The following is a 57671-nucleotide window of genomic DNA, read 5'->3' on the forward strand; positions in this document are numbered from 1 at the left end:
TGCAGGCCCTGAAGGACTTTGCCGCCGGGGATCTGCGGATCGGGGCCAGCGGCCCGATGTTCAAGCATCTGCTGCTGCCCGCTCTGGATTCCTTCCGGATCGGACACCCCGCTGTACGCATCCATCTGTTCCAGGGAAAATCTTCGGAAATCGCCAAGCGCCTGAAGGATGGCCTGCTTGACCTGGGTCTGGTTCATCAACCCATGGACAACGATCCCGAGCTCGACATTACCACACTCGCAGCCATACAGGATTGCCTCGTCGGCGGTCCGGCTTACCGCGGATTGGCCGCGCACCCCTTGTCAGCGCCGGAAATCGCAAAAATCCCGCTGCTGCTTCTGTCTCCAGATAGCAGCACCGGGCAGTTTATCGGCCAATGGCTGGGCGCTCAAGGCGTCCGTGTGGAGGCCGCCATGGAGCTGAGCAGCCTCGAAATGCAGGTGGAATGCTGCGAACGCGGGTATGGCGCCGCATTTGTGACACGCCGCTTTGTGGAGCAGCAGCTTGCAGCCGGCAGTTTATTGGAACTTCCCACCTGCACTCCCATCCCGCCGCGAAGTGTCGGCATTGCCGCGCGGAAAGGGCTGTCCCTGTCGCTGATTGCCGGGCAGTTTATGAAGGAGCTGTCCCGGCACAGCGGATAATTCCGCCGATTTGACCCGGCCCGATCCGGCCCGATCCTCGCGCTGAACTGGCACACAACAGAACAGATCAGGCTTGAGGCGCAGCAAGCAGCTCCTCGCTCACTTCCTTATGTTTCTTGCGCAGCAGGAAGGTGAACGGAATTGCAAGCACGACCAGTGCGGTGCCGATGATGAATACCTCCTGAACCGACTTGGACAATGCCAGACTCTGGGCATCCGGTGCTCCGGGCTTCATGTCTTTCAGATGGGCAATCGTCCGGGCGGACAGGATACTGCTGAAAATACTGACGGACAGCGCAGCGGTTCCCTGGCGGATCCAGTTCGTGACGGCTGAGGCATGCCCGCTGAACGTGCCGGGCACCGCCGTCATGCCGGCATTGGTAACCGGCATATTGCTCAGCGAGATGCCCACGTACCGGATAGCCAGCCACGAGGCGATAAAGAAGGTACCGCTTGCCAGATCCAGCCGGCTGAGCTCCCAGGTCGCAAGCGCCATAATGATGACCCCCGCCAGGATCAGGCGGAACGGCCCGACCTTATCATAGATTTTGCCGACCATGAAGGAGAAGAACGCCATGGCAATCGTCCCTGGAAGCATAATAAGCCCGGTATCCAGCGAAGAAACATGCTGGATATTCTGCATGTAGATCGGCACCAGAAAGGTGCCCGCGTAAAGCGAAATCGTAATGATGCAGTTGATGATCAGGCTGTACGTGAACCGGGGGATTTTGAATACCCGCAAATTCAGCAAAGGAGCGCTGCTGTGCAGCGTCCGGATAATAAAATACGTCACAATTGCCACACCGGCGATAAATAACGCGATCGTCTTCCATGAGGTCCACCCCCAGTTGTGGCCCTCGCTGAAGGTAAGCAGCAGAGAGCTTGTGCCTGCAATAACGGCAATGAAGCCGATGACATCCAGCTTAATCCCGCGGCTCAAACGGTAATACGGAATAAACCGCTGGGCGAAAATCACCGCCAGTATACCAATTGGCAAATTCATCAGAAAAAGCGATTTCCAGCCGAAGTATTCAGTCAGCCATCCCCCAAGGGTGGGACCGAAAGCAGGCGCCAGCATGGCCGATACGCTCCACATGCCAATGGCCAGCGCCTGCTTTTCTTTACGGATCACCTGATAAATAATCGTCATCGTCGTCGGCATAATAATACCGCTGAACAAACCCTGCAGTACCCGGAACACAATCAGCGACTGCATACTCCAGGCAAGCGCACAGAGCCCCGAAGTAATTGTAAAACCAAGCATCGCATACACATATAACCGTTTGTAGCTGATCTTGTCGCCCATAAACCCGATAATCGGCGCAATCACGCCAGTCGCCAGCATAAATCCGGACATCATCCACTGCACAGTATTCAGCTCGGCATGAAAATCCGTCATAAAGACGGGCAGCGCCACATTAATGGTCGTTGTGCTCAGCACAGCCATGAAATTACCGAAAAAAACTGCAATAATAATATTCCAAAATGAAGATTGTTCTTCTGCATGAGTCATAAATTCAATTCCCTCCAGCTTTGGCCTTGCCCTGATTCCGGTTCCTTACGGTTCCTTACGGTTCCTTACGGTTCCTTATGATCCCTCCGCTTCGTACCTGCCGATTGCTTCCCTGACACGCCGGTTCAAGACGTGTAACTCCTCTTTAAACGTGTCCATCCGTTTCATCTTTAATTCAATCATATCCATTTCCCGTTCCAGCACTTCCGAGATTTCCAGGAGGCTGCGCCGGCGCTCAGCGCGGTCTTCCAGTGATTGGACAGCATGACGGTAATGGTCGATCCTTTCATTCATCTTGACGAACTGCTGCAGCTCCTGCAGCGAGAAGCCCAGTACTTCCTTGGCCAGCACGATCTTGTTCAGCCGGTCGATATCCGCTTCCGAATACAGGCGCATCCCGCCTTCTGTCCGGTCCAGCGTTTCAATCAGTCCCAGCTCTTCATAATAGCGGATCGTCCGCTTCGTCAGGCCGGTCTTGGCCGCTGCATCCTCGATCTTGTAGGTTTTCATAAGGCTTTCGTCCTCTTTGCGTCCAGATTAATGGATGATTTGAATAGCATATCGCAATCAAACGTTAACGTCAACGTAAACTATGAGTGATCATAACAAAAAGCAGGAATCCCATTTCATAGGTTCCTGCTTTTTTTCACAGCTATTCATTGCCGTTGTTAGCCTTCCATCATAGCCAAGAAGCCATGCATGTAAAGCTCATGTCCATAATCATTCGGATGATTGATGTTGTTCAGCAGCAGACTCTCCGGTGTCTTGCCGGCAGCGAGCTCCTGCACCCATACGGCATAAGCATCCGCCACCGGAATGCCGCACTCGCGCCCCAGTTCGTGGAGCACCGCTACGTATTCACCCATTCTGCCGCTGGTATGCTGCCAATACGGATTGGGCGTGCATGACGCAACCAGAACGATATCGCAATCGCATTGGCTGCGCAGCGTTTCGATGATGGTACGGATATTCTTCTTGTATTCCTGGGGCGGAACTCCGGGACCATGGTCATACAGGTTCTGATCGTTCATTCCATATCCGATGGTGACCAGATCCGGCCGGCAGGGCACAATATCCTGCTCTACCCGCCCGGCGCCGCCCGTGCTGTCTTCCCCCCCGATTGCTTTGTTCACAATCTCGATACGGCTTCTGCCATCGCCGAATTTCTCCGTCAGATAGCGGGCGAAACGGCCGAAGAACGCCAGCTCATCTGTGCTGGCTTCGCCACCTGTGCTGATGCTGTCGCCTAGCACGGCAAAAGTCACCGGCTCTCCATTCTTTAGCTTGGAAATGACGCGGGGAAGCAGCTTCGCCGCATCCCGCTGCCCGCCAATGCTCTCATCTTCCGCTTCATAATCATATTCGGCATAGAAGGTATAAGCCTTGTTGCTGTAATCGGGGAACAGATTATGATCGAAATTGCGGATGCCGCAGAGCGGGTGGCGGGACCAGTCAGGTATCCGGCTGTCCGCAGTCCTGCGCAGCAGCCCTTCTTCAACATCAACTGTGTAGTCCGTTCCTTCGGCATAAGACATATTGTCTTCATGGGATGGGTCGGCTTGGCTGCGTACCGCAAACAATCCCCCGGAAACCGGCTTATAACGCAGCACAAGTGGCTCTTCCCCTTGCAAAACAAACGATTCCGCCTGCTGTCTTCTGACTGTACTGCCCACTTATTCCCTCTCCTCGTTCGCATCCAGACCCTATGTCAGGATGGTTGATCTGGTCACCCGGCCGCCCCTCCAGGGGCAGCAATTATAACCTTCTTCCTTAGCTTATCTCCAATCGAGCACAACGCCAAGGAAAAACTCCTGCTTAGCCTGGATCATATCCCAGGCTTTCGCCGCCTCATGGGCCGGCAGCGTATGCGTAATAAGCGGAATCGTCTGGATCCTCCCGTCGGCAATAGCCGCCAAGGTCGCGTCCATCCGTTCCGGCTGCCAGCCCGAAGGGCTGTGCAAGGTGATCTCCAGAGGCCGCAGCTCCTGAATATCCACCATGCCTTCATTTCCGAGAAACCCTGCCGACACCAGGTGGCTGTTCACTTTCATCTTCGGCAGAATGGCGCGGAATACAGACATCGCGCCGACCGTATCCACCACAGCCTGGATATCCGAAAAACCTTCCACTGCTTCCTCCATGCTCACCTTGCGCAAATTCACACGGCCCACAGCGGCGGGCAGCAGCCCGAGCCGTCCGTCATTCCGCCCCAACACGGTCACATCCGCTCCTCTTGAGAGCAGCGTCTGCGCAGCCCACTGGCCCACAAGACCGTCACCGATTACAACCGCCCGGTCACCTGGCGTTATGCCCGGCCGGATGCCGCAATTGTATCCGACCTGCGCCAGCACCAGCGGCGCATAGGCGAGCGCCTCCGGCCCGCCAGGCGTATCCGGCAGCTTCCATATCTGGCTGACATGCGTGACTGCCGGATTGACATGGCCCCCGGTGGAGAAAGCCATGCCTTCCACACCGCTGACGGAAGCAAATACACGGTCGCCCGGTTTGACGGATGTGACGCGGCTGCCTACCTCGCGTACAATACCGACCTTCTGGTAGCCGGCCACCTGCGGGAACGGCAGAATATCCCCTTCGCGGGTCACCTGCTCTCCGGTGATCCGCTCGCCCCGCAGGAATGACTGCTCCGTTCCGATACTGATCCAGGAATGCTCCACATCCACAACGACATCATCGGGTCCCGGATCCGGCGCTTCCACCTCCAGATAAGCGACCTTATTCACATCTGTAAATACTACTGCATTCGCTTTCATAATGGCCTCCGCTTCTATTTATGAATTCTTACAAGTCCTCGCCGGGATACGAAAACACCTTAATCGCCTGCTGCGAGGTGAGCAGATCGACGGTCTCATTATAACGGCTCAACGGCATATGATGGGTTTGCAGGCATTCCGTATTCAGCCCTTTATTCGCCACCAGATCAATCATCAGCGCCTGATCCTCCGCACCGAAGCTGCGGTATTTGTATGACTCCAGCTTGAAGCCCTTGAACCACAGCTCCCCCGGATAACGGACCTCGCCTTTGAGCACCCCAAAAATAACCAGATGGCTGTCGGTATGCTCCAGCACGTTCTGCACCGATGGAGCTGCGCCGACACAATCGTAGCCCAGATCGAAGCGCTCGCCGCCCAGTTCATCGGAATGCTTGGCTTCGCCGATTCCGAGCGAGTTCACGTAATTGATCCGGTCTCTGTTGATATCGATCGCCACAACCCGCTCAGCTCCCATAAGCCGTGCAGCCTGGAGAGCCAGAATGCCCGCAGGACCCAGTCCGGATACCAGCATGGACTTCCCCTTCAGGCTCCCGAATTGGTGCAGCCCGATCAGGACGCATTTAAACAGCTCAAAGGAAACCGCCTGCTTCCAGGACACTTCGTCCGGCAGCTTGATCAACTCATGCACGCGGTAATTCAGATATTGCGAATAAGCGCCGTTTCCGCTCAAATGCTCCAGTGCCGCGACCCGGTCGCCAACCTTCAGGGCTGTTACCCCGCTGCCTACAGCTGTAATCGTTCCCGCCATTTCATGTCCGGGGGCACCGGGCATCAGCGGATATTCCGGCTCCTTGGAGGCATCGAACATATCCTTGCCTCCCATCATGCTCATATCCCAGCGCGGACAGGTGGAGACGATATGGATTTGTACGGTAACCTGATCCTCTTGCAGCTCGGCCAATTCATGCTCGACAACCGTATAAGCACCTTTTCCAGTGATTTGCAAACTCTTCACAAGCTCACATTCCTTCCCATATTTTAATTGATTCCGACTCTACCGCAAGTGTACAATAACGCTGTCCGATCGTCTTTACACAGAATGCTGCACTTTATCAGACTTACACAGCCGGTTATCCGCCTTTTTGAAAGACATCCGGAATGCGGTTTGCACAAAATCAGAATGGGCCCGGAAAGCTGCGGAGCTGCGATTTGTTATTCGGTCAAGTAGAGACCGCTGAAGGGGATGACTGTAATGTCCATTTATGCCAGGCTGAAGCTGAAAACGATCATAAACGCCGCAGACTCCTATACCATCATCGGAGGCTCCCTGATGCCCCCGGAGGTCGTGCAGGCGATGTCGGAGGCAAGCCGTCATTTTGTGCGGATCGAGGAATTGCATAATGAAATCGGAGCGCGCATCGCACAGTTCACCCGGAATGAAGCAGCCATGATTACGAGCGGGGCAGCCGCCGGATTAGCCATTGCAACTGCCGCCTGCCTTACCGGCATGGACGCGGATATCGCGAAGCGGCTGCCCCTGCCCGGTCATGACCGCACAGAGGTTATCATCCACCGCTGCCAACGCAGCGGCTTTGACACTGCTGTGCGCCAGGCGGGAGCGGTTCTGGTGGAAATCGGTAATGACGATGCCACAAGCGACCAGGAACTGGAGCAAGCTATCAACGCGAGAACGGCAGCCATCATCTATTTGGCCGGAACCCGCTATGAACGGGGCGCCCTCCCCCTGGATAAAATGATCGCGGCAGCCGGCCGGCACGGCATTCCCGTTATTGTGGACGCCGCCGCGCAGCTCCCGCCGGTAGACAATCTGTGGGCGTTCACGCAGGCCGGCGCCGCGATGGTCATTTTCTCCGGCGGCAAGACGCTGCGGGGCCCGCAGAGCAGCGGGCTGATCGTGGGCCGGAAGGAATGGATTGCCGCCTGCCGGCTTAATGGCAGCCCAAATACCGCCATCGGGCGGCCCATGAAGACAGGCAAGGAAGAGATGGCCGGCCTGCTGGCAGCGGTCGAGCGGTATGTCGGCCTTGACCATGCCGCCGAGCGGGCACGGCACGAACGATTCACAGAGCGGATTTGCCAGCATCTGAATGCGCTTGGCTTTGAAGCCGCGCGCGAGTATCCCGGCCCGACAGGCCAAGACTATGCGCAGGCCAAGGTGGGAATGGGCACGACGGGTCTGCTTGCAGGGGAAGCAAAGAAGGGACTGGAAGCAGCGGACCCTGTCATCATGACCGGCATCACCGGAGATGGCCAGGCGCTGCTCATTAACCCGCTCCATCTGACAGAGGATGAGCTGGAGGTCGTTTTGACGGAGATAGAGCGCCTGTTGTAAAATGCGCTGCTTCTAGATAAGAGTGACAACAGGGGTTGGCCGATCTCCCCCTACTTGATCCCGGATATGGAGTAGTTATCGATGATATGCCGTTGGAAGAACGCGAAGATGGCGATGATCGGTACGACCATAACGGCAGCGCCCGCCATCTGCAGCGCGAAATCGCCGCCATACTGCCCTTTCAGCAGGGCCAACCCGACCGAGAGCGTGTACAGGCTCTCATCATTGGCGATGATAAGCGGCCACAGAAAGCTGTTCCAGCCCGCAATGAAGGTCAGAATGGCCTGCACGGCAAGTATGGAGCCCGACATCGGCAGCACAACGCGAAGGAACAGCTTGAATTCGCCTGCCCCGTCAATGCGCGTCGCCTCCAGCAGCTCATCGGGAATGGCTGTCATGAACTGCCGGAAGAGGAAAATCCCAAACGCTCCCACCAGACCGGGAAGCACGACGCCTGGCATCGTGTTGGTCAGTCTCATCTGATTCAGAATCAGGTAGATGGGGATCATTGTGACCTGACCGGGAATCATCATCGTGGCCAGGACGATATAGAACAGCTTGTCCTTTGCTTTGAACTTATATTTGGCGAACCCGAAACCCGCCATCGCATTCAGAAACAAGCCCACAAAAGAAAAGAATACGATAATCAGTGTATTGCGCAGATAAAAGCCGAAACTCATATTTTGAAACAGGTTCTGAAAATTCTCCAGCGTAAACTGATGCGGCAGCAGCGTCGGCGGAATTTGCGTTACCTCGCTCTCGGGCTTGAAGGCGGACAGGATCATCCAGACAAGCGGAACGAGCATGGCAATTCCCAATATCCCGAGAATGATGCCGGCTATCCATTGCGCAGCGGCGCCGCTTCCTTTGCCATGCGCGGGAGATGCTGTTGCAGCGGCTGTTTTCATGGCTTCCACCTCACCTTTATCTGAAAGTTAGAGCCGATGCGCAATTGACGCATCAGGCTCCCGCTTCGTCATTCTTGTTCTGCAGCCGGAATTGAATCAGTGTAATGGCGATAATCGCAAAGAACAGGATGAACGATCCTGCAGCCGCATAACCGAAATGGCTGAGCTGAAACCCATTGCGGTAAATAAACAACGCCACCGAGGTGGTGCCGTCCAGCGGGCCGCCCTTGGTCATAATGAACGGCTCTTCGAAGAACTGCAGCCAGCCGATCATGGTCGTAACGGAAACGAAGAAAATCGCGTAGCTGAGCAGGGGAATCGTAATGGAGAACATCTGTCTCCACGCTCCCGCGCCGTCCAGCTGGGCAGCTTCGTAATAGGTTTTGGGAATGCCTTTAATGGCGGCGATGAAGATGATCATATTCAGTCCGATGGCACGCCAGAGCGCGAGCAGAATCAGCGACAGCTTGGCCGTCACCGGCTCCGTCAGCCAAGGGACGGAGGATAAGCCCAGCTTGTTCAGCATGTAATTGAACAGGCCCAGGTCCGGATTGTACAAATACGTCCACACCACCGCTATGGCTACCACATTGGTCACCGAAGGCATATAGAAGATGGCGCGAAAGGCTTTGAATATGCGCGCGCGGCCATAATTGATCAGCAGTGCAATCGCCAGTGAGCAAGCGATAACCAGCGGAACGCCGATTACGACGTAGAACAGCGTGTTGCCGATAGCTTGCAGAAAGATAGGATCCACAACCACATCGACATAGTTTTTGAAGCCCACGAACTGCACATTGGAGAAATCCGCCAGTCCCGCCAGATTCATATCGGTAAAGCTGATGATCAGGGCCACCAGAATAGGCAGCAGCGAGAATACGGTCAACAGAATCAGCGTAGGGCCAATGAATAGATATGGCGCCTTCCGGGTGCCTTTCATACATGCACACTCCCTTTCTGTAAGAGCCCTCTTGTCCGGCGGATATGGCTTTCGCCTCTCGCTTAGCGGTTCAGGATACGTGTCGCGTTGGCATTATAATCATCCATGACCTGCTGGACGTTGTCCCCGCGGCGGTATATTTTCTCGAAGGCCTTCTTGTAGCCTTGCGATATTTCCTCCCAGGATACAATCCGCGGCATCGGAGAGGCGTTCTCCGCCTGCTTGCCGATGACCTGGAAGTTGGGGTCGCTCTTCAGTTTCTCATCCTCCCACGCTTTCTTGACCGAAGGAAAGGACTGGGTCATTTCCATCCATTTCAGCTGCGTCTGCGGGCGGCTCATGAAAGCCAGGAACTTCAGAGCTTCTTCCTTATGCTTGGAATATTGAAAGATCGACAGGTCAGCGCCGCCAAGCAGCGATTCATTGGTGACCTTCTTGGGCAGCACGGCCGTCGCCCATTTGCCTTTCAGATCCGGAGCCTGATCATTGATCAGCTTGATCATCCAGGGACCGCTGATGAACATTGGAATGGTCCCTTCGCCGGCAAAAGCCTGTATCGCATCGAGTCCTAAATCCTTGGGCGCCAGGCCTTCCCGGAAGAAGCTTTCGAGGTACTCGATAGCCTCGACATAAGGCTTCTCATTGAACAGTGTCTTATCCCCTTCAATCAGCTTGGAGCCATTCTGACGGGCGAACATGAAGCCCAGCGTCTGCTCGGCGGTGTCCAGACTGATTCCGTACTTGTCATTTCCCCTCTTAGCCAGTTTACTGGCCGCATCCTTCAGCTCGTCCCAGGTTCCCGGAGGTGTCTCATAACCCGCTTCCTTAAGCAGATCCGTCCGGTAATACAGCACCCGGGTGTCGATGTACCATGGAACGCCGACGAAGGTGTCCTCATACTTGGTCGTCTGCACGGCTCCTTCATAGAAATTATCCGGATTCAGCTCCGGATATTTATCGACGTAAGGCGTCAGATCAAGCAGCGCCTTGGCCGAAGCGATTTCCGGTACCCACGTCGTCCCCATCTGGATAATATCAGGTCCGCCGCGGGATGCGACGGCCGTCAGCAGCTTGTCATGGGCGTTATCCCAAGGCAGCGCCTGGACTTTTACCCGGATGCCCGGGTTCTCCTCTTCGAAAATCTTGGCAAGCTCCGGGAGCGATTTTGCTTCCTCGCCCATTCCCCAAATTTTCAAGGTGACCGTACCGCCCTCCTCTCCATTCCCGGAAGAACAGCCTCCCAGAAGGGAGCCGATCAGAATAAGAAAAAACGTCATATGGAGTCCCTTTTTAAACGTCATGCTTGTCCCCCCTATTTATGCCATAACGGAAAATTTCGATGGATCAGGCAGCATCCGCGCCGCTTAGCTAAAGCGAAATACAATTAACTCTCTACCTGTTAATAAAACGAGATGACGTCTTGTGAAACGTTTACAACGCAATTACCTATGCGATAGCGTTCACATTACGGCTTGTTTTCGGGTACGTCCACGAAAAAAAAGACGGCGAATGAGATTCGCCGTCTACTCCTGTTCCTTATGTACTGCTTCGATGAAACTTCAATCTGCCCCAAGCTTTAGCGCAAGGCAGGCAGCCTCAAACTGCCGGAGGAGCTTCTGCTTGACGGGTTCTTCAATGAAAGCCGCATGCAAGCCGTTGCGGACGAATCCGGCAATGGCCTCAACGCTTACGCCGCAATGCTCGATCAGCTTGCGGTATTCCAAAGCAAGCGTTGTTCCGGACACGGTCCTATTATCCGTGTTCACCGTCACAAGTAGCCCTTCTTCCGCATACTGGCGCAGGGGATAGGACGCCCAATCCGCCACCGCTCTGGTCTGGAGATTGCTGATGGGGCACATCTCAAGCGGAATCCGCGCAGCTCTCACAAGTTCCAGCACTTCACGCTCTTCGCGTATCCTTACCCCATGACCGATCCGGCGTGCGCCGAGGTTGACAATCGCTTCGCGGATATTGTCCGGCCCGGCAGCTTCTCCCGCATGGATCGTAACCGGCAGCCCCAGCTTCCCGGCCTGCCGGAACAACGGGGCAAACAGTCCCGCCGGATAACAGGCCTCATCCCCTGCAAGGTCAACCGCCACCACGCCCCGACCCTGCCAGTGGGCTGCGGCTTCCAGAACGGCAAGGTTGTCTTCCGCGCCATGATTCCTCATGCAGATGACAATCGCCCGCGCTGTTATGCCGAAATCCGATTCCCCGCGTTTCAATCCGCGGATCACATGCCCAATAACCGCCTCCAGGGACAGCCCTTGACCAGTATGCAGCTGAGGAGCGAAACGGACCTCCATATACAGGCAGTTCTCCCCCGCGGCTTGACCGGCAAGCTCGTAAGCCACCCGCTCAAGCGCCTCTCCATCCTGCAGAAAGGCAAGAACAAAGGCGAATGTACCGAGATACGTCTGCAAGCTGCGGCAATCCTCCGGCGCCCGCATATAAGGGAGCAGTCCCTCCGCATTACCGGCAGGCAGCGTCAAGCCTCTTTCTGCAGCCAGCTCCACAATCGTTTCCGGCCGGACGCTGCCATCCAGATGCACGTGCAAATCCACCTTCGGCATTGCCGCGATCAGCTTCTCCTGCCGGGCAGTCCATGGCTTGTCGTCAGGCATTCCTCTGTTCCCCTTCCTCACCCTGGAGCATTGATCCCTACCTTCAGAAGTTACAGCAAAGCCTCTATATCCGGTATCATATCCATCGGCTCCACGGTGGATTCAAACCGTTTGATCACGCGGCCTTCGCGGTCCACCAGGAATTTCGTGAAATTCCATTTAATCGAATCGTCCAGCATCCAATGCGGCATTTTTTCGCTCAGAAACGTATTCAGCATTTTACCGCTCGGCTGCGTCGTGTCGAAGCCCTCGAAGGGCGCAGCTCCCGTTAAATAACGAAATACCGGGTTCGCTGTTTCGTCCCGGACATCGGATTTTGCGAACAGCGGAAAATTTACGCCGTAATTGATTTCACAAAATTCCTGCACATCGGAGTTCGCGCCCGGCTCCTGCTCCCCGAATTGGTTGGAGGGAAATGCGAGAATTTCAAGGCCCTGCCCCTTGTATTGCTCATACAGCTTCTGAAGGTCGCTATACTGGGGTGTAAACCCGCATTTGCTCGCGGTATTTACGATAAGCAGCACCTTTCCTTTGTAATCCGATAAAGGCTGGTTTTTCCCTGTAATGGTCTCTGCCTGAAAATCATAAATTGCTGTCATAGCTGAATCCTCCTCGTCTCCCAAGAAAATAATTTTGCAAAATTAAATTGCGTACAATATAGATTACAGTTTAGCAATCGCCGCTCCTGTTTGTCAAATGATTCTGCAGAAGGGAATGCGGCCTTTATGCTGAATTTGTTACAATACAAGATAATACTTGTACATAACGTCCAGAGGCCTGGAGGATTGCCTATGCAGCTTCACCAGCTATTTATTCCCCGTCAAGCAAATGGAAGAGTTGCTGCCCACCGGTATATGGAGTTTCCTCCTTCCCCCTTGCTTCGTCCCTATATCGCCTGTTATTGGGCTTCAGAACCCCGCAGGGCCCATGCGCCGCTGCCGGAGACAGACGGGGTAGACCGGGTGCTGCCCGATGGATGCTCGGATATTTTATTTGAGCATGACCTGACGGACAACCGTTTTCATATCCGTTACAGCGGCTTGTTTGACCATGCTTTCGCCATCTGCTACGACGAGCGGCGTCCAACGCGCAAGTTCGGCGTGCGCTTCTTCCCGGGCGGCGCTTATTCTTTCCTGCGCACGCCGCTTTCCCCTTTTATCAACCAACTGCTCCCTCTTGATGATCTGTGGCCAGGGCTTGCAGGGGATATTGGAGAACAGCTCGCTGAAGCTCCGACGTTCCAGGCCAAAATTCAGGTCATGGAGCGCTATCTGATCTCTCTTTTGCAAAAAAATAATGCCGTGGACGACTTTCGAATGGCGAATCTGCTGCTGCGGATTTTTGTGGCAAAAGGGAAGACCGGTATCAGGGAATTAGCCGAATCGGAGACCATCAGCGTGAGGCAGATGCATCGCATGTTTCAAAACACAATCGGGATCAGCCCCAAACGGTTCTCGGAAATCATCCGGTTCCAGGCCGTCGTTAGCCAACTGGAGAAGCGCCGAAGCGGCGTGAATGGGTCGATGCTCGCTTTAGAACACGGATTCTTCGATCATGCGCATATGATTCGCGATTTCAGGCGGTTTTATGGCGATTCTCCAATTATTGCTGTGAGGGAATATGGGAGGATGTCCGAATTTTACAATACAATCCCACGCTGAAAAGCTATACTTCTCTATATACAAGCAGAAAGGAATGATTATTGATGAGTGGTGTCATGACATTTCGCGATCAACTGTTGGAGGAACTGGAGCTTGCTGTCCGAACCAGCGCAGCCCTGATTACCCGGATTTCTCCGGAGCAGTGGGATTACCGCCCGGCGGATAATATGCGTACGCTGCTGGAGCTGGTCCATCATCTGGTTTCCATTCCGGCATCGGACCTGGCGATTATGCAGGAAAAGACGCAGGAGGAAGTTCAGAACGTAGAGGGCCAAATCAGCGGGCTCTCGGAGCCAGAGCAGTTAGCGCAACTATTCCGGCAGAATTACGAAACGCTGCATGCCTATATCACATCGCTCAGCGAGGAAGAGCTTCTTCACAAATCAACCAAGGCCTTCTACCTGGAGCATGGAATGGTGCAGAGCAAATGGCTGATTGAAATCGTCACGCACAGCTTCCATCACCGCTCGCAGCTCTATAATTATTTGAAACAGATGGGACATGACCTCAATTTCTTCATGCTTTACGGATAAATCGATGCGTTCATTCGAAAGGAGCTGCATCTTAAAATGACCGAGCTGCTGCAATCCAGAATTATATCCGTCCAGATTGCCAACTCCCCGCGATCGGTGTACGAATATGCGATGAATCCGGGAAACTTTCCCGAATGGACTTCCTCATTCAGCCGGTCAGTCCGTCAAACCGGTGGAGAGTGGATCGTGGAAACACCGGACGGCCCTATGGCAGTCGCCTTCGCAGCCCCGAATGAGTGGGGAATCCTGGATCATCATGTACGTCTTGCATCCGGCCAGAAGCTATTTAATCCCATGCGGGTGATCCCGAACGGAGAAGGATGCGAGGTGCATTTTACACTGTTCCGGCAGCCGGACATGTCCGATCAAAAGTTTGCCGAGGACGCCGGTATGGTGCAACGTGACCTGGAATCGCTGAAGTCCAGGATGGAAGCATAAAGAAGAGATGACCTCGCGCATGCAAAGGCTATACCTATAACAAGCAGGGACTCCACCCGAAGAATGGAGTCCCTGCTTGTTTGTTTCCCTATGCCCGACTGGTAGGATTCACCATGAAGGTACCTGTCAATCTGCCGCGTTGGATCCTGATACCCGACTTAACCGAATGTAGGCCCGCAGCATGGCGATCCGCCAAACCAAAATCATCCCGAAGGCGAGAATAAAAAATAATCCGCCTGTCTGGGGAATCGTGATGGCGCTTTCCACCACATCATGCAGCAAGAGCCTGACAATCAGCAGCCCCAGGAGGATGAAGATAAAAGCTTTGGAGCGCCTTAGCACAATCGTCTCCCCGCTTCTTTCCAGCGTCGATGTCCGGATAAGCGGGTAAGCGAACAGCAGCCCCCCTGCCGCAAAGGCAATCAAGGCCCAGCTCCAGGGAACGCGCGTAACAGGTGCAACAAACATCAGAAAACCCGTTGACATCGCAATTGGCGGGATGATGATTTTACGCATGGTTGTGGGACGGTTCGATGCTCTAAGGCGAAGAAACAGCACAGCCACGCCGGAAATCAGCGTAACCGCAATGGATACGAAATGACCCGGAAACGAATTCGGAAGAAAGCCCACTAGGGACGCAGCCCCTTTTTGTAGTTGACATGGTATATATCCTATCCTACTCTATTTGGAAATCCGGTTGCAAATGAATCCATTTCATATCCGGCAAATTTCGATGACCCCGAAATCAAATAAAGAATCAGGCTGGAAACCTTTCCTTTATTTGTATCCGCGCTCCTTGAAGGCTATACTGATGGGGAGATGACTTATTTATGATGAGGAGGAAATGAATATGGCATTCACACTGCAAGTGGGAGCGACAGCACCAAGCTTCTCGCTGCCGGCAACGAACGGTCAAACTTACTCCCTGGAGGATTTCTCTGACGCACCGGTGCTTGTTGTTTTCTTTACCTGCAATCATTGTCCTTTTGTTCTCGGATCCAACGATGTAACCCGTGCCACTGCGCTCAAATTTGCCGAGCATGGCGTTCGTTTCGTCGGCATCAATGCCAACAGCCAGGTTACGCATCCCCATGATTCGTTCGAGCATATGGTGGAGGAGATGGAGAACAAGCATTTCCCCTGGGTTTATCTGCATGACGAATCGCAGGATGTCGCGCGCGCTTACGGCGCTCTCCGGACGCCGCATTTCTATGTGTTTGATGCCGAGCGCAAGCTGATCTACACGGGACGCGGCGTTGACAATCCCCGCGAAATCGACAAAATGACCGTGAACGATCTGGATCGGGCCCTCACGGAGCATCTGGCCGGCAAGCCCGTATCCACCCCGCTGACCAATCCTATAGGATGCAATGTGAAATGGGACGGCCAGGACGCCCACTGGATGCCTGAAGAGGCCTGTGATCTGGTCTAAACTTTAAACGCGCTAAAAAAGGCGCTGCTCGCAGGAGAAATCCTAAAAGCAGCGCCTTTCATTATTCATTGCCCGCAACGATAGTCTTCACACGGCCGACATCGCCGCTTTGCAGTCTGACTTTAATGCCATGCGGATGATTAGCTGAATTGGTCAGAATATCCTTGACGACCCCGCGCGTGGTTTGACCCGAGGCCTGATCTTTCTTCAATACAATATCCACAAGCAAGCCGGGACGGATCGACGCCCGCTGCTGTCCATTTGTGCTCATTTCTGCGTACCTCCTGGTTTCGTTTTTGGAGCTTAACGTTCATGTTCCCTATCATAATCCAGACGCCTATCCCCTGTAAAGAAACCCTCTCTGGCGGCTTCCATGCAACCTTATTCCACGAAATATCGTCAGAGAGTGGGAGAAAATGCAGTTTTAAGGGTAATAAATAAACGAGGTGATTCAAACATGAGAAGAAGCAAACTTGGAGCATGGGGTATCCTTACCCTATCTGCCGCATTATTCACGGGAATCGCAGCGCCGCCTGCCGTATCTGAAGCCGCGCAGGCCCCGGCAGCAGGAGGCTGCCGGGCAGATAACCATGACTTGGCGCTTAAGACAGTGCCCGACACAAGCGGTCAGGCACAGTTTCAATCGATACAATTCCTGAGCGCCAAGATCGGGCGGGCAGCCGGAAACGGCTTTATGATTGGCACATCGGATGGCGGCTGCAGCTGGCAGGCGATTAATAACGAAGGCAAATTTGATTTCCAGGATATGCAGTTCCAGACGAATACGACCGGCTATATCATGGCCAAGAACAAAGCGGGCGGAGCGAATCTGCTCTATAAAACAACGGATGGCGGCACCACGCTAACCCAGATTCATACCGGCGCTTACGCGTTTAACCGTGTTCAATTTCTCTCCGAGGATATCGGATACGGCTTCACGACTTCCATGACGTTCCGGACAACCAACGGCGGGCAAACCTGGGATAAGGTAACCACCCCTCCCAACACACGCTACGTGCATTTCACAAACCAGCAAGATGCCTGGGCAGTTGTACTTGTTCCCGGAACGGGCTACGAAATTAAACGTACTGTCAATGGCGGTAAAACCTGGGCCAATACGCTGAAGGTCAAATCTTCGGCCATCGTTGGCGGACAAATCTACGGTACCGGGGAATCCAATGTATGGGTCGTGCTCTACGGAGATACGGGCATGTCCCAAACCTCCTACTCTTTATTCCATACTGGCGATGCGGGCGCTCACTGGAAGCAGCTTGTCTCCAATTCGACAGCAGGCGGCGGACCTGCCCCCGGTCCACAGACTTCAGGGTTGAAGGGTCCGACCGGCGCCCCTGAGAATATGCAAATTATCGGCCGTGAGGCTGCTTATCTCGCCGCTTCATCCGGTGCTTATGAGAAAGTGTCGATCGGCCGGTCTCTCGATGACGGCCAGACATTCAAGACGATCACAGGAATTCCGGGTTATTCCGGCAAGTTATCCTTTACTTCGGCCAAAAATGGTTTTGCTGCCATTAATGGCACTGCTGCCGCTATCTACGGCACAACGGACAGCGGAGCAAACTGGACCAAAAAATTCTCGCTGCCCGCAAACCATTAAATCCGCTCCTCCCCGGCTTAAGTGGCCGGGGATTTTTTCATGCCCTCTTACGCAGCTATTGACATTGAGAATGAGAATTACTATCATTAACGGGAGATGGAATCCAATCAGATCTTAAGCGAGGTCGATATAACCGGATGAAGAAAATCAAATACTGCTGCAGAAATTTCAAAAACGGCTCCAAGTCGGTTTATAAATCACTGAAGAGCGAATTTCCTGATTTAAAGCAGAAGAAAAAGGATTGCCTCGGCAACTGCAAGCTTTGTTCCCGGCAGTGTCTGGTTATGATCGGCAAATCGGAGATCGTGGTTGCGCCTACGGCCGACGTTCTATACAGCAAGCTGAAAGACCGAATAGGCTAACAAGCCTTAAATATGGTACGATATTAGAGAAAGAATGACCCTATAATGTAAAGGAGTGCAGCCGATGATGAATGAGACTTTAAGCCATGCATTGAACGAGCAATTGAATTTCGAGTTGTATTCCGCTCATGTCTATTTGGCTATCGGGGCCTACTGCTCCGGCGAAAGCCTAGACGGCTTCGCTAATTTCTTTATCGTACAGGCGGAAGAGGAACGATTCCACGCCATGAAAATTTACAAATATTTGAATGACCGCGGCTGCCGCGTTACTTTAAGCGGGATGGAAACGCCAAATAATGATTACAACTCGGTCCTGGATGGTTTTGAACAGGCCTACCAGCATGAGCAGGAAGTAACGAAACGGATCTATCATCTGTCCGATCTTGCACTGAACGACCGCGAGCACGCCACCATCCAGTTCCTGAAATGGTTCATCGACGAGCAGGTGGAGGAAGAGTCGATGTTTGACAGCATCATTCAGAAGCTCAAGCGGATCGACAAGGACAGCAATGCTTTCTTCATGCTGGAAAATGAATTTTCACAGCGAAAATTCACACCTCCGGCTCTCTAGGGTCGATTTCTGCATAAAAACTGCAAGCCCGGAGCATTGCTGCTCCGGGCTGTTGTATTTGTAAGGCTGACAGAAGTCCCTTGGGCAGCGCGCTACCCGGTTCAGCCGATTTTAAAATGCGAAAGCCTATCCATCAGATCTTCCACCATCTTGCTGAGCGACTCTGCGGAAGCCGCGATCTCTTCCATAGAGGCCAACTGCTCCTCGGAAGCCGCCGCTACCTGATGCGAGTTTCCGGATGCCTCGCTTGCAATATCGGCCAATTGGTCGACACTGGCGGCAATTTGCTGGGAGCTTGCCGTCATCTGCTCCGCTGAGGCGGACACATCCTGAATCTGATCATTAACGGATCCCATTTCGGCCATAATAGCATGGAACACCTGTCCGCTCTCCCGTACGGAAAGCACCCCGCTGTTAACCTGCGCATACCCTGCAGCCATAGAACGGGCAGCCTTCTCCGTATCGCTGCGGAAATCACCTACAAGATGGGTCACTTGCTCGGCAGCTTCCTTCGTCTGCTCGGCCAGCTTGCGCACTTCCATGGCGACAACGGCAAAGCCTCTTCCCTGTTCGCCGACCCGTGCCGCTTCAATGGAAGCATTGAGCGCCAACAAATTCGTCTGCGTACTGATATTGGTAATCATGCCGATCATGCTGCCGATCTCCTCGGAGCGTTGGTTCAAACGGTCGATCGCCTCTCCCGTCTCTTTCACCGCGTCCTGCACCTGGCCCATCTGGCTTACGGCTTCCCGTATCCGCAGATTCCCCTGTTCGGTCTGAACGGTCACGTCGCTGACCGATGAAGAGACAGAAACCGAGGATTCCGCTATCCGCTGCACGCCTTTGGCCATTTCCGTTACGGCTACCGCCGTTTCTCCCGCCTGTTGTCTCTGGGACACTGCCCCTTCGGCCACGCCCTGGATCGATTCCGCTATGTTTTCTGCGGCTTTGCTGGATTCTCCAGCGCTGGCCGTCAATTGCTGGGAGGCTGCTCCTACCGCCATCGCGGTGTCCGCTACCAGACCCAGCATACCTCTTAGCTTCTCAGCCATTACATTGAAATTTCCGGCCATCCGGCCCAATTCGTCATTGCTTTTCACTTCAAGATGCTGGGTAAAGTCGCCCTCCGCCATTAACTGAAGCTTGCCGCCAAGCGCCTGGACGGGGCGAATGACCATCCGCCGAATCATAGTAATCAAAATACCGCCCAACAGGACCATCGAGAAGATCCCGATAATCAGAGAATCTCTCCGGTTTTCCGTAAAGGAGCTCAAGATCACCGATCTCTCCACGACCGTCGATGTATACCATGTGTTATCGGTAGTCCCGGGCATCACGATAGACTCAAATGCCCTCAACACTTCTTTATTTGCCGAGTTTAAGGTATAACCTGCTGTCGTCTCACCTTTCATCACCTTTTGCCATAACGCCTCTTTCTCCGGCTGATCGCCAAAGGGCTTCAAGATAGATTCGGGATCATTGGGATTTACGGCGTACACGCCCTCGTCTGTAATAAGCGAAACATAGCCGCCGAGCGGCTTGAAATTCTCCGCTTCTTTCTGTAAATCGGCCAGCGAAAGATCCGCGCCCACAACGCCCAGAAAGCGGCCGTTCTCATCCAGGATGGGCTGGACAACAGACATCATCAAGCTTTCTGTTCCGGCAACATTATAGAGATAGGGATCAATGTAGGTCAGCTGCTTGGTTTTCTTGGGAATCTGATAATAATCCCCCTCTCCCGGCACTTCATATCCTTTAAGAGGTTCCGGAACGATTTTGTCCTGAGCTCTTGCCAGGTAAGGAACGAAACGGCCGGTGCCGTCATCATAAGGATTTTTGCGAATATTTCCTTTATCGTTATGATCGAAAGCATCGGGCTCCCAAGCCGTGTAGATGCCAAGCAAATCGGTATGCTCTTCAAGTGCATCATGGAGCCATAAGACAATGTCCTCCCGCGTCCATTTATTATTCAATTTGGCAGCTTGCAAGGTATCTCCCATCGTTTCCAGCTTCGATTGAATCTCCACTAATTTCGTGCGCAGCATGGTGGCATATTCCTGTCCGGCATTATGCGCCGTCAGCTCGCCCTCCTCCAGACTGATTGTGTACAGCTGCTTTAAATTCAGCATAATCATAAAGAAAAAAATGAATAAAATAAATATACCCATTACCGTAACCAATTTAACTGACAGCGACAAATTTCGTATGTTTCTCATAGATGAACGCCCCTCTCATATCTTATGATCTTCATCGACATTTTTTCGAAATTTGTTTACAGGAATTTATTAGGAATTTCCCTGATAAGACACAAAAAAAGCCGACCCTCAGGGAACGGCTTTACTTTATGGAAATCGTAAAGGAAAAGGTCAGGCGTTGTCGCTCAGGACTTTGTTGTCATGGGAATGAAAAGGCGAATAAGCCTCGCTGTCTTCATAGAAATTGTGCGGCAGACGGGATGGCGTAACTTCAAAGCGGGGATGCACGGATACCCGCTCGTCTGCGACAATAACCGTCACTTCGCCGTTCATGCTGCCGATCACGGCTCCATCCTCAATTACGGCTCCCTCGCCGATAATGGCGCGGTACAGCCACACATTGCATCCGATACGCGCACCCGGCATAATCACACTTTCGCGCACATCGGAATTCTGGCCGATCGTAACGTCACCGAACACAACGGAACGGCCCACATCACCTTCAATCGAGCTGCCGGGGTGGATAATGGAGTTATGTACCTCAATATCCGCAATGGCAGGGATGGATGGCTTGTACAGCTTCTCTTTCGATAAAATAGGCCAAGCCTCGGGGTCATAGGTGCCCAGCGCCTGGATTTGATCATCGATCAAATCCATATGCGCTTCCCAAAGACTGTCGATCGTGCCGACATCACGCCAGTATCCCTCATAGGAATGAGCTTGCAGATGAATCCCGCCCTTCAGCATATCAGGAATGAGATCCTTGCCGAAATCATGGCTGGAAGCTTCATTAGCCGCATCCTTAAGCAGCATGCTGCGAAGGTCCGACCAACGGAACATATAAATGCCCATTGATGCCAGATTGCTCTGCGGCTCTGCTGGTTTCTCGGCAAAATCCACAATTCTTCCAGTCTCATCCGTATTCATAATCCCGAACCGGCTTGCTTCTTTCCAAGGAACTCTTTTGACGGCTATTGTGGCGGAAGCTCCACTCGCTCTATGCTCCTCCAGGAGCGTCCCGTAATCCATTTTGTAGATATGATCTCCCGATAAAATCAAAACATGCTCCGGATTCTGCCGGTCAATATAATCCAAATTCTGATAAATCGCATCAGCGGTTCCAGCATATCCGCGCTCGCTGACTCTGCTTGACGGCAGAAGGGCAATCTCCGTTCTTTTGGCGGTTTTTTTGGCGCTCCAGGTCCGGCCATCGCCAATATGCTTATGAAGCGAATCCGCCTGATATTGAGTAAGAACGCCGATCGTTTCTATGCGTGAATGGACACAATTGCTTAACGTATAATCAATAATCCGGCTGTGACCGCCAAACGGTACAGCGGGTTTGGCAAGCTTCGCTGTGAGAGGTCCCAATCTGCGACCTTCACCTCCGGCAAGCAGCATAGCAAGGCAAGATTTGGCATTCATTCCTTATTACCTCCCATTAATGCAACGAAAACCAGGGCATGACAGCCGGCTCGTGTGCTGTGTGTTTACTTTAATACCACCGGGGACGAGCTTATGAAACGTATCCTTAACTTTCACGATCTTGACGCAATTTATTTGCTTAAGCAGCATGGATACTGGGTATGGTTGCTGATGATATGTTCATTTTTTGATTAGCATGTCCTACAGAGAGCGTGACAATATCCGGTAACCGAATGGTTCGAGTGCCACCTTTTTGCATATCCTTGTTTACCGCGCCAGTCATATTTGTCGCCCGTGATGGCAGTTACTTTTTCCACATCATTTTTTTGTTTTGGACGCACAGGTGAATGGTCTGACTGTCGTAGGCGTAAGCCCAGTTGTTTCGAGATTTGTGATAAAAGCATTCATGGAGCATCTCCTTTCGCTCCTTCTGCTTTTGTACGCGCCACATGGCGATTACTTCCTGTTTACACAGATATTTACGGATTTGAACCGTGCTCCAGTTTGTTTCATTGCCCATCGCCAAGGGTAAATCTGAATTAGGCTGACCTGGCGACGCCAAATTGAATTATGGAGGGAATTTCTTATGCATGAAACAAAACCAACCGTTCAAATTGTGACTACTGCCATGGATGCTCTGCATACGGTGAGAGAATTAAACCGGCAAGGGTATAAACAAGACAATATTTTCGTTCTCGCTCATGACAGCGATCAGACAAAATCGTTGGCTGATGCTACGGATACCAATAATATCGGGATGGCCGAGGAAGGTGTCTTTACGACAATGGCCAATGTATTCCGTTCTCGCGGCGATGAGATCCGCGCGAAGCTTCAGTCTATCGGCTTTACGGATAGCGAATCCGAGCGTTATGAAGAGGAGCTAGACCGTGGTCGTGTATTGGTCATTACAAACGTTCACTAACATAAATGGTTCTAACTCCATATCAAAATGAGGAATAATTAGGTCGCAGCCCTCCTGGCTAGCGGCCTAATCGTTCGTATTTCAATAGCGATTGCCTTATAATGAAAGAAAAACTGTGTAAAGTGGGAGTCTAACGTAAATGAAAATCAAGGCAAAACTAATGATCAGCTTTTTCGTCATGATCGCATTATTGCTTATTATTTCTTTGACTGGGCTTAACAATTTCACCAAGATGAACGAGAAACTGGATGAAGTCTACAGCAATCGCTACAACAAACTGATGATTGCCTATGATTTGCGGGGTGCGGTGAATAACACCGCCAAAGCGCTTGTCAATGTTTTGACAGTGCCGACCGCCGAAATTCTCCAGAAGAATGAAGGCCAGCTTAAGGAATCTCCTGTTCTGGCTAAGCGGTATCTGGCAGAAATGAAAGAAATCTCCACCTCCGATACAGAAAACAATATCATGCTGCAGCTCGACCGCGCATTGGAGGACTATGACGTTTATACCAACCGTGTTATCCAGCTCGTCCTCGAAGGCAAGGGGGAGGAAGCTATCGCCCTTCGCCAGAAGGAAGGACTCGCTTTTCAGGAAACAGCGGTCAATCTGATTGATGATTTAAGCGGCTTTCACCGCCATGCGATGGATCAGGCTGTAAGCGAAGCGAGAGATTTAAATCAAACTTCCCAGGTTGTGATGATCTCGGTCACCATCATCGGACTGCTGCTGGGACTTGGCATTATGTCTTGGAACTTAACAAGCATGAACCGGGGTCTGAATGGGCTCTCATCCCTAATTGGCGCTTATGCCAGAGGGATACTGGATCCGCGTTCCCGCAAATATGCAGAAACCCAAGATGAATTCGGCGAGGTGGCCAAAGCGTTCTATTCCCTGGCCGATGATCTGGAACGTAAAACCACCATTGAACAGGCCTATAATAAGCAGATGGAAAATGAAACCTGGGTGAAAACGAATCTCGCATCTGTAGCCGTGGTGCTGCAGACTGAACAGGAAATCACCATGCTTGGCCAGATGTTCATTGAAAAGCTTGCGCCATTAACAGGCGCTGCTTACGGAGGCTTCTATATAAGGGAAGGGCTAGGCGGCGAAGACAGATTGAAGCTCGAAGGCTCCTACGCGATGCACGATGAAGCGCTTTTCGGGCAAACCTTTGCTTTTGGCGAAGGACTGGTTGGCCAATGTGCCCGCAGTCAGGAAGAGATTTTGCTCGACGAGCTGCCTGATACCTACATCAAGTTGAAATCCGGGATTGGCGAGACGCTTCCCAGTACGCTGCTGCTGGTTCCCGTCTCTTATCAAGGGCAGCTGCTCGCCGTTATAGAGCTTGCCAGCCTGAATGCCTTCGATGAGCGGCAGCGGAAGCTGATCCGTGAGCTGGCAGAGAACTGCGGCATTGTATTGAACAATTTGTTTGGACGCATTCGCGTGCAGGAGCTGCTTCATGAGTCGCAGACCATGTCCGAAGAGCTGCAGGTTCAGTCTGAGGAACTCATGTCCCAGCAGGAAGAGCTTCGCAGGTCCAATGAAAATCTGGAAGAACAGACGCAAGCGCTCAAAAAATCGGAAGAGCAGCTGCAAATTCAGCAGGAGCAGCTGGAACACAATAATGATCAGCTCACGCAAAAAACGCATCAGCTGGAGCAGCAGATGCGCCAAACCGAGATGAAGAACCAGCAAATCGAGAAAACAAAAACGGCCCTGGAAAAACAAACCGTACAGCTTGCGCTCTCATCCAAATACAAATCCGAGTTTCTGGCGAATATGTCGCATGAGCTGCGTACGCCGCTCAACAGCCTGCTCATCCTGTCGCAAATGCTCAAAGACAATAAAGAAGGTAATTTAACGGGGAAACAGGTTGATTTCGCCACTACCATTCATTCTTCTGGCGGGGATTTGCTGAAGCTGATTGATGAAATTCTAGACCTTTCCAAAATTGGCGCCGGAAAAATGAACATCGTAACCGAGAAGGTGCCGCTCAAGGAATTGACCGATATGGTGAGAACCAACTTTACGCCTGTCAGCCAGCAAAAAGGTATCGCGCTGGAAATGAACATTGAGCCCGGAACGCCGGAAAGCATGTACACGGATAGCCACCGGGTCAAGCAAATACTCAAAAATCTCTTTTCCAATGCATTCAAGTTTACGCAAGAGGGGCAGATCAGCATGATTATACGGACTGCCCATCCGGAAGAGTCTGACTTTGCCGCCGGAAAAGGCGCCACGCTTGCTTTGGAAGTTCGCGATACAGGGATAGGAATTCCTCTTGAGCAGCAGCAGATGGTATTCGAGGCCTTCCAGCAGGTTGACGGCACGACAAGCCGTACCTATGGGGGGACGGGGCTGGGACTTGCGATCAGCAGGGATCTGGCCAAACTGCTGGGTGGCGATATTACCCTGCACAGCGAGGAAGGCCAAGGAAGCACCTTCACACTCTATCTGCCGGAATTCCACGTGGCGGAAGTTGGGGAGAACAAGAAGGAAACCGGCGAAGAATCCTGGCATGCGGAGCATACGAATAGCCGCACGGGGGAACAACATACCGATTTCCCATCCACGGCCCAAACAGCCTCTGCGTTTGCTTCCGGTGAAGCTGCGCTTGCCGCAGCCACGACTGCGGGAACGGCTGCCAACCAGACTGTCGAGGATGACCGCGAAGATATCGCTTCTTCGGACCGGGTCGTTCTGATTGTGGAAGACGACATTCATTTTGCCCGAGTTCTGCTGGATATGGCCCGCTCCAGAGGATTCAAAGGCATCGTCGCCCTCCAGGGTGATATAGGCCTTGCCTGCGCCAAAACTTACAAGCCCGATGCCATTCTTCTGGATATCATGCTGCCGGTTATGGACGGCTGGTCGGTGCTGCATCATCTCAAGCATGATGCGGATACCAGGCATATCCCGGTCCATGTTATTTCGGTTATGGATGATATCCAACAGGGATTATCGATGGGGGCTATCGCTTATTTGACTAAGCCGGCCACCAAGGAACGGCTTGACAGCCTCTTCCAGCAGATCGAATCCTTCCTGGAGCGCGATCTGAAGCATCTGCTGGTTGTCGAGGATGACGCCGCGCAGCGCGTCAGCATCATGGAGCTCATTGGACATGATGACGTTGTAATAAGAGCCGTCTCCACTGGCAGGGAAGCGCTGGAAGAGCTGGGCGCGCAGCATTACGACTGCATGGTGCTCGACCTGGGATTGCCGGATATTAACGGTTTCGATTTATTGGACAATATCCGCAAGGATGATAAGCTTAGAGAAATGCCGATTATTATTTACACCGGCCGCGAGCTGGACAAAAAAGAAGAAATGAAGCTTAAGAAATACGCGGAGACGATTATTATCAAGGATGTCAAATCGCCGGAGAGGCTGCTGGATGAAACCACCCTCTTCCTGCATCGGGTGGTAGCCGACCTGCCCGAAGAAAAACGCAGCGTGCTGCGCAAGCTGCACAGCGTGGAGACCATTTTTGACGGCAAGCCGATTCTCATCGTCGATGACGATATCCGCAATGTATTCGCCTTATCAAGCGCGCTTGAGAGCTTTAATATGGATATCCATTTTGCCGAGAACGGGCGGGAAGCCCTGGAGATGCTGGAAAAGCAGCCGGGCATCAAGCTGATTCTGATGGATATGATGATGCCGGAAATGGATGGCTATGAGACGATGCGGCATATCCGGCTGATGCCGGAATACGAGCAGCTGCCCATTATCGCCATAACGGCCAAGGCGATGAAGGAAGACCGCGATAAGTGCATTGAAGCGGGCGCTTCCGATTATATCGCCAAGCCAGTAAATATTGACCAGCTGCTGTCATTAATGAGGGTGTGGTTGTATAAATAACCAGGAGATTGTCAATGAGGCTTCAGAGCGGGAGCGGATCGAGATCGAGCTGCTGCTTGAAGGATTATATCAATTATATGGCTATGATTTTCGCAATTATGCTTTTTCATCCGTCCGTCGCAGAATCTGGCACCGGGTAAACTCCGAGCGGCTCTCGACGATTACCGAGCTTACGAACAAGGTGCTCCATAACCGGGAAGTCATGACCCGTCTTTTATCCGATCTGACGATCCATGTCACCGAAATGTTTCGCGACCCGGCGGTATTCCGCTCGTTCCGGGAACATGTCGTTCCGCTGCTGCGCACGTATCCTTTTATCCGCATCTGGCATGCAGGCTGCTCAACAGGTGAAGAAGTGTATTCCATGGCCATTTTGCTCAAAGAAGAAGGCCTGTATGAGAAATCACGTATTTATGCGACGGATACGAGCGAGCGCGTGCTGGATTCCGCCAAGCAGGGCGTTTTCCCGATAGACCGGATGCAGAGCTTTACCAGAAACTATATGGACGCAGGCGGCAAGGAAGCCTTCAGTAAATATTATACGGCCAAGTATGACTCGGTCCTGTTCCATTCCGAATTAAAGGCAAATATCGTATTTGCCCAGCATAATCTGGTTACAGACCAGTCCTTTAACGAGTTCAATGTCATTTTCTGCCGCAATGTGATGATTTATTTTAATAAAGAGCTGCAAAATCATGTGCATAAGCTGCTTTACGAAAGTTTGAGCACATTTGGCATCCTGGCGCTTGGTACCAAAGAGTCCATCAACTTCACGCTTCATGCCGATGCCTATGAGGAAATGGATCCGCAGACTCGTTTGTACCGCAAAACCAGATAAGCCAACTCATCTTATCCAGCCCAATAGACGGGCAGTTGATTTGAAATTAGTCGTATGGGCAGGTGAACGTTATCGCATGATTGCATATGAAGGGCCGATTAATATTTTACTTGTGGATGACCATCCCGACAATCTGCTGACACTTGAAGCTGTGCTTGGGAACGACCGCTATAATCTGGTCAAATGCTTGTCGGGGGAAGAAGCGCTGCGCTGTCTGCTTAAGGATGAATTCGCCGTTATTCTGCTGGATGTGCAGATGCCGGAGATGGACGGCTTCGAGACAGCCAAGCTGATCAAATCGCGCAGGAAAACACAGGAGATTCCTATCATCTTTATTTCTGCTACCAGCAAAGAAAGCGAACATTTCTTTAGCGGCTACGAGGCCGGAGCAATCGATTATATGCTCAAGCCGTTCGTGCCCCAAATTCTGCGGACTAAGATTGAAGGATTTGTCCGGATGTATCTCAACAATAAAACCCTTCAGCTGCAGAGCGAGCTGCTTCAAGAGAAGACCCTCCAGTTGGAGCAAATGAACCGTGAGCTTGTAATCGCCAAAGAAGCGGCGGAAATCGCAGCCAAAGCCAAGACCAATTTCCTGGCCATGGTCAGCCACGAAATCCGCACGCCTATGAACGGCGTTCTTGGCATGACAGGCCTGCTGCTGGATACGGAGCTGGATACCGAGCAGCGGGAGTACGCCGAGATTATTCGGCGCAGCGGAGATGCTCTGCTGCTCATCATTAACGATATTCTCGACTACGCTAAGATTGAATCCGGCAAGCTGGAGCTGGAGGAGACACTTTTCCGACTGGACCTCATCATTGCCGAGACCTTTGAGCTGTTCACAGCCAAATCCAAGCAGTTCAACCTGGAGCTCGCCAGCTGCATCGACCCCCAACTGCCGGAACAAGTGGTCGGTGACGGGTCCAAGCTCCGCCAAATCCTGATCAATCTGGTGGGCAATGCTGTAAAGTTCACCCCAAAAGGCTCTATTCAAGTGACTGTCAAGCTGTTACACGCGAGAGAGCAGTCCATTGATATCGAATTTGCCGTTCAGGATACCGGAGTGGGCATCCCGGAAGAAAAACAGCCGCTGCTGTTCCAGCCCTTCTCCCAGGTGGACACCTCCTTGACGAGACAATACAGCGGTACCGGACTAGGCCTCGCCATTTGCAAGAATCTGGTTGAGTTAATGGGCGGAACCATCAGCGTGGAGTCCACTGTGGACATCGGCTCGATCTTTCGCTTCACGGTCGCCTTAAGAATGGAGGGCTGCCCTTCCAGGCATTCGGGGCATTATCTTTCCGAGGCGGAAAGTTCCGCTACGCACGAACGCTGCCTGGGTATGGCCAGGGTTCTGGTCGCCGATGACAACGAGATCAATCAGAAGCTGACCTTGAGGCTGTTGGACAAATTGGGCATTGCCGCCGATGTGGTGGGCAACGGCCAGGATGCCGTCGACCGGGCGGCAAGCCGTCATTATGATCTGATCCTGATGGATATGCGCATGCCTGTTATGGATGGCTTGGAAGCAACGGAGCGGCTGCTGGCCGCCTCGGGAGATGGTCATTTGCCCGTGGTGGTGGCGATGACAGCCAATGGCCTGAGCAGCGACCGGGAACGATGCCTCAAAGCTGGTATGGCCGATTTTCTGACCAAACCGATTCAGGTAGCCGCAGTGAAGGAAATACTCAAGCGGTACGGATTTCAAACGCAAGCCAAACAGTCGGCCCCCTAAAGGAGCCGACTGTTTTTGATTCATACCTCCTGCTCCGCTTGCTTCGCGGCGGCGGCTTCCTCCATGCCAAGACGATACTCATAATTCTGCTCGCAAAGCTTCAGAAGGTCGAGCTTGATTCCCCGCTTGGGCAAAGTGATGCGCAGGGGGCCGCTGCCTGCAGAGCGCAGCTGCGCCTGCACCATCTTGGGATCGCCGATCCGGTTCACAATCAGCTCTCCCGGACGCTCCGCCCGGTAATGCTGAAGCAGGAATCTGTCATAATTCCAGTTCCCCGCTTCCTGCTTCAGCGTGTACATCCGGAAATCCCGCAGCATCCCCTCCTGCACCTTGGCGATCAGCACGCGGCTCTCACCGAAATAGACCACATCCTGATCGTCCACTCCTTCGCGGTCGACAATCTGTTTCTCAGGCAGCTTCTCCAGAATACGGATATGCCGTAGTATATTGTCCGCTTTCTCGAATTCCAGTCTATCGGCATACTGCTCCATTCTCCCGTACATGGCAGCAAGCAGCTTCTCCCCCCCGTTCACAAGCAGTGCCGCCGCTTGACTGGCACTTTGCCGGTAATCCTCTTCGGAGATATAACCTTCGCAAACGCCGCTGCACCTGCCGATATGAAAGAGCAGGCACGCTCTGCGAGGCAGCGCTTCGCAGGTCCGCAGCCGGAAGTGATCCGTTACGAATTCAAGCACCGCGTTGCGGAATCGGGAGCTGTAGTATGGACCAAACCGGTGTCCGGCACCACTGTCTTTGCCGGTTGCAGGCCGCTGAGCGGCCAAACCGCGTTGAGATTGCGGGCGCCGGTCACGATAGCAGACTTCGAGGCGGGGGAGCTTCTCCATTGTCAGCTGGAGATAAGCGTATCCGCTGTTGTCTTTTTTTAAAGCGCGGTTATAGGGAGGTTTATGAATTTTAATCAGATTATTTTCAAGAATAAGGCTCTCGGATTCATTATTGACCAGGATGACTTCAATCGCAGCGATATTTTCTACAAGCTGGACCAAGCGTTTACGCGAATGTTTTCCCTGAAAATAGGACCGGAGCCGGCTGCGCAGACTTTTGGATTTGCCGACGTACAAAATATTTCCTTCGCAATCCTTCATCAAATAACAGCCCGGCCGCTCCGGATAATCCTGCGCTTTAAATATAAATCGGTTCACTTCTACCCTCCTCCTTATGTTCCTGGCGGGTGGCATATCTATTGGAACGTTCGTTCGCTTTTATTGTACATGCTAAAGCTGATATTTTCCAGAGGTTGCCCAGGCAGACAGCGAAAAGGTCCCCTTTCATTGAGCAGAAGCTGGTTGAACCATCAGCATGTGGCCAGGCGGAAATGTTACAATTGATAAGAAACAACAAGTACGAATGGGGGCCTGCGCCTGATGGCTTCTGCTTGGATATACGATCGTGACAGGAATTCGGGCTTGGCTTGGGAGGGAGAAAACTATGGCAGATCTGAAAGAAGAGGATATCATCCGGCTGGTTCGGGAAGATGAATGGATGATGGGTATACTGGCGACGGTCAAAAAACTTGCCCTCCCCGACTGGTGGGTATGCGCAGGCTTTGTCCGATCTAAAATATGGGACATCCGGCATGGTTACGAGGAAAGAACGCCACTTCCCGATGTGGATGTGATTTATTATGATTCCTCACAGGTCGGCGAGGAGTTGGAGAAAGAATGGGAGAAACGCTTGCGATCGATACAACCCGCCGTTCCCTGGTCGGTCAAAAACCAGGTACGCATGCATCGGGTTAACGGCATTTCATCTTACTCCTCTTCCGCTGATGCCATCTCCAAATTCCCGGAGACCGCGTCAGCTCTGGGTCTCAACTTGTCGGATGACAACAGGATTCTGCTGTGTGCCCCATGGGGCGTTGCAGACGCCGTCAACGGGATCGTCCGACCGACTCCTTTTTTTCGGGAAACTCCGGAAAGGTTAGCCGTGTACAGAAGCCGTCTGATCCAAAAAAACTGGAGCCGGCAGTGGGGTCAAATTACCGTTGAGCGTGATTGAACACCAAGAAGAAGCGGCAGATGCTGTTGGCTGCAAAGCAAGCTTCTTCCTATAAGCAACTTAAAGGTGAAAACTGATATTTCTTTATATTTTGGCTATGATAAAATGTAATGTTGATATTTGATATACACAAACAGTTGTTCTATAATTAGAGGTATAATGATAGTGGGAAGCAAGAACTTATATACTTTATGCAATATGCTGGCCGCCTCTTGTCTCTTTACTGTAAATGAGACAACACCAGTCTTCGCGAAACATCTTTTTCTTTCTAAACGAATGGGAGGTTTTTTTGTGGATGAAACCATAATCATTGCTTGTGAAGAACGTCTTCGGTCAGCAATGCTATCCAGCAATGTAGAAGTGTTAGATGAACTGATTGCTGACGACCTTATCTTCGTTAATCAGTTCGGACAAATTTTATCAAAAGAAATTGATCTTGAAGCCCACCGTTCAGGAAACTTGAAAATTACTGAAATTGATATTTTGGACCAAAGAATTAGACTCTTTGATATGTTAGCCGTAACCGTTACACGAGTGACTTTAACTGGTATATTCGGAACTCCATTTGAAGGCGAGTTCTGTTACACTCGTGTTTGGGAGTGTCGTATCGGGAAATGGAAAATTGTCTCAGGTCATTGTAGTTCCGTAGCGTGATGCTCCAGTCATTGCCCTTCACAGGCAATTATAACAAGCTCCCTCGATAAACAATAGTTAAATTAACCGCCTTTCAGTGGGTGGTTTTCTTTTTAATCAAAAATCAACAATAAACGAAAACAGAGCCTATATTTTAGAAAAACGGTTGATGGCGTCCTGTACGTTCAAATTCGTCCAGCCCCTGGGTGTCGCACTCTTGCCGCCCAACAGACAATGCTTGCAAGGACGCGGGGCGACTCCCGTTTCAGACGATTTTCGGGCTTTATGGCGATTTTGGGTTCGGCGAGAACGTATCATGAAGCCCGGACTTGCTAATAAAAACCATTAATTTTGTGAACATGCCCGGGCCGTCTGGAAAGCGGATCGAGTAGCAGCCTCAAGCCGTTATACAAGGTTGGAAATTACTCATGAAACGGCATGCTGGTGAGAAAGCCCGAGCCCTTATCGCTCTTGCTAGCCGTTCTGTGGGTTCTCTTGAAGCAACTTCTCGAGCGGCTGTGGTGTCCGTCAGCACCCCAATCGGTGTGTCTTGGGGGAGCTGCAGATCGAGAAAACTAATAAATCTATCCTGTTATAAAAGGCGCGAGGCTGCGTAAAGGCACCCGAGAACTAAAATGAGAACAAGGCAGCGGTTAACCCGCTGCCTTGTTCTCATGCTTATATTACCGCGACTTGTTGCGGTTCGGACGACCCGAACCGGGAGCATTCGCGTTGCCGCTCCGGGGTTTATGGCCTCCGGCCGGCTTGGCTTTGCCGCCGCGGGCGGAAGGTCCGCCCGCTTTGGAACGGCTCCGCTGCGGAGCCTCCGCCTGCTGACGCAAGCGTGGAAACTGCGGAGCTCCGGCACGCTCGCCGAATTCACTCCCGCGGGCTGCGCCTGCGCCGTGCGCTTCGCGGCCCTCGCCGCTGCGCCGGCCACTGCCCGGCCGCGCTTCACTCCCGCGGGCTGCGCCTGCGCCGTGCGCTTCGCGGCCCTCGCCGCTGCGCCGGCCGCTGCCAGGCCGCGCTTCACTCCCGCGGGCTGCGCCTGCGCCGTACGCTTCGCGGCCTTCGCCGCTGCGCCGGCCACCGCCCGGCCGCGCTTCGCTCCCGCGGGCTGCGCCTGCTCTGGCCCCTTTAGCGGCACGTCCTGCCGCGTCCGGCCTTCCGCCGCTGCGGCCTGCTCCGCCAGCGGTGCGCCCTGCGCCCCACTCGAACGTCTCGCCGCCCGTGCCTGCGCTGCGTCCGCCCGAGCGTCCGCGCCCGCGCGAATCGCTGCGGTCAGGCGCAGCAGCCTGCCTGCCCCCGGAGCGCCCTCGGGAAGCGGGCTTGCGCTCTCTTGCATCCCGATCGTTGCGGCGTCCGCCAGACCGGCCTGCGCCCTGCCGATCCGGTTTTACTTCGGAGGCCTCCGCGTGCAGTCCAACGCCGCTGCCGCGTTCGCGTTCCAGCTTTTGATTGATGCCATGCTCGATTGCAGCCATCTCTATCCGGTCATTGGGCACGACAAGCGTAATGGCCAGGCCTTCGCCGCCCGCCCGCGCCGTTCGGCCAATCCGGTGAATATAACTGTCCACATCCTGGGGAACGTCATAATTGAATACATGCGTAACGCCTTCCACATCAAGCCCGCGGGCCGCCACATCAGTAGCCACCAGAAACTGGAGCTTCGCATCGCGGAAACGTTTCATCACCTGCTCACGCTTGGCCTGCGACAAATCGCCATGCAGCTCGTCGCTGACATATCCAAGCTCCTGCAGCCCTTCATTAAGCGCCTTCGCCCGGCGCTTCGTACGGCAGAAGATGACGCCCAGATAGGGCCTGTGCTCTTCGAGCAGACGAACCAGCGTCGACTGCTTATTGCGGTCCGACGTCTCCACCACCAGCTGGCGGATCCCCTTAACTGTCACCTTTGGAGCTTTGACGGTTATATCTTTGGGCTCCAGCATAATTCTTGAAGCCAGCGACCGCACATTGCCCGGCATCGTAGCGGAGAACAGCATCGTCTGTTTGCGGTATGGCAGCTTCGTCATAATCTCTTCTACTTCATTCAGGAAACCCAGATGCAGCATTTGATCCGCTTCATCCAATACGAACATTTTTACCGAAGCCAGCGAAATCGTCTCGCGGCGTATATGATCCAGCAGCCTGCCAGGCGTCGCCACAATCATGTGAACAGCACGCTTGAGCTTGCGCATCTGCGCTTCCACATCCTGTCCGCCGTAGACGGCAAGCACGCTGAATTCCGTCTTGGAAGCAAGCCAGCGCTTGAGTTCGTTCGTAATCTGCAGCGCAAGCTCGCGCGTCGGTGTCAGAATCAGCCCTTGCAGCTCGTCCTTCTCCGGTCTGATCTTCTCCAGCATAGGCAGCAAAAAAGCGAGCGTCTTCCCCGTACCCGTCTGCGCCTGGCAAATGACATCGCTCCCGCTCATAATCACAGGGATAGCTGCCTCCTGAATCGGGGTAGCTTGCTGAATCCCGCCTTGGTGCAGAGCTGCAGCCCGCTCCGTTGCAATACCTAATTCTTCAAAACCTGCCAATACATCCACCTCATTTTATCAATAAACCTTACGTCTCGAATGCTTTTACGCAACCGTCTTCACCTATCGTACCACATTAATGCTCCCGGCATGTACCGAAACTTACCACGGGAAGAACCCCTGTCAGCTCCCATGAGGACCGGGTTGGCTACCCGCTTGGACTGAATCGCTTTTTTATCCGCGCCCCTATATAGATCAAGATCGGAAAGAGGAGGAAACCGGTTATAATATAGAGCGTTCCTGCAGTGGAAACAAATCGGGCCAGGGTCTGAAAATCCGGCAGGGACCAAAAGGACATGATCAGCACCAGCAGTCCCAGCGGGACCACTATGGCTTTGTGATTGCTAAGTCCCAGCGTCTGTGCAGTGCTTAGCGTCAGGGCATATAGAAAGACGCTGATTTTGATAAAGGCTCCGAATACCCAGACCAGCAGCACCATAACCTCCACATGTTCCAGGAAATCCGACAGACTGATATAACGGGCCGCCATAAAAACAGAATAGCTGTAGATGGCGGCGGCATCTGATTGCAGCATCAGAACCGACAAATTCGTCAGGCACATGACCACCCCGACGACAGTGATGGACACCAGCCCCCATTTCATTATTTTTTTGTCATCCTTGACCTGGGGCAGGATGTAGACAATCAGAAACATTTGGCAAAACCAGCCGTCCACTACAAGCGAACCTTTCAGAATCGGCGGCAGACCATTCTCGAAGACCGGCAGCACATTGGACGGATCAAAGCTTGGCATAGAGAGCAGCAGGGCCAGCAGCAGAAAAAATAATATGAACGGCGTGAACAATTGCGCACACCGGGCAAGGACTTCTATGCCTGCTTTCAGCACCCATATGCTCAGCAGCATCATGCTTCCGCTAATCATAATCATCGGCGTCTTGACAAAAAAGTTGCTCACGATAAAATCTCCATAATCATGGATGACGATAGATAGAATATGCAGCTGAAACAAAACAAACAGGATGCCGCAAATTTTGCCCGGCGTTTTGCCCAGCACCCACTCCAGCAACCCCGTGAAAGTGCCCCATGGCGAGATACGGTACAGGCGAATCACCAACCAAATGAGGAAATAGCCCACCAGCGAGCTTACAATCGGCGTCATCCACATATCCCTTCCGGCCAGCTTCGTGGTGATGGAAGGCATAAGCAGAACAGAGGAAGCCAGTACAGCCTGATTCATCATAATTGCTGCCTGAAAGGCAGATATTTTACCTTGGTCCATGGTACACCTCCAATCCCAGCCTTGCTAATAACACGAAACGCTTCATAACGGCAGCCGCATTCTGCACTTCATCAGTCGGCAACCGCTCCCTAAGGGTCCAGTATGCTGGAAAAAGGCTTGTAAAGAGCGGTAATCCACTCGGTCGGCCCGGGTAGATCGGCACGGACAAGAATGGCTATGGACAGTATCAGCCCGCAGCCGCCTATCATGCAATAAACGATGGACTCGCGTTTGCCGGACAATAGCGATTTCCGGTCCAGAACATACAGCAGCACACTGAGCATCCAATAGATCAAGACCATGATCATAACCATTATTTGGCCTCCTTCGATTTCAGTGGATCGATATTCTGACTGACGATTCCAGTATGAACAATTCGGACATTAATATCGGTCTTGATATTCACCTCGTGGAATACCTGCTCCCAATTCTTCTTCGCCTGCTTCCACTGTTTCGGATAATGTTTTCGAAAGGCTTTTCCGATGCCAAGCACGTCCGCCTTCATATTTTTTTGAACTTGCGCAAGCGCCCGGTCAACCCGGCTGCGGATCAGTTCATTGGCTCCCCGGTTGACAAGCAGCATGTCCTGCGGATTCATCAGATCCAGCGAGGTCGTATTCTGCAGAACATCTCCCATTCCGGAAATAGACAGGACGACATGCCATTTGCCTTTCTCGTCAATATGGGGATGGACGGTCGTCCGGCTGCTGGTCAGATCAACGGATACTGTTCCTTCTACTTCCTTGGGGGTCAGCGTGATAACCGATGCCTTAATCCGGTTGGTCAGCCAGAATACGCCCCGCGAGATATCATTATCCACACTTCCTATCATCTTGCCGTGTTTAAATATGCTGAGCCCAGAAAAATAAGGCTTATTCGTCTTATGCATATGTAGCTTATCCGATATCTCGTCCCCCGAAAGTACAGAAGGAAGAAAAAAAGTTTGTTCCGGCGTCTCCAGCATGTCCTGAACAATGTTCCGGAGATCGACCTCCGTGCTAACCTGTGTTTTGGAAAGCTCGCTAAGCGCCTCCATGGAACTGCGTTCAAGCCGCGGGATCAATTGCATAATATCAAACGCCTTGCCCTCCGTGACGTAAACATCTGTTCTTTCACGCATTTGAACAAAACGGAGGATGAAATCCAAATCTTCCTTGATGCCCGCCTCCGCCCGTTTTTTGCCAAATACAAATACATCGCTATGCCCCCAGAACAGTTTGCGGGAAAGCCGCTCCTGAAGATGGGAGAGCGCATCTGCCAATGAAACGCCATCGGCTGTCGTGACCATCGTCTGCGCGCCAGACGTATTGAGTGCGCCCGGCTCCCCTGAGGAGCTGGCACCGCTGCCGCTAGTCGGAACGTAAACCTGGACCGTCAGTTCAACCATGCCTTTCTCACCCGCATCTGCGCCGGCAGCCAGCACGATTGCCATATCGTTAATTTCCGTCCTGTCCCAGCAGCCGGAAGTCAGAGAGAGACAGATTGAGACCGCGATCGTAAGGAGCGGCAGTCGGATGGCTTTTCTTCTCATCTTCCCTTCACTCCCCTTTTTTCCGGGGAACCGCCGGACGCATACCTTTTCCTCTGCGTAGACCTCCGCCGAATCCCGTCATTTTCGGTCTTCGGGATGGACTCCAGGCAGGCACTCTTGCCAGTACATCCTTCCACTCTCCCCTCATAGCGGGAGCCATCGGCGAGAAGTAGGGAATGCCGAAGGAACGCAGTGAGCACAAATGGATGCCGATGGCAACCATGGCCAGGAGAATACCCAGGAGCCCCAACATGCCGGCCAACAGCATGATCGGAAAACGAAGCATGCGTACAGCGATTCCGAGCGTATAATGCGGAAGCATGAACGAGGCAATCCCTGTAATGGCCACCACCATGACCATAGGCGAAGAAACCAGTCCTGCCGATGTTGCCGCCTGTCCGATGACCAGCGCGCCAACGATACTGACCGCCGCCCCTACTTGTTTAGGCAGGCGGACGCCTGCTTCCCGCAGCGCCTCAAACATGATTTCCATAATGAATGCTTCCACCAGTGCCGGAAAAGGAATCTCTTCTCTGGAACCTGCAACACTCAGCATCAGGGAAGTAGGGATCATTTCCTGGTGATAGGTAAGAATCGCCACATAGACCGAAGGAGCAAGAAGCGCCACAAAGAAAAAAAGATACCGCAGCCAGCGGACCATCGTGGATATCATATACCGTTGGTAATAATCCTCCGGAGATTGCAGCAAGGAGAAGAATGAAATGGGGGCAACCAGAGCGAAGGGGGTGCCGTCGGTCAGAATGACAAACCGCCCCTCCAACAGATTGGCGCAAGCAGTGTCAGGCCGCTCAGTGGCAACCATTTGCGGAAAAGGAGAGTAGGGCTGGTCTTCAATGAATTCCTCAATATTGCCGCTCTCCAAAATACTGTCTACTTCGATGCGCGCGAGCCTTCTCTCGACTTCCTCAATTAAAGCAGGCTCCACTAACCCTTCCACATAGGCGATGGCGACCCTTGTTTTTGTATATAATCCAAGCTCATGCCGCTTCATCTTCAAATCAGGCGTCCTTACTTTGCGCCGGATCATTGCGAGATTATCATTAAATGCTTCCGTGAAACCTTCCCGCGGCCCCCGGACAACGGATTCCGCCATCGGTTCATCAATCGCTCTTTTTCTCCACTCCGCCAGCGCGAAGGTGTACCCTTCGGAGGATCCGTTAGTCAGCAGCACAGCATTGCCGATCGTGATTGCATCGGCGAGCTCTGTGAAGGTGTGGATAACACTGCTCGACATATCGCCTATTTTCTCTTGTACCGCCTGTTCAGCACCGCCACCGGTTAGTGCTTCTCCAGATCCCAGACCAGCGAGCGTCTCGCGGATTTCATTAATCCGCTCATCACTAACGAGTCCGTCAAAATAGACTAGAAAACCTGAAAGTGCCGTAGTACGCGGGCAGTCCTGAACAATAAAATCGCAGCAATTCCGGTATCTCTCCTGAAGGCGATTCCGGTTGTCTTCAAGGTTGGATGCCAGCCTATCATGGTTCATATCTGAAGCATTGCTCATAGAGTCCTTCCTTATGGTCATCATGTAGTCTTGTTCTTATCGTTGCCATAAACAGGTCTGAATAATCAGCTTTCTATTGCGGCCCGCTGGCATGCAGCGACCTCTCTACGATATATCAGCGCAGCAAAACACCCTTCTATGAATCTGCGGCAGCGTCCTGCCTTCGATTATAGAAGGGTGTTACCTGGTGGCCCGTGCACCTTCTCATTGCGCCCTGCCTTACCTGGAAAGCCTATCTTCTGCGTTTCTCGGTGAGCTGAAACTGTCCGACCAGCTGCTGCAGAAATGCGGTAATCGCCTCCACGTGACCAGAAGTATGGCGGACATTCATGAAGCCCGCCTGAAGCTCCCGGACATTGCTCTCTACTTCTTTGGAGATGCTGCGGTTATCCTTGCTGACGCTGGCGATCTTCTCCATCAAGATCACAACTTCATCAATAATTTGCGTTTTGAGCGATTCATCCGCGCCCGCGCTTCTGAGTATGTCCGAAGCCGCCGCAACCAGCTCATTGCCTTCGCCGACTACCCGCGTTCCTTCCGCCATGGTGGTTGTCGCATCCTGGGCGCTGCGGTAAATATTGCGCACAATGCCGTGGACCTCCTCCGTCGATTGGCGGGTCAGATCAGCAAGTTTCCTGATTTCCGCAGCTACGACTGCAAACCCCCGTCCCTGCTCGCCGACCCTTGCCGCCTCAATGGAAGCATTCAGCGCCAGCAGCTGTGTCTGTGCAGAGATCTCCTCAATAACATGCAGCACATTGCGGATCTCGTTTGCCGTCTGCATGAATGCTTCAATCGTCCCGTGGGTGTGAGCCACCTTATCGGAAATCTGCACCATCTTATCCCCGATCCGCACCAATTCCCCCTGGGCAATCCCGATCTGCTCCGAAGCTTTGTTCTCCAGCATCCGCAGCGTTTCCCGCATCTCTCCAGCCACATTCTTGGCAATATCAATGTCCTGCAGCTGGCTGCGGATACTCAGAAGCATGTCGCTGACCTTCCCGCTTACCCGCTCCGTCGCCCCGGCCGTTGCAAAAGTTGAATCGCTGAGCAGGCGCTGGCTGCTCAAAACATCAGCCGAAGCCAGTTTGACCTGAAGCATGATGCCTTCCAGGGAATCAATCATATTATTCACCCATTTGGACAGTTCCCGCGTTTCATTGTTGTCGAACGAAGCAGGTTCCAGCCGCTGGGTCAGGTCGCCTTTGCCTTCGGCATTGATCCGGATAAACCGGTTCAGCCGGCGCAGCTGATGGACGACCCGGTTGCTGACTTTAGTATGAAGCGATGCGATCATGACAAGTCCCATCAGCAGGTTGAAGGCTCCGATTATCAGCGCCTCGTGGAGCTTTCCGACATGTCCCGCCAGCAGATAACCCAGCGCTCCGCCCAGGACGCCCAGCATGGTGACCCAGCCCAGCAGATGCCTGAACGGGGTCCATTTCATGCTGCGGATCCGGTACACCTCCTCCAGATCGCCTTCGCACATCATGCCCCACAGGTCGGGACAATGGGGCAGCTGGAACGTGACCCCTTTGCCAATCACGGGAATATGCCGATAGTCGGAGTAGCCGGGGAATCCGACGAACAAGTTGCTGCCGTTTCGGATCGTACGGGCAACACCCGGATGAAGCTGGCCCGTAGCCGGATCGGTGAAGATGATTTCCAGCTCCGTATGCTCTTTCACCGATACCGTTCCCCAGTCCGTCGTCACTCCGTCCTTCAGGTTCTCCCCGTGCGTGAAGGTCCGGTCCTCGAACCGGCTGCGGGAAAGTGCCGTTCCCGGTGCGATATGTGTCTGGAGCCCGGGCTTTGCCATAAACAGATAGTTATCACCGGAATCCGGATATACATGGCCGGATTCGCGCTGGATGAGATCGCCGACAACATCATTGGGGACCCGGCCGCAAAGCGCGCCGCACCAGACGCCATCTTCCACTACCGGAACGATAAAGAGAAGCGTCATTTGGTCGTGAAAAGAGGAAGAGCTGGGGCCGATCGTCAGTGTCCATGGATCCCGGTAAGGCCCAAACAGACATTTGCGCCCCTCCGCTATTTCCCTGGAATAGCGGATTCCGTCCATAATTAGGGCACCCTCACAATAATCCTGTCCCCGATGCTGCTCGCAGGTGGAGAAAATCACCTTGTCATTTGCATTCAACAGGAAAATTTCCGAGAAATCGGCTGCCCGGCTGCGGGTTCCCGCGAATAAATGCTCCCAGGCCGCCTGATTGTCCCCGCTTGGAATGGAAGATCCCCGCCTCATGGCAGACAGTTGTCCGGACAGCCGGTCCAGATGATCCCAATATTCCGCTGTCCATGACTGCAGCAGATCCATCCGGGTGTCTGCAATCCCTTCAAAGCTATCTGCGACATCCTCCTCCAGATCAGCGTTCAGCCGACAAGACCACCATAAGGGCAGTCCCTTGCGCCATCCCAACCCCTTAAACATCGGCATCCCCATCTCTCTTTGGCAATCTGCTTTTTATGTCAGAAATTATAACATAAATTGGGTCAAAATACGCAGTATTTTAAATTTTTCAGTGAGAATAGGATCAAAATCCAAGGATATATAATAAAAAATGCGCCTTTCGGCGCATTACTGATATAGAGGAGTATGGATCTATTTGATTCTGCAATTAATCTACCATCAGATGTTATGTCTAATCGTTGTGAAAAAAGTTCGGCTTTAGCACCCGATCATCATAGCGTTGATGGAAGACAGAGGTCGCAGCTGGAGAAAGCGGCGGAATCAGCCACGACCATCTTCCAGTGACCGGGCGGCCGCTTTGCGTCTCCTTCTGGACGAAGTGACCAAACTGCTTGCTCGCCGTATGATGATCCACAATCGTTACACCCCTGTGTTTAAACGAATGCAGAACCGCCACATTAAGCTCCACCAAAGCCCGGTCCCGCCACAGCGAGGAGTCCCGGCTGGTGTCCAGCCCCATCTTATCTGCGACTTGAGGCAGCATATTATAACGGAAATCGTCCGCCAGATTGCGGGCGCCGATCTCCGTCCCCATGTACCAGCCATTAAAGGGAGCAGCCGTATACCGGATACCTCCGATCTCCAGCGCCATATCCGAGACAATGGGAACCGCATACCACTCCAGGCCGAGCTCCGCCAAGCCATCCACATCGGGATGCACAATCGGCACTCTTAGCACCAAATGCTCCGGAATGGCAAACCATTTGGGTACGCGCCCGCCGATTTGAATAACAAGAGGCAGCAGGTCAAACGCCGAGCCCGCTCCTCTCCAGCCCAGCTCATGGCACAGATCGGTGAACGCCACAGAGGCCGGATCCCCGACAACCCCGGTGCTTGTTTGATAGCCTGCATAACGAATCAGCTGGTGATTGCGGATCCGGATTTTCTCCCCGCGGTCCTCCCCCTCTGGGGAGAAGACGGTAACAACCGGACGTATTTTGCCTTCATTGGTGGCATAATCAATATGATCCAGCAAAGCCTCGGCGATTTCTTCCTCAGTCTTTGCCTTGCGGGCATCCTGGATCGTCAGCGTTTCCCAGAAGAAACGGCCGATGCATCGGTTGCTGTTGCGCCAGGCCATTTTTGCCCCATAGGACAGCTCCTCGGGAGTATGCTCGTAGCTTCCGCCGCTTCCGATGCTCGCGGCGATCTCCGCCAGCCGCCTCTCGGCCTCAGGCCCGGACTTGCCCAGCTCGCTGTAACAGCTATGAATGAATGAAGCAGCCTCCTCCATGCGCTGCCTGGTGTCAATAATACTTGTTTGTCGCATATAGAGACCTGCCCTCTGTATAAGATCGTTAATTCTGCGTCAAGGCATTGCGTACCGCCAATATATACTTGGACTGATCCAGTGGATTGACCCCTCTGCGGACACGCTCCACATGGACGTCCGGCGGACATTCCCGGTAGCCGTGGAAGAAGGTGGACAGCGTTCCCCTTCCTCTGGTAAGCGAGCCGAGTCGGGCCGGAAAATCCAGCGTGGTCGCTACCGGCAGCAGCCCTTCTATTTCCATCCGCTCCTGGCGCACCACCGGCGCATCGAATTCTCCCCGCATGACGACCAGCTCGCCGAGCAGCTTGCCCCCGTATTCCTCCGGTATCGACAGGCGGAATCTCAGCATCGGCTCCAGCAGCTTTGTGCCGACATGGGCCAGCCCATTCATGATACCCATTGGCGTGGCAATCACAAAATCCAGCGGATGCGTGTGCCACACATGATGTTCCCCCTCCAGCAGGGTGACCCGCAGATCTGTCACTTCCCAGCCCAGCAAGCCCTGGGAGAGCGCCTCCGGCACGCGCCGCGCCACTTCGTTCTGGTAGCTCTCTGTCAGCTGCTCGCCCCGCACCCTGGAAGAATAGGCGAGACCGCTGCCCCGCTCTGCCGGTTCGATCAGAAAGCGCAGAATCGCCCAGCAAGGCTTGGGCATCAGATATGCAATATAACCTTCGCCGGCTGAAGCGGGCGTCTCCTTATAAATAACCGATGGAGCGCCAAAGGTTACTCCAAGTCCGAAACGGCTGCGCATCAGATGCGACAGCACCTCCATCTGAATGGGACCCATGACTTTAAGATGCAGCTCGCGCTCATCCTGCAGCCACTGCAGGTCCAACAGCGGGTCTTCATCGGCCAGCTCCGCAAAAGCGGCGACTACAGCCGGATATTCCGCTTCATTGCGCCACTGGACCTGTACGGTCAGCAGCGGTACGGCAAGCCGCTGCTCCCCGGGCACACGGCCTGGCAAGCCCAGAATATCGCCGATCCGGGCCCGGTTAAGACCATAGACGGCCGCGATACCGCCGGCAGCCAGCAGGCCGGTGTCCTCGGTCTTCTGCCCGTGAACCCGGCGGATCTGGGTGACCTTATCCTGCAGACCCCGGGTATGGTTAACCAGCGTATCCCGGTTGCGGATTACGCCATCGTAGAGCCGGACATACGCGATTTTGCCCATAGCCTGATCTTTCTCTATCTTGAACACCACGCCGGATACCGGCGCATCCTCGGAGCCTTCCGGCGGAGGCAGAAGACGTACCACCGCATCCAAGAGCTCCGTCACGCCGACCCCCCTGTTGGATGCCCCGAATAAGACGGGAAACAGCTCCGAGTGCCGGACCCCCTCTTCCAGAATGGGCAGCAGCCAACTGGCTGGCAGCTCGCTGCCCTCCAGGTAGGCGAGAGTTAGTGCCTCATCGCGTTCCGCGATTGTCTCCACCATCAGGTCCTGGTAATAGGCTGACCAGCTGTCTGGCTCACCCGCGTCCTCCGCCAACAGATCCCGCGATCCGGCAAATCCGCCCTCCGCTCCGTCCGGCGCCTGGACGGGAACGGCTCCATGCGACAGCAGCTTGCCGATCTGCTTCAATACACCGGGCGCATCCGCCCCGACACGGTCCATTTTGTTTATATAAATCAAGGTGGGAACCGACAGCTCGCGCAGCGCGTGCCAAATCACCTCGGTCTGTGCCTGAACGCCCTCAACCGCCGAAACAATCAGCACCGCCCCGTCCATAACACGCAGGGAACGCTCCACCTCGGAGAGAAAATCAATATGTCCCGGGGTGTCCACCAGATTGATATGTGTCCCCTTCCACATCAGGCCGGTCACCGCGGAACGCACCGATATGCCGCGCTCCCGTTCGACATCCAGCCAATCCGTCTGGGAAGTTCCCGAATCGACGCTGCCCAGCGCACGTAATTGACCGCTTAAATACAGCATTTGTTCCGTCGTTGTCGTTTTCCCCGCATCTACGTGGGCGAATATACCAACATTGCGCATGGCTTGCTGCTGATGCCCCATTTGTCCCGTTCATCCCCTCATCCTCAATGTCTCTATTATAACGCATGCCAAGAGGAAGAAGCGACAAGCCAGCGGCCAACTCCCTCTGTCGGACATGGAAAAACGCCCTATCGTTTTCAGCTAAAAAAAATAATTTCAACAAAACCCTCTAAAGGCTCAAACCGTTTGTCCGCGGCGTTCGTTAGCTCCATATGAACGTAATTATAGAGGAGGCTATTTTAATGACAAAGGTCAGATTTGGGTCGTTATGGCTTGTATTGTCGTTGTTTGCAATCCTGCTGCTCCCCGCTATCGGCGCTTCGGCCGAAACAGGATCCGGGGGCGTGACCTCCGATGCGGACACCGCATCCCGCTTGGGCTTGCTGCTTGGTGACGGAGATGGCGTAAGCGCTTCCTATTTGGACAAAACGTCCACGCGGCTGCAGGCGGCCATTATTTCGCTCCGGCTGCAGGGCCAATTGGATAAGGCACTTTCCTATACCGGCACGGACAGCTTCAATGACGCCAAGCTGGTGGGCAAAGCCAACCAATCCGTACTCGCCTATCTCAAAAACCATCCCGAGCTGGGCTGGTCCGGCACAGGCAAAGGACAATTCGATCCATCGGCCCCCATTAGTTCCCAGCAGCTGTACAAGGTGCTGCTGGAGGTAATGGGTTATCCATCCGGAACCGCTTATACGTACGCGGATACCGAAATCTTCGCCGAAACCAAAGGGCTCGGGCAAATCGCCGGCACGGCATCCCTGACGAATGCGCATATTGCGTCAGCCCTCGTCGAGGCTTTAAGCGCCGCTACCGCTCATGGGCACTCCTTGTTCGAGATGCTGCAGGCGGACGGTATGCTCCCTGATTCCGCCGTTCTTCCTCAAGGTGAACGGATCAGCCTTCATCAGAATGACAAGCTGGGGACCTATTTTACGGATCAGGCAGGCCATACCCTGTATTTCTTCACTAAGGATGCCGAAAATCCCGATGCCTGCCAAGGCGACTGCCTGAAGGCCTGGCCGATTTATTATGCGGACCAGCTGCAAATTCCCGCCATGCTGAACGCTGGTGATTTTTCGACGCTGACTCGCGGGGACGGGACCAGACAGACCGCATACAAAGGCTGGCCGCTCTATTATTTTGCCAAGGATGAGGTTGCGGGCGACGTGCTTGGCGAAGCAGTTGGCGGCGTCTGGTTCACCGCCAAATCCGATTATTCCGTCATGCTCGGCACCGCCTCCGAACTCGGCAATTACCTGACGGATGATCAGGGACGCACGCTGTATTACTTTGACAAAGATACCCCTCAAAAAAGCGCTTGCGAAGGAAACTGCCTGACAAACTGGCCCGCCTACAAGGCTTCCGGAAAAAGTGCGCCCACTGGTGTCGCATCCGCGGATCTCGGCATGATCACTCGGGCCGACGGGAGCAAGCAGTCCACATACAAGGGTTACCCGCTCTACTATTTCATTCAGGACCAGGCTCACGGCGACATCAAAGGGCAGGATGTCAATAAGCTGTGGTTTGTCATCGATCCCGCCAAATTTACAGGCACAACAGCGCCTCAGGCCAAAACTTATCATGTCTATATTAAAGAGTTTTCGTTCGGCACCGGTCCGCTTACCGTGGAGGCCGGTTCCTCTATCGTGTTCACCAATTTTGACGACATGAAGCATAACGCCGTCGCCGTTGACGGCAGCTTCGCCACACCGCTGCTGGCCAAAGGCGATACCTTCACCATAACGCTGAACAACGCGGGAACCTATGATTATTTCTGCGAGCCGCACAAAAAATTCATGACCGGCCAGATTATTGTGAAATGAGCGGACCGCATATGAGGAACCCTTTCTATCGGATTGCTTTGACTCTGGTCGTACTGCTCGGCATGCTGCTTCTGGCAGCATGCGGCAGCGGGAGTGAAGAGCCGGCGGAGAACCATAACCGCCATAATGCCGTCCAAGAGGCGGCCGCACCGGAAACGGAAACCGCAGCAGGCAACAATGACGACTCTGCCGCAGCCGCCGACAACGGTGCCCGAAGCGGCAACGAAAAAGCCAACGACAATAGAAGCAACAACGGAAATGACAGCAAAACCAAGGAGGGGGCTCCTGAAAGCGAACCTTCAGCCGCCTGGCACGATGGAGGGGATGATAACCCCAAATCCCCCGCCCACCCGGCTTCAAAGCCAGGGACAGCGAATGGCAGCGGGGACAATACCTCTCCAGACTCAAAACCGGGAACGTCAAAAGGCAGCGAACCAGCTAAACAGGTGGACTCCTCCCCTGGGAAGAAGCCCGGGGACCAAAAGGAAGATAAGCCTTCTGCCCCGGCGCCTGCAGCGGACAATAAAGACAACAACAAACCGGCAAGCAAGGACCAAACCGGCAAGGTATATGTGGTGGAAATTGTGGACTTCGCGTACTCGCCAAGCAAGCTTGCGATCAAGGCCGGAGACATCGTGAAATTCATCAATAAAGATGAGGTCCGCCACAGCGCGACGGCCGATGACGACTCCTTTGATACCGACCTGTTGGGTCAGGATGAAGCCAAGCCGGTCACATTTTCCAAGGCAGGCGAATTTTCCTATTATTGCTCGCCGCATCCGGCCATGAAGGGTACAATTATCGTAACAGCCGACAAGTAGGAGCTCTCCTGGAGCCTGCTCAAGAGGAACCGGCTGCGCCGTCCTCTGACGGCAAAGTCAGTTTCTTCCCTTAGACCTTATAGAAATTTATAAGCGTGAAACTTATACATTCTATAAGGTTAAAGAAAATAGTCCGGAGGGCATCCGTTATGCAGAATCTTTCCGATTACGAACTGATGCTGCTGATTAAACACAAACGGCATTCGGCGCTTTCTATCCTTTACGACCGCTATTCCGCCTTAATTTATTCCTTCGCCTGGAAAGCCCTCAGGGATGAGCAGGCCGCCCGGGAGATCGTCCAATCCGTATTTATCCGGCTATGGACCACCGAATCGGAATATGATCAGAACAAAGGCCGTTTTACCAGCTGGCTGCTGACGATCACCCGCAACATCACAACGGACTGGCAGCGCCGGAAGCGCCGGGAGGATGCGGGGGTGGCCTCTGTTTTCCCCGGGCGGCTGGAACAGCTCCCGGACACGTATTCGGCTTCGCCGGAGGACCGGGCGGAACGGGAGTCACTTAAGGAACAAATACGCGATGCCTATTGTCATTTGTCCAAGCAGCAGATTATGCTCCTTGAGCACTTTTATTGGCAGGGCTACAGCTTAACCGAGCTGGCTCTTCTCTACAATCAGCCGCTCGGCACGGTCAAAAACCGTCTTCACCAGGCTTTAAAAATATTACGCAGACATCTGCTTGAGAGTGGGGAGGGAATATGATGCGAGATGAGCGACCGCAGCCTCAATGCGACTTGTGCCTGGACTATATCTCCGGCCTGCTCTCCGGGGAGGAGCAATTGGCCTTCGAGCGTCATCTCACCCACTGCGAAGCGTGTCAGATGGAAATCAACGAACTTCGATTTGTATGGGAGGCGCTTCCCGCCGACATGGAGCATATGGAACCACCCGAAGATTTAAAGCAGCAGGTGATGGATGCCGCAAGAGCGGCGGAGATGAAGGGGATGCGGTCAATTGCGGGAAGAAGGTTAAGAAGCAAACAGACCTTCTATGCTCTCGCGGCCGGGGCGCTGGCTGTCCTCTTCCTCCTCGGCACCATCTGGAATGTGCAGCTGTACCGGGACAGAACCGAATCGATAACCACCATCGAGCAGGCTCTGACAGTGCCTGCCGCCCAGATCAGGCAGCTGATCCCTCTGCAGCCGCAAACCGCAGACGCAGCCCAAGCTTATGGAGTTGCCTGTATCGTAGATAACGGGAAGGACAAACAGTTTGTTGTTTATGTATTCGGGGCACCGCAAACCGGCAGCGAACAAGCTTATCAGGTGTGGCTGGTCAAGGATGGCAAGCGCAGCAGCGCAGGCACATTCCGTGTCGCCGACAAGGGAATCGGCTTGCTCTCCATGCCCATCGCCGCAGACACGCTTGTCTTTGATGCAATCGGCATCACGCTTGAGCCGGACGACCGTGGCGACCAGCCGCGCGGCATCAAAATATTCGGTTCAGCATAACCCCTTTCCATCGGGATGATCTCCCGGCAGACAGAGGAGGACATCCCTTTATGCGGATGTCCTCCTTTATTGATTCCAGCTTTATGGCGGTTCAGCCCGCTTCTTATTCAGAGCAGCCGCTCAACCTGTTCCTTAGTAAGCGGTCTATAGAAATAATACCCTTGTATCCAATCGCAGCCGTTCGCTTGCAGAAACTCAAACTGCTCCTTCGTCTCCACGCCTTCCGCGATCACCTTGAGATTTAAACTTCCCGCCATAGCCAGAATCGCTTTGACGATAGCGGCCTGACTCGAACTGTTGAATATTCCGCCTATAAAGGACTGTGCAATTTTCAGAGAGTCCACCTGGAACCGGTGCAAATAGCTCAGCGATGAATATCCGGTACCAAAATCATCCATGGAAATCTGCACGCCGATCTCCTTGAGAGCGGTCAGCATGGCAACAGTCCGCTCCTCCTCCTGAATGGAGATGCCCTCCGTAATTTCCAAGACCAGACATTCAGGGGAAAGCTTCGTCTCCTCCAGAATGGCGGATACCCGATGGACAAAATCAGGCTCTTGAAACTGCCGGGGCGATACATTGACAGACATCTGAAAATCGGCTTTCCCGCCGCACTGCCAGCTAACCGCCTGGCAGCAGGCGGTCCGTATCACCCACTCCCCTATGGGAACAATCAAACCGGTCTCTTCAGCCAGCGGGATAAATTCTCCGGGGGAGACCAGCTCGCCTTCCCCTGTACGCCAGCGGATCAGCGCCTCAACCCCAACCAGCTTCCCATCGCAAGAACGGATCTGCGGCTGATAATAAAGCTGGAATTCTTCCTGTTCCAGCGCATGGCGGAGCGCCAGCTCCACAGCTAATTTGCGGGTGACCGCATCCACCATTTCTTCGGAGTAGAAGGTTCTTCTGTTGCCTCCAAGCGCCTTCGCCTTGTCCAGCGCCATATCCGCTTTTTTCATCAACTCCAGCGGCGTCCGGCCATCCTTGGGATAGACGGCAACACCGATGCTTACCGCCGTCCGGATTTCCCCCTTTTCCATTTGAAACGGAATATTAAACGCGGCAATCAACTGCTTTGCGCGTTCCGACACTTCCTCCTGGGAGGCCGCATCCGTAAAAAGTATTATAAATTCATCTCCTCCCTGTCTGGCGATTGTCATACGGTCATCTTTCAATTGGACTAAACGGGCGGCGATTAACTGAATGAACTGATCCCCCACCTCATGTCCGTAACTGTCGTTAATGTATTTGAAGCGGTCCAAATCGAGAAACATCACCGAGAGCAGCCGCTTCTGCTGCCCGTTTTTCTCCAGGCTCTTAAGCCCTTTGGCTACCTGCTCCGCGAAGAAGCGCCGATTCGGAAGTCCCGACAGATCATCATGATTGGCCAGAAACTCCGCCCGCGCAAGCGTAGTTTTCAGCCGTTCCATTAACGCCCGGTTCTCCAGCAGGACCATGATCTGGCGGATTATAATCAGGAGGATGATTACTCCCCCGCCAATAATAATGCTGTCCTTCGGCTGGATCCTGATCAACTCCACTAGCAGAAGCACAGTCAGACACGCGTAAGGGAAAATAAACCGAATATAATAGCAGCGCCTTTGGTCTCTCCCAGTTTCCTGTTGTACGGCCGGCGATGGCTCCAGGGCGTAGAGGCCTGCTGATGCCATTATTAATAACGCCGCTCCCATAAATAAATCATATATCCCGCCAAACTGATACGTATCATGGATATACATAAGCAGGTAGCCGCTATTTCCCAGGGTCAGGAATACCGCACTAAGTTCCAGCAGCCTCATCGCCCGTCTTGGCAGAAGCTCCCTGTAAGCAAAAGACAGAATCAACAATATACACAAGAAAACCAGACAAGATAATTGGTACACAGCCATCAGCACAAAGCCCGCGAGGGAATCCTCCAGTTGAAATTGCTGCACGACAGCACGGAAGATCAGTTCCCAGGCCACCACCGTCAGAATGACCAGCCAGGTAAGAGAATCAAATACAAACCGCATGCCCCGATAGACATTTCTGTTCTTGCTCATGAGATAACATATGGCAAAAATAAATAAAACGCCCTGGGCAACCCACAGCAGGTCCGCCGCACCGGGAATCGGCGGGTCGATCTGCTTCACCATATAGTAGTAGCACCATATAAGCTGGGCAGCCATATAACAACAACATCCCCAGGACATGAAACGCCAGAACAACTGAACGTTTCTGATCTGCCGCCGCCTGGCAGCCGACCACAATAGAAGCCACGCTGCTCCGGCAGGAAAGACGTGTATGAACGCCAGCCATCCAGGATAATCGGCAAGCAGGAGGGTCATCAGCCCTTGAAGCATAAAAAAAACGATAAGTACGATCAACCATTTCCTTCTATTGGCGTGCAAATCCATTCTCCTATTCTCCTTTACTTGTGTATAGATCACGGGGGACGGTCGACGGAGGGTTAGGATCTAAAACAGACAAAAAAAAAGAACGATCCGCCAAGATGCAGATCATTCTCCACAACGGCGGTCTGGCAGCCATTGCGATAACGCTTTAGGCCCATGACTTTGCGTCCTTATTTTTCAATAAGTTTGCCTTTTACAATAGGATAAGTATGTAGGTTGGTCCTGGTTCAGATAGGGCTAACAGACTATCAAATAAGTATATATTACCATTATAGACGGGCATAAATACTCTGTCTATATAATATTAACTCTCCTATATAGGAGAATGGTCATCCTCTGACTTCCATTCGGGCGGCAGCAGGCGCTGATAGCGCGGCTCGAAATAACGGTCATCAATCAGCATCAGCGTACCCCTGTCCTGTTCGGAGCGGATCAGCCGTCCTCCCGCTTGCAGAACTTTGTTTATTCCCGGGAAGACATAAGCATAGGCGAAGCCGTCCTTGCCTTGCATGTCGAAATAACCTTTGATAATATCGCGCTCCAGCCCGATCTGCGGCAGTCCCACTCCCACCACCACAACGGCAGTCAAACGGTCCCCTACCAGGTCTATTCCTTCAGAGAAGATGCCGCCCATGACAGCAAAAGCAACAAGCGGCTCCGGACTTTCCGCCTCGAAGGCCTTCAGGAAAGCCTCGCGTTCCTCCTCCGCCATCCCTGCCGTCTGGATCATGGTTCTCCATTGAAATTGCGCCGTGAACAGCTCATAGATATCGTTCATATAGGCGTAGGAAGGGAAGAAAACGAGGCTGTTGCCCGGATTGCCAGCCACAAGCTTGCCGATCAGAGCGGCGATCGGTTCCCGGGTCTGACCGCGGTCCCGGTACCGGGTCGAAAGCGGCTCGATATAAACCTCCAGCTGCTCGCTTGCGAAAGGGGAAGGCACAACGACGGAATAATCGTCTTGTGGATCGCCGCCGAGCATGTCCATAAAATAACGGAGCGGTGAAAGCGTGGCGGAGAACAAAATTTGCGCCCGGTAGCCCTTCCCGGCCTGCTTGAGCAAATGGGAAGGATCCAGGCAGAACATCTTGATATGCACCTCATTACGCAGATTCTCCACGTAGGTCACATACCGCTGGTCGTACAGGGCTCCGATCCGGATAAAGCTCTGGGCTGCATAATACAGATCCAGCAGCAGCTTTGCATCGCGCCCCCCGGTTGACAACAATTCTCCCTGGGCCTGCTCCGCAAAATCCTCCAGCAGCTCAAGCAGTCCTTCAGGCCGCTGTGCCTCAACCTGTACCCCGCTGCCCTCCACCTGCTTGCGGAGCGCGATAAAATAGTCATTCACCGCTTTGGCTGCACGTTGAAGCCCGGCATTTCGTCCTTTATATTCCCGCCGGACAGCCAAAAAATCCGACTTGTTCAATTCGCCCGAATACATCTCCCGCGCCCGGTCCACCAGATTATGGGCCTCGTCGATAAGGAGAACGGTATGCTTCTTCTGCTCTTCCAACAGGCGCTTCAACTGGACCCGTGGATCGAATACATAATTATAATCGCAGATGATCGCATCTGCGGCGTAGGCGGCATCCAGCGAGAACTCAAACGGACACACCGTATGCTTGCGTGCGTAATGCTCGATCTGCTTGCGCGTCATCAGCGTTTCATTCCCGAGCATATCGAGCAGCGCTTCGTTAACGCGGTCATAATAACCGTCCGCATAAGGGCAATGCTCCCTGGAGCAGTTCATCTCCTCCTGGAAGCATACCTTGTCTTTGGCGGTCAGCGTCACGACATGCAGATGCAGCCCGCTCGCAACCAGCATGCCATAAGCTTCTTCCGCGGCGGTTCGGGTGATCGTCTTCGCGGTCAAATAGATCATCCGCTGCAGCAGGCCCTCTCCGATCGCCTTCAAGGCGGGAAACAACGTGGACATGGTCTTGCCGATACCGGTCGGCGCTTTGGCAAACAGCTTCCGTCCGTCGGCAATGCTCTGATAGACCGAAGCCGCCAGCTTCCGCTGACCTTCCCTGTAGGAGGGAAAAGGAAATAAGAGTGACTTGAGACTGGCGTTCCGCCGCCGGTCATGCCCGGTCTTCTGCCAGGCAAATGGATAGTAGCCCCGGACCAGCTCAAGCATGAACGCTTCCAGCTCCCGGAAAGTCAATTCCGCCGCAAACCGCTTCTGCTCCTCCGATGCCACCTGCACGTATGTGAGCTGTACGCGGATGCTGGCCAGCTCCCGCTCCTTCGCTACCATATACGCATAGCATTTGGCCTGCGCCCAATGCACGGGATAGGAATGCTCGCCGATTGCGGCCAGATCCCCCGCTGTCGATTTGATTTCGTCAATAGTCAAACGAGCGGCATCCGGCGCCTTTCCGGAGCCGCTGTCCCCGCCTTCCGCCAGCAGGCCGTCGCATCTTCCTTCAATGACAAAAAGGAGATCGTCATATACGATCTCCGTCTTTAGATAAACTTCCCTCAGGTCCAGCTCCCCATAATGCTTCTGGATCTTCTGATGGGCTTTTGTCCCTTCCGTCAGCGATCCCGCCGTACGAAAACCGGACTCGATGCTTCCGCTGCGAAACACATATTCAACGAGTGATCGGACCGATAAACGAATCACATCCGGCATAACACCCCTCCAAGCCGATCCAATAAGAACATTTGTTCTTTCATTCTACCATGGAGTCAGGCTCATTGCTACTTCAGGGTTCTTCCTTCTTCGCGGACGCCTCTCGCTTGCCAGTAAGAGACAAGCCTGCGGCTAGATCGCTTCGAACAGGATCGCCTCCGATGTCAAGGCACCCTCCAGACGGATGGCAAGCCCCTGTTCCATCAGAGCAAAACCGCTGACCTCGGCCGTTTGGGAGCTGTTGTCCCAGGTTACCTTATACGTTCTGGAACGGTCCAGTCCTCTTAAACGAAGCACGTATTCCCGTTCCTTCGGATTGGACAGCTGGAATACGCCTGCGATCCCTTTGTCCCTTTCTTTCGAAGCCAATTCCAGCACGCCCCAACCTTTAGGCTCGAAACCGTCGAGCTGCGGGGTATGGTGATAAATTCTGCCCGTGTTCATGAACGTCCGCACGAAGTTTTTATAAATATCCAATGTATGGCGCACGAGAGCGAATTGTTTCGGATTAGGCTCCGAGCCGAGCGGATTAAAGACGCTGATGGTCGGTCTGACGAACAGCAGCTGTCTCATCTGGAACAGAATATCGGCGCTCGTATGTCCGCTCTGGCCAGCGACGAGCCTGTCTACATACTCCGGCGGGAGCGCCATCGACATGCCATTCGTAATGGCGAACGACCTCGGGGCCACCTGCCAATCTGTCACCCAGGTGTGAGAGAAGCGTCTCACCGTCCCGATATCGGTTCTGGCTCCCCCGCTTGCACAAGTCTCGAAAATGACTTCCGGAAACCGCTTGCGAAGCCGGTCGAAGATGCTGTCGAAGTTTTCGTAATACCTCCAATAACTGTTTTCCGCATAACCTTCGCGTATATTATAGCCACCCGCTTTAATATGACCCGCATTGTAATCCAGCCTGAAGAAATCCAGTTCGTTCTCTTCGATGACGCGAGCCATCGCATCCTCGGCCCAAGCCGCGATCTCCGGTCTGGCAAAGTCGATCATGCCCCCCATACGCCCCGTGCTGTTGGTACCGTTGTAAGCGACCGAGAACCAGTCTGGATGCGCTTTGTATAACTCCGTTAATTTTCCGAGCCGCTCGATTTCCACCCATAAGCCGAACAGCATCCCTTTATTATGTACCCTCTCGCGAATTCCCTTAAGACCATCGGGATATCTCTGCGTATTTACATGCCAATCCCCCAGATGTTCCCCCATCTGATGCTCGTCGCCAGGAGGCAGGTACCAGCCCGCATCGATGAAGAAAACCTCTGCGCCCAGTTCTGCTGCGACTTCAATCTGATGATAAGTCATCGCTTCCGACATCTCGACTTCCGCTCCCAGGCCCGACTCGACCCAATTGCCCCTTCCCCGCGCCTCGGGAATCGTGAATACCGATTGCCGGAGATGATCATGCATCGCATGGATGCAATCATCGAATCCGCCGAACAGCATGCCCATATGAACCTCGGGGCTGACCACGGATTCTCCAGCCTCGACCATACGGAGCGGCGCCGGTGCTTTCGGCCCGATCTTAAAGGAAAGATGTGCGTTGGCATCGTGCCCTGGCACTGCCCCTCCCGGATCGGCATCCACCTCGAAGGAGAAGTTGTAATCGCCGGACCATGCCATCTGCCCGATAAAATGTTCTCCCGTCGCCTCGTTGCGTATCAGAAACATCGGATGCCGATGGCGTTGTCCCCGGTTCAGGCCGAAGACGGCGTTTGGAAGCGGGTGCCATTCGAATTGTCCTTCCCCTCCCCAGCGGGAATCACCCATATACCCTATAGAATAAAGAGGATCCCCTTTGGTCAAATAGGCCTCCCAGTTTTTCGTCGTCTGCAAGCCGCCGCTCCAGGTGTAAACCGAGCTAAGCGCCGAGGGACGATCGCCGGCGTTTGTCACCTCAAGCCAACGGGTGACGATAGGCGTCCCATCCAGCAGCGTATGGATGCTTACCGTAACGGGACGCAGCGAGTGCTTGAGCCGAATGACCGAATGAAGTCCCGCTGCTTCCGTGGATTTGTCTTGTCCATCCCAGAGCCAATGCGATCCCAACGACATGCCGTCCATTTCAAGTTGAAAGGCTTGCGGTTCCACGAAGCTGTCCGGCTCCATGCGGGGAACGCGGGGAAACGTAATGACTGTGCTCATATAACCGGCGCCGTTCCAGCCTACGCTCATCAGCTGCCCTCCAGCGAATATTTCTTCATAGACGGCCAGCCCCGTGCGGTAGCTGATATAGTAACCGTCGGCAGTCGGTTCGACGACCACATCGGTAAAAGCTTCATGGATTTCGTTCATCCCATAGACCTCCTGTATTTAAGCACTGAACGCTGCTAAATCACAACGCCTAACCATAAACGTAATACCTCGGCCAAGCTTTCGTAGCCGCCGCTATAGCACCAGGTCTGGGAAACGTCTTTGCGCGCGAAGAGTCCCTTCTCCTCGTTCCATTGCACCGCGGGCGCATGGTGCTCGAGCTCCCCGAACGACCCTATCTGCCCATCGTCGTTATACAGCTGGACGCAATGGCCGCCATACACGGGGTCATGCCAAGGAACGTCCAGATAGTCCGCAGACGGATAGACGCCGATTTGCCTCACAATCAAATGACAATGGCCGCTCTCGTCCCGGCGAAAATAGCCAAACCGTCCTGTCGTCTGCAAGCTCGTAAGCGAAATTTTATGTGCCTGCTTCGCATCGATACGAAAACGGACGATCCCTTCGGATACAGATAGATGCGACGGACCCGCAGGCGAGAAAAAATCGGTCGGACTCGCCGTACCGTAAGTAGCGGCATAGGCGTGGCCTCCGGCCGGGACCTGCAGAATCGTCCAGCTCGACAGGGGTGGCTCCTTGCCATTGCCCCAGCCCTCGGCATTCGTCTCTAAATCGATTGCCGATTCATAACCGACGAACTGATAACCGCCTGGCCCGCCAAGTCCGGCAAAGCGTATCGGATCCTTCACCAGCCGGCACGATTTGGCAAGCCGGAATCCGATCTGCCTTTCAGATCTGAATTGCTTCGCGACTCCCTCCTGCCACCACTCGCATTGATCCTGCACAGCGCCTCCCCTGAACTGATAGGCGCCTGGGTCGATCGGCCGCTGCACCGTATAGTCTGCCGGCGGGCCAGGATTCACAACGTGGTACTCCAGCTCCGGGCTGAGCCAGACGCGTTCGCCTCCGGCATTCCAATGGTTCTCCAATCCGAATAGCCTTCGGGATGCCCCGGTATCGGCCAATATCGGATTCGTCCATGCCGCGTTCTCAAGCTCCTCATCCGGATAGATTCCTAAAATTCTTCCCCCTCGCTCCAGTGCGACGATGACAGCTCCTTCGCCATTCCGAAGCAATCGGTAATGCCATTCGAGACGCTGCAAGCTTGCAATCAAATCATCCAGTTTCATTAGATTTCTCCTGGTTATATAGAATACTTCAATTATACAATAATCCACTATTCAGTCAACCGTTTTGTGTTTTTGTATACAATTTAGAGCATAAAAGAATACAGCCCTCCTCCGCTTCTCGAAGAACCGAACGGATGCCTATATTCTCCATCGTTAATCTGTCACATAGCAGCAGGCATAATACCTGTAATCTCGTAGAATACAACTCCTAGTGGGGCTAGAACATGTGATAGAACAAGCTTCCCGTCTTTAATCTCCACGGTCTCCTCTGTGTACATCAGGCTGGCTAATCCGCGATACTTTTCTGCATTGGCATACCATAGACGTTGGATCTTTGAATTCGCTATGCTTCGTATCGTCCACGAATCACTCGACCATCTGCCAAAATCATCGTCGGCGACCCCTTGCTCGTCAAGTAAAGCCCGCCACTCCGGCCAGAAGTTGGCATGTTCATCGTCAATTAACCACTGCTTAACCGATAGGGTACCGTCTTGCGACGCTTTTACGTTGTCAAACGTAATCGTCACCGGCTCGCCTGTC

Annotated in this window: 47 protein-coding genes and 1 riboswitch (2 of these 48 running past the window's edge); of the genes, 19 read left to right on the forward strand and 28 right to left on the reverse strand. The window is 53.3% G+C overall.

Features of this window, described 5'->3' with window-relative positions; all coding sequences use genetic code 11:
- On the forward strand, positions 1-644 hold the 3' portion of the coding sequence (locus IEY46_RS29385; protein WP_229750622.1) for a LysR family transcriptional regulator. It extends 289 nt beyond the left edge of the window; 644 of the gene's 933 nt are visible here — the last part of the coding sequence; its start codon lies beyond the left edge, outside the window; its stop codon occupies positions 642-644.
- 67 nt (positions 645-711) lie between these two features.
- Here IEY46_RS29385 and IEY46_RS29390 read toward each other — a convergent pair whose 3' ends face one another.
- From IEY46_RS29390 to IEY46_RS29410, 5 genes are all read right to left on the reverse strand, one after another.
- A complete protein-coding gene (locus tag IEY46_RS29390) occupies positions 712-2157 on the reverse strand; it encodes an MDR family MFS transporter (RefSeq protein ID WP_188997850.1) in 1446 nt (481 codons plus the stop codon).
- A 75-nt stretch (positions 2158-2232) separates the two neighbouring features.
- A complete protein-coding gene (locus IEY46_RS29395) occupies positions 2233-2667 on the reverse strand; it encodes a MerR family transcriptional regulator (RefSeq protein WP_188997852.1) in 435 nt (144 codons plus the stop codon).
- Between the two features lie 158 nt (positions 2668-2825).
- Positions 2826-3830 (reverse strand): SGNH/GDSL hydrolase family protein, encoded by a 1005-nt coding sequence (locus tag IEY46_RS29400; RefSeq protein WP_188997853.1) that lies wholly within the window; start codon positions 3828-3830, stop codon positions 2826-2828.
- Between the two features lie 102 nt (positions 3831-3932).
- Complete coding sequence (locus tag IEY46_RS29405; protein ID WP_188997855.1) at positions 3933-4928, reverse strand: alcohol dehydrogenase catalytic domain-containing protein; 996 nt, start codon at positions 4926-4928, stop codon at positions 3933-3935.
- A 28-nt stretch (positions 4929-4956) separates the two neighbouring features.
- Complete coding sequence (locus IEY46_RS29410; protein ID WP_188997856.1) at positions 4957-5904, reverse strand: zinc-dependent alcohol dehydrogenase; 948 nt, start codon at positions 5902-5904, stop codon at positions 4957-4959.
- A 237-nt stretch (positions 5905-6141) separates the two neighbouring features.
- Between IEY46_RS29410 and IEY46_RS29415 the strand changes: the two genes are divergently transcribed.
- Positions 6142-7242 carry an aminotransferase class V-fold PLP-dependent enzyme gene (locus IEY46_RS29415; RefSeq protein ID WP_188997857.1) on the forward strand — a complete coding sequence of 367 codons (1101 nt, stop codon included), beginning with the start codon at positions 6142-6144 and terminating at the stop codon, positions 7240-7242.
- A gap of 50 nt (positions 7243-7292) precedes the next feature.
- On the opposite strand, the gene IEY46_RS29420 is transcribed toward IEY46_RS29415, so the two are convergent.
- From IEY46_RS29420 to IEY46_RS29440, 5 genes are all read right to left on the reverse strand, one after another.
- Positions 7293-8150 carry a carbohydrate ABC transporter permease gene (locus IEY46_RS29420; protein WP_188997859.1) on the reverse strand — a complete coding sequence of 286 codons (858 nt, stop codon included), beginning with the start codon at positions 8148-8150 and terminating at the stop codon, positions 7293-7295.
- 52 nt (positions 8151-8202) lie between these two features.
- A complete protein-coding gene (locus IEY46_RS29425) occupies positions 8203-9090 on the reverse strand; it encodes a carbohydrate ABC transporter permease (protein ID WP_188997860.1) in 888 nt (295 codons plus the stop codon).
- A gap of 62 nt (positions 9091-9152) precedes the next feature.
- Positions 9153-10391, reverse strand: coding sequence for a sugar ABC transporter substrate-binding protein (locus tag IEY46_RS29430; RefSeq protein ID WP_188997862.1), 1239 nt, complete (start codon positions 10389-10391; stop codon positions 9153-9155).
- A 258-nt stretch (positions 10392-10649) separates the two neighbouring features.
- Positions 10650-11714: an adenosine deaminase gene (gene add / locus IEY46_RS29435; RefSeq protein WP_188997863.1), complete on the reverse strand. Its 1065-nt coding sequence runs from the start codon at positions 11712-11714 to the stop codon at positions 10650-10652.
- 50 nt (positions 11715-11764) lie between these two features.
- Complete coding sequence (locus IEY46_RS29440; protein WP_188997865.1) at positions 11765-12313, reverse strand: glutathione peroxidase; 549 nt, start codon at positions 12311-12313, stop codon at positions 11765-11767.
- Positions 12314-12505: 192 nt separating this feature from the next.
- Here IEY46_RS29440 and IEY46_RS29445 point away from each other — a divergent pair, with 192 nt between their 5' ends.
- Genes IEY46_RS29445 through IEY46_RS29455 form a run of 3 tightly spaced genes read left to right on the forward strand, consistent with a single transcriptional unit; the run spans position 12506 to position 14346 of the window.
- Positions 12506-13375, forward strand: a complete 870-nt coding sequence (locus tag IEY46_RS29445; protein WP_188997867.1) for a helix-turn-helix domain-containing protein — start codon at positions 12506-12508, stop codon at positions 13373-13375.
- A gap of 44 nt (positions 13376-13419) precedes the next feature.
- The gene (locus IEY46_RS29450) at positions 13420-13908 is read left to right on the forward strand and encodes a DinB family protein (RefSeq protein WP_188997868.1); all 489 of its coding nucleotides are present in this window, start codon (positions 13420-13422) and stop codon (positions 13906-13908) included.
- A gap of 36 nt (positions 13909-13944) precedes the next feature.
- Complete coding sequence (locus IEY46_RS29455) at positions 13945-14346, forward strand: SRPBCC family protein (protein WP_188997870.1); 402 nt, start codon at positions 13945-13947, stop codon at positions 14344-14346.
- 126 nt (positions 14347-14472) lie between these two features.
- On the opposite strand, the gene IEY46_RS29460 is transcribed toward IEY46_RS29455, so the two are convergent.
- Entirely contained in the window at positions 14473-14976 is a 504-nt protein-coding gene (locus IEY46_RS29460) for a CcdC family protein (RefSeq protein WP_188997872.1), read from the reverse strand.
- 220 nt (positions 14977-15196) lie between these two features.
- Here IEY46_RS29460 and IEY46_RS29465 point away from each other — a divergent pair, with 220 nt between their 5' ends.
- Positions 15197-15778, forward strand: a complete 582-nt coding sequence (locus IEY46_RS29465) for a thioredoxin family protein (protein ID WP_188997873.1) — start codon at positions 15197-15199, stop codon at positions 15776-15778.
- A gap of 61 nt (positions 15779-15839) precedes the next feature.
- Here IEY46_RS29465 and IEY46_RS29470 read toward each other — a convergent pair whose 3' ends face one another.
- Positions 15840-16049: a YwbE family protein gene (locus tag IEY46_RS29470; protein ID WP_188997875.1), complete on the reverse strand. Its 210-nt coding sequence runs from the start codon at positions 16047-16049 to the stop codon at positions 15840-15842.
- 186 nt (positions 16050-16235) lie between these two features.
- On the opposite strand from IEY46_RS29470, the gene IEY46_RS29475 reads away from it, so the two are divergent.
- The 3 genes from IEY46_RS29475 to IEY46_RS29485 all read left to right on the forward strand — a co-directional run bounded on the left by IEY46_RS29475 (position 16236) and on the right by IEY46_RS29485 (position 18326).
- Positions 16236-17393 carry a beta propeller repeat protein gene (locus IEY46_RS29475; protein ID WP_188997876.1) on the forward strand — a complete coding sequence of 386 codons (1158 nt, stop codon included), beginning with the start codon at positions 16236-16238 and terminating at the stop codon, positions 17391-17393.
- Between the two features lie 137 nt (positions 17394-17530).
- Entirely contained in the window at positions 17531-17755 is a 225-nt protein-coding gene (locus tag IEY46_RS29480) for a DUF1450 domain-containing protein (protein ID WP_188997878.1), read from the forward strand.
- A gap of 67 nt (positions 17756-17822) precedes the next feature.
- Positions 17823-18326 carry a ferritin gene (locus IEY46_RS29485; RefSeq protein ID WP_308422855.1) on the forward strand — a complete coding sequence of 168 codons (504 nt, stop codon included), beginning with the start codon at positions 17823-17825 and terminating at the stop codon, positions 18324-18326.
- 101 nt (positions 18327-18427) lie between these two features.
- Here IEY46_RS29485 and IEY46_RS29490 read toward each other — a convergent pair whose 3' ends face one another.
- Entirely contained in the window at positions 18428-20542 is a 2115-nt protein-coding gene (locus IEY46_RS29490; RefSeq protein WP_188997881.1) for a methyl-accepting chemotaxis protein, read from the reverse strand.
- A gap of 150 nt (positions 20543-20692) precedes the next feature.
- Complete coding sequence (locus IEY46_RS29495; RefSeq protein ID WP_188997883.1) at positions 20693-21946, reverse strand: glucose-1-phosphate adenylyltransferase; 1254 nt, start codon at positions 21944-21946, stop codon at positions 20693-20695.
- A gap of 586 nt (positions 21947-22532) precedes the next feature.
- Between IEY46_RS29495 and IEY46_RS29505 the strand changes: the two genes are divergently transcribed.
- The 4 genes from IEY46_RS29505 to IEY46_RS29520 all read left to right on the forward strand — a co-directional run bounded on the left by IEY46_RS29505 (position 22533) and on the right by IEY46_RS29520 (position 29309).
- Entirely contained in the window at positions 22533-22868 is a 336-nt protein-coding gene (locus tag IEY46_RS29505) for a YflT domain-containing protein (RefSeq protein ID WP_188997885.1), read from the forward strand.
- 139 nt (positions 22869-23007) lie between these two features.
- Positions 23008-26733 carry a response regulator gene (locus IEY46_RS29510; protein WP_188997887.1) on the forward strand — a complete coding sequence of 1242 codons (3726 nt, stop codon included), beginning with the start codon at positions 23008-23010 and terminating at the stop codon, positions 26731-26733.
- Entirely contained in the window at positions 26726-27571 is an 846-nt protein-coding gene (locus tag IEY46_RS29515) for a CheR family methyltransferase (protein WP_373288919.1), read from the forward strand. Before IEY46_RS29510 ends, IEY46_RS29515 begins: the two co-directional genes overlap by 8 nt.
- Before the next feature lie 79 nt (positions 27572-27650).
- Positions 27651-29309 (forward strand): response regulator, encoded by a 1659-nt coding sequence (locus IEY46_RS29520; protein ID WP_373288920.1) that lies wholly within the window; start codon positions 27651-27653, stop codon positions 29307-29309.
- Positions 29310-29329: 20 nt separating this feature from the next.
- Here the strand turns inward: IEY46_RS29520 and IEY46_RS29525 are convergent, their stop codons facing one another.
- Positions 29330-30472, reverse strand: coding sequence for a GIY-YIG nuclease family protein (locus IEY46_RS29525; RefSeq protein WP_229750623.1), 1143 nt, complete (start codon positions 30470-30472; stop codon positions 29330-29332).
- 286 nt (positions 30473-30758) lie between these two features.
- On the opposite strand from IEY46_RS29525, the gene IEY46_RS29530 reads away from it, so the two are divergent.
- The gene (locus IEY46_RS29530; RefSeq protein WP_188997893.1) at positions 30759-31328 is read left to right on the forward strand and encodes a nucleotidyltransferase family protein; all 570 of its coding nucleotides are present in this window, start codon (positions 30759-30761) and stop codon (positions 31326-31328) included.
- Positions 31329-31619: 291 nt separating this feature from the next.
- Positions 31620-31982, forward strand: coding sequence for a nuclear transport factor 2 family protein (locus IEY46_RS29535; protein ID WP_188997895.1), 363 nt, complete (start codon positions 31620-31622; stop codon positions 31980-31982).
- 662 nt (positions 31983-32644) lie between these two features.
- Here IEY46_RS29535 and IEY46_RS29540 read toward each other — a convergent pair.
- From IEY46_RS29540 to IEY46_RS29575, 8 genes are all read right to left on the reverse strand, one after another.
- On the reverse strand, positions 32645-34510 hold the full coding sequence (locus tag IEY46_RS29540; protein ID WP_373288917.1) for a DEAD/DEAH box helicase: 1866 nt from the start codon (positions 34508-34510) through the stop codon (positions 32645-32647).
- Positions 34511-34649: 139 nt separating this feature from the next.
- The gene (locus IEY46_RS29545) at positions 34650-35741 is read right to left on the reverse strand and encodes a GerAB/ArcD/ProY family transporter (protein WP_188997897.1); all 1092 of its coding nucleotides are present in this window, start codon (positions 35739-35741) and stop codon (positions 34650-34652) included.
- Positions 35742-35830: 89 nt separating this feature from the next.
- Entirely contained in the window at positions 35831-36055 is a 225-nt protein-coding gene (locus IEY46_RS29550) for a hypothetical protein (protein WP_188997899.1), read from the reverse strand.
- Positions 36055-37272, reverse strand: coding sequence for a Ger(x)C family spore germination protein (locus tag IEY46_RS29555; protein ID WP_188997901.1), 1218 nt, complete (start codon positions 37270-37272; stop codon positions 36055-36057). Before IEY46_RS29555 ends, IEY46_RS29550 begins: the two co-directional genes overlap by 1 nt.
- A gap of 7 nt (positions 37273-37279) precedes the next feature.
- Complete coding sequence (locus IEY46_RS29560) at positions 37280-38800, reverse strand: spore germination protein (protein ID WP_229750625.1); 1521 nt, start codon at positions 38798-38800, stop codon at positions 37280-37282.
- 232 nt (positions 38801-39032) lie between these two features.
- Positions 39033-41258: a methyl-accepting chemotaxis protein gene (locus IEY46_RS29565; RefSeq protein WP_308422854.1), complete on the reverse strand. Its 2226-nt coding sequence runs from the start codon at positions 41256-41258 to the stop codon at positions 39033-39035.
- Positions 41259-41463: 205 nt separating this feature from the next.
- Positions 41464-42561, reverse strand: a complete 1098-nt coding sequence (locus tag IEY46_RS29570) for a nitric oxide synthase oxygenase (RefSeq protein WP_188997904.1) — start codon at positions 42559-42561, stop codon at positions 41464-41466.
- A 28-nt stretch (positions 42562-42589) separates the two neighbouring features.
- Complete coding sequence (locus IEY46_RS29575) at positions 42590-44587, reverse strand: elongation factor G (RefSeq protein WP_188997906.1); 1998 nt, start codon at positions 44585-44587, stop codon at positions 42590-42592.
- Positions 44588-44808: 221 nt separating this feature from the next.
- Here IEY46_RS29575 and IEY46_RS29580 point away from each other — a divergent pair, with 221 nt between their 5' ends.
- From IEY46_RS29580 to IEY46_RS29595, 4 genes are all read left to right on the forward strand, one after another.
- Complete coding sequence (locus tag IEY46_RS29580) at positions 44809-46395, forward strand: plastocyanin/azurin family copper-binding protein (RefSeq protein ID WP_188997908.1); 1587 nt, start codon at positions 44809-44811, stop codon at positions 46393-46395.
- An 11-nt stretch (positions 46396-46406) separates the two neighbouring features.
- Positions 46407-47216 carry a cupredoxin domain-containing protein gene (locus IEY46_RS29585; RefSeq protein ID WP_229750626.1) on the forward strand — a complete coding sequence of 270 codons (810 nt, stop codon included), beginning with the start codon at positions 46407-46409 and terminating at the stop codon, positions 47214-47216.
- 149 nt (positions 47217-47365) lie between these two features.
- On the forward strand, positions 47366-47938 hold the full coding sequence (locus tag IEY46_RS29590; protein ID WP_188997912.1) for an RNA polymerase sigma factor: 573 nt from the start codon (positions 47366-47368) through the stop codon (positions 47936-47938).
- On the forward strand, positions 47938-48687 hold the full coding sequence (locus IEY46_RS29595) for an anti-sigma factor (RefSeq protein WP_188997914.1): 750 nt from the start codon (positions 47938-47940) through the stop codon (positions 48685-48687). The genes IEY46_RS29590 and IEY46_RS29595 overlap by 1 nt, the downstream gene beginning before the upstream one ends.
- A 107-nt stretch (positions 48688-48794) precedes the next feature.
- Here IEY46_RS29595 and IEY46_RS29600 read toward each other — a convergent pair whose 3' ends face one another.
- The 5 genes from IEY46_RS29600 to IEY46_RS29620 form a co-directional block, all read right to left on the reverse strand.
- A complete protein-coding gene (locus IEY46_RS29600; RefSeq protein ID WP_188997916.1) occupies positions 48795-51083 on the reverse strand; it encodes a putative bifunctional diguanylate cyclase/phosphodiesterase in 2289 nt (762 codons plus the stop codon).
- A gap of 113 nt (positions 51084-51196) precedes the next feature.
- Positions 51197-51281, reverse strand: a riboswitch (cyclic di-GMP riboswitch).
- Positions 51282-51393: 112 nt separating this feature from the next.
- Positions 51394-53721 carry an ATP-dependent DNA helicase gene (locus IEY46_RS29605; protein ID WP_188997918.1) on the reverse strand — a complete coding sequence of 776 codons (2328 nt, stop codon included), beginning with the start codon at positions 53719-53721 and terminating at the stop codon, positions 51394-51396.
- Between the two features lie 132 nt (positions 53722-53853).
- The gene (locus tag IEY46_RS29610; RefSeq protein WP_188997920.1) at positions 53854-56022 is read right to left on the reverse strand and encodes an alpha-galactosidase; all 2169 of its coding nucleotides are present in this window, start codon (positions 56020-56022) and stop codon (positions 53854-53856) included.
- Between the two features lie 35 nt (positions 56023-56057).
- A complete protein-coding gene (locus IEY46_RS29615; RefSeq protein WP_188997922.1) occupies positions 56058-57131 on the reverse strand; it encodes a DUF6786 family protein in 1074 nt (357 codons plus the stop codon).
- A gap of 161 nt (positions 57132-57292) precedes the next feature.
- Positions 57293-57671, reverse strand: partial view of a GH39 family glycosyl hydrolase gene (locus IEY46_RS29620; RefSeq protein ID WP_188997923.1) — the final stretch only. 1310 nt of this gene lie beyond the right edge of the window; only the last 379 of its 1689 coding nucleotides appear in the window; the start codon falls outside the window, past its right edge — the gene reads right to left on this strand; it ends in the stop codon at positions 57293-57295.

The sequence above is a fragment of the Paenibacillus nasutitermitis genome, from assembly GCF_014641075.1.
Lineage (GTDB): Bacteria > Bacillota > Bacilli > Paenibacillales > Paenibacillaceae > Paenibacillus_Z > Paenibacillus_Z nasutitermitis.

What these genes read in the sequence shown, in the direction of transcription:
- IEY46_RS29390 (WP_188997850.1), bottom strand. Translation starts at nt 2,157, where the DNA reads ATGACTCATGCAGAAGAACAATCTTCATTTTGGAATATTATTATTGCA.
- IEY46_RS29395 (WP_188997852.1), bottom strand. Translation starts at nt 2,667, where the DNA reads ATGAAAACCTACAAGATCGAGGATGCAGCGGCCAAGACCGGCCTGACG.
- IEY46_RS29405 (WP_188997855.1), bottom strand. Translation starts at nt 4,928, where the DNA reads ATGAAAGCGAATGCAGTAGTATTTACAGATGTGAATAAGGTCGCTTAT.
- IEY46_RS29415 (WP_188997857.1), top strand. Translation starts at nt 6,142, where the DNA reads ATGTCCATTTATGCCAGGCTGAAGCTGAAAACGATCATAAACGCCGCA.
- IEY46_RS29420 (WP_188997859.1), bottom strand. Translation starts at nt 8,150, where the DNA reads ATGAAAACAGCCGCTGCAACAGCATCTCCCGCGCATGGCAAAGGAAGC.
- IEY46_RS29425 (WP_188997860.1), bottom strand. Translation starts at nt 9,090, where the DNA reads ATGAAAGGCACCCGGAAGGCGCCATATCTATTCATTGGCCCTACGCTG.
- IEY46_RS29430 (WP_188997862.1), bottom strand. Translation starts at nt 10,391, where the DNA reads ATGACGTTTAAAAAGGGACTCCATATGACGTTTTTTCTTATTCTGATC.
- add (WP_188997863.1), bottom strand. Translation starts at nt 11,714, where the DNA reads ATGCCTGACGACAAGCCATGGACTGCCCGGCAGGAGAAGCTGATCGCG.
- IEY46_RS29440 (WP_188997865.1), bottom strand. Translation starts at nt 12,313, where the DNA reads ATGACAGCAATTTATGATTTTCAGGCAGAGACCATTACAGGGAAAAAC.
- IEY46_RS29445 (WP_188997867.1), top strand. Translation starts at nt 12,506, where the DNA reads ATGCAGCTTCACCAGCTATTTATTCCCCGTCAAGCAAATGGAAGAGTT.
- IEY46_RS29450 (WP_188997868.1), top strand. Translation starts at nt 13,420, where the DNA reads ATGAGTGGTGTCATGACATTTCGCGATCAACTGTTGGAGGAACTGGAG.
- IEY46_RS29455 (WP_188997870.1), top strand. Translation starts at nt 13,945, where the DNA reads ATGACCGAGCTGCTGCAATCCAGAATTATATCCGTCCAGATTGCCAAC.
- IEY46_RS29465 (WP_188997873.1), top strand. Translation starts at nt 15,197, where the DNA reads ATGGCATTCACACTGCAAGTGGGAGCGACAGCACCAAGCTTCTCGCTG.
- IEY46_RS29470 (WP_188997875.1), bottom strand. Translation starts at nt 16,049, where the DNA reads ATGAGCACAAATGGACAGCAGCGGGCGTCGATCCGTCCCGGCTTGCTT.
- IEY46_RS29475 (WP_188997876.1), top strand. Translation starts at nt 16,236, where the DNA reads ATGAGAAGAAGCAAACTTGGAGCATGGGGTATCCTTACCCTATCTGCC.
- IEY46_RS29480 (WP_188997878.1), top strand. Translation starts at nt 17,531, where the DNA reads ATGAAGAAAATCAAATACTGCTGCAGAAATTTCAAAAACGGCTCCAAG.
- IEY46_RS29485 (WP_308422855.1), top strand. Translation starts at nt 17,823, where the DNA reads ATGAATGAGACTTTAAGCCATGCATTGAACGAGCAATTGAATTTCGAG.
- IEY46_RS29490 (WP_188997881.1), bottom strand. Translation starts at nt 20,542, where the DNA reads ATGAGAAACATACGAAATTTGTCGCTGTCAGTTAAATTGGTTACGGTA.
- IEY46_RS29495 (WP_188997883.1), bottom strand. Translation starts at nt 21,946, where the DNA reads ATGAATGCCAAATCTTGCCTTGCTATGCTGCTTGCCGGAGGTGAAGGT.
- IEY46_RS29505 (WP_188997885.1), top strand. Translation starts at nt 22,533, where the DNA reads ATGCATGAAACAAAACCAACCGTTCAAATTGTGACTACTGCCATGGAT.
- IEY46_RS29510 (WP_188997887.1), top strand. Translation starts at nt 23,008, where the DNA reads ATGAAAATCAAGGCAAAACTAATGATCAGCTTTTTCGTCATGATCGCA.
- IEY46_RS29530 (WP_188997893.1), top strand. Translation starts at nt 30,759, where the DNA reads ATGGCAGATCTGAAAGAAGAGGATATCATCCGGCTGGTTCGGGAAGAT.
- IEY46_RS29545 (WP_188997897.1), bottom strand. Translation starts at nt 35,741, where the DNA reads ATGGACCAAGGTAAAATATCTGCCTTTCAGGCAGCAATTATGATGAAT.
- IEY46_RS29550 (WP_188997899.1), bottom strand. Translation starts at nt 36,055, where the DNA reads ATGGTTATGATCATGGTCTTGATCTATTGGATGCTCAGTGTGCTGCTG.
- IEY46_RS29555 (WP_188997901.1), bottom strand. Translation starts at nt 37,272, where the DNA reads ATGAGAAGAAAAGCCATCCGACTGCCGCTCCTTACGATCGCGGTCTCA.
- IEY46_RS29560 (WP_229750625.1), bottom strand. Translation starts at nt 38,800, where the DNA reads ATGAGCAATGCTTCAGATATGAACCATGATAGGCTGGCATCCAACCTT.
- IEY46_RS29565 (WP_308422854.1), bottom strand. Translation starts at nt 41,258, where the DNA reads ATGCCGATGTTTAAGGGGTTGGGATGGCGCAAGGGACTGCCCTTATGG.
- IEY46_RS29570 (WP_188997904.1), bottom strand. Translation starts at nt 42,561, where the DNA reads ATGCGACAAACAAGTATTATTGACACCAGGCAGCGCATGGAGGAGGCT.
- IEY46_RS29575 (WP_188997906.1), bottom strand. Translation starts at nt 44,587, where the DNA reads ATGGGGCATCAGCAGCAAGCCATGCGCAATGTTGGTATATTCGCCCAC.
- IEY46_RS29580 (WP_188997908.1), top strand. Translation starts at nt 44,809, where the DNA reads ATGACAAAGGTCAGATTTGGGTCGTTATGGCTTGTATTGTCGTTGTTT.
- IEY46_RS29585 (WP_229750626.1), top strand. Translation starts at nt 46,407, where the DNA reads ATGAGGAACCCTTTCTATCGGATTGCTTTGACTCTGGTCGTACTGCTC.
- IEY46_RS29590 (WP_188997912.1), top strand. Translation starts at nt 47,366, where the DNA reads ATGCAGAATCTTTCCGATTACGAACTGATGCTGCTGATTAAACACAAA.
- IEY46_RS29595 (WP_188997914.1), top strand. Translation starts at nt 47,938, where the DNA reads ATGCGAGATGAGCGACCGCAGCCTCAATGCGACTTGTGCCTGGACTAT.
- IEY46_RS29600 (WP_188997916.1), bottom strand. Translation starts at nt 51,083, where the DNA reads ATGGATTTGCACGCCAATAGAAGGAAATGGTTGATCGTACTTATCGTT.
- IEY46_RS29605 (WP_188997918.1), bottom strand. Translation starts at nt 53,721, where the DNA reads ATGCCGGATGTGATTCGTTTATCGGTCCGATCACTCGTTGAATATGTG.
- IEY46_RS29610 (WP_188997920.1), bottom strand. Translation starts at nt 56,022, where the DNA reads ATGAACGAAATCCATGAAGCTTTTACCGATGTGGTCGTCGAACCGACT.
- IEY46_RS29615 (WP_188997922.1), bottom strand. Translation starts at nt 57,131, where the DNA reads ATGAAACTGGATGATTTGATTGCAAGCTTGCAGCGTCTCGAATGGCAT.